General features: G+C 62.6%; 49 protein-coding genes (1 of these 49 only partly in view). 27 read left to right on the top strand and 22 right to left on the bottom strand.

The features are described 5' to 3' along the window. Positions 1-392: the 5' portion of a YoaK family protein gene (locus HMPREF3166_RS06030; RefSeq protein ID WP_070488235.1), read on the bottom strand. It extends 286 nt beyond the left edge of the window; 392 of the gene's 678 nt are visible here — the first part of the coding sequence; the start codon lies at positions 390-392; its stop codon lies beyond the left edge, outside the window. Between the two features lie 22 nt (positions 393-414). Further along, the gene (locus HMPREF3166_RS06025; RefSeq protein ID WP_070488194.1) at positions 415-1191 is read right to left on the bottom strand and encodes a MerR family transcriptional regulator; all 777 of its coding nucleotides are present in this window, start codon (positions 1189-1191) and stop codon (positions 415-417) included. 168 nt (positions 1192-1359) lie between these two features. Between HMPREF3166_RS06025 and HMPREF3166_RS06020 the strand changes: the two genes are divergently transcribed. The 4 genes from HMPREF3166_RS06020 to HMPREF3166_RS06005 all read left to right on the top strand — a co-directional run bounded on the left by HMPREF3166_RS06020 (position 1360) and on the right by HMPREF3166_RS06005 (position 5356). Continuing rightward, a complete protein-coding gene (locus HMPREF3166_RS06020; RefSeq protein ID WP_246816944.1) occupies positions 1360-2682 on the top strand; it encodes a metallophosphoesterase family protein in 1323 nt (440 codons plus the stop codon). 92 nt (positions 2683-2774) lie between these two features. Continuing rightward, entirely contained in the window at positions 2775-3278 is a 504-nt protein-coding gene (locus tag HMPREF3166_RS06015; protein ID WP_070488192.1) for a 2'-5' RNA ligase family protein, read from the top strand. 129 nt (positions 3279-3407) lie between these two features. After that, on the top strand, positions 3408-4601 hold the full coding sequence (locus tag HMPREF3166_RS06010) for an MFS transporter (protein ID WP_070488190.1): 1194 nt from the start codon (positions 3408-3410) through the stop codon (positions 4599-4601). A gap of 98 nt (positions 4602-4699) precedes the next feature. After that, a complete protein-coding gene (locus tag HMPREF3166_RS06005) occupies positions 4700-5356 on the top strand; it encodes a hypothetical protein (protein ID WP_070488188.1) in 657 nt (218 codons plus the stop codon). On the opposite strand, the gene HMPREF3166_RS06000 is transcribed toward HMPREF3166_RS06005, so the two are convergent. The 5 genes from HMPREF3166_RS06000 to HMPREF3166_RS05980 form a co-directional block, all read right to left on the bottom strand. Further along, positions 5349-6227 (bottom strand): patatin-like phospholipase family protein, encoded by an 879-nt coding sequence (locus HMPREF3166_RS06000; protein WP_083293831.1) that lies wholly within the window; start codon positions 6225-6227, stop codon positions 5349-5351. The genes HMPREF3166_RS06005 and HMPREF3166_RS06000 overlap by 8 nt on opposite strands. A 65-nt stretch (positions 6228-6292) precedes the next feature. Further along, positions 6293-7228: a DUF808 domain-containing protein gene (locus HMPREF3166_RS05995; RefSeq protein WP_070488186.1), complete on the bottom strand. Its 936-nt coding sequence runs from the start codon at positions 7226-7228 to the stop codon at positions 6293-6295. 15 nt (positions 7229-7243) lie between these two features. Beyond that, the gene (locus HMPREF3166_RS05990; RefSeq protein ID WP_070488184.1) at positions 7244-7969 is read right to left on the bottom strand and encodes an SDR family oxidoreductase; all 726 of its coding nucleotides are present in this window, start codon (positions 7967-7969) and stop codon (positions 7244-7246) included. Positions 7970-8057: 88 nt separating this feature from the next. Then, on the bottom strand, positions 8058-9863 hold the full coding sequence (locus HMPREF3166_RS05985) for a hypothetical protein (RefSeq protein WP_246816943.1): 1806 nt from the start codon (positions 9861-9863) through the stop codon (positions 8058-8060). A gap of 30 nt (positions 9864-9893) precedes the next feature. Next, positions 9894-10622 carry a DUF4232 domain-containing protein gene (locus tag HMPREF3166_RS05980; RefSeq protein WP_070488180.1) on the bottom strand — a complete coding sequence of 243 codons (729 nt, stop codon included), beginning with the start codon at positions 10620-10622 and terminating at the stop codon, positions 9894-9896. A gap of 222 nt (positions 10623-10844) precedes the next feature. Here HMPREF3166_RS05980 and HMPREF3166_RS05975 point away from each other — a divergent pair, with 222 nt between their 5' ends. Together HMPREF3166_RS05975 and HMPREF3166_RS05970 are read left to right on the top strand one after the other, a co-directional pair. Further along, positions 10845-12014: an acyl-CoA dehydrogenase family protein gene (locus tag HMPREF3166_RS05975; RefSeq protein ID WP_035005567.1), complete on the top strand. Its 1170-nt coding sequence runs from the start codon at positions 10845-10847 to the stop codon at positions 12012-12014. Positions 12015-12099: 85 nt separating this feature from the next. Then, on the top strand, positions 12100-12399 hold the full coding sequence (locus HMPREF3166_RS05970) for a hypothetical protein (protein WP_070488178.1): 300 nt from the start codon (positions 12100-12102) through the stop codon (positions 12397-12399). 85 nt (positions 12400-12484) lie between these two features. Here HMPREF3166_RS05970 and HMPREF3166_RS05965 read toward each other — a convergent pair whose 3' ends face one another. The 3 genes from HMPREF3166_RS05965 to HMPREF3166_RS05955 all read right to left on the bottom strand — a co-directional run bounded on the left by HMPREF3166_RS05965 (position 12485) and on the right by HMPREF3166_RS05955 (position 15066). Further along, a complete protein-coding gene (locus HMPREF3166_RS05965) occupies positions 12485-13339 on the bottom strand; it encodes a DUF3800 domain-containing protein (protein ID WP_070488177.1) in 855 nt (284 codons plus the stop codon). Between the two features lie 282 nt (positions 13340-13621). After that, positions 13622-14242 carry a DUF402 domain-containing protein gene (locus tag HMPREF3166_RS05960; protein WP_035005570.1) on the bottom strand — a complete coding sequence of 207 codons (621 nt, stop codon included), beginning with the start codon at positions 14240-14242 and terminating at the stop codon, positions 13622-13624. Between the two features lie 137 nt (positions 14243-14379). Beyond that, complete coding sequence (locus HMPREF3166_RS05955; RefSeq protein WP_035005571.1) at positions 14380-15066, bottom strand: Rv1157c family protein; 687 nt, start codon at positions 15064-15066, stop codon at positions 14380-14382. A 299-nt stretch (positions 15067-15365) separates the two neighbouring features. Between HMPREF3166_RS05955 and typA the strand changes: the two genes are divergently transcribed. The 7 genes from typA (at position 15366) to HMPREF3166_RS05920 (ending at position 23190) form a co-directional block, all read left to right on the top strand. Beyond that, positions 15366-17282 (top strand): translational GTPase TypA, encoded by a 1917-nt coding sequence (typA, locus tag HMPREF3166_RS05950; protein ID WP_049050344.1) that lies wholly within the window; start codon positions 15366-15368, stop codon positions 17280-17282. Positions 17283-17365: 83 nt separating this feature from the next. Beyond that, the gene (locus HMPREF3166_RS05945; protein ID WP_070488175.1) at positions 17366-19111 is read left to right on the top strand and encodes an ABC transporter family substrate-binding protein; all 1746 of its coding nucleotides are present in this window, start codon (positions 17366-17368) and stop codon (positions 19109-19111) included. A 3-nt stretch (positions 19112-19114) separates the two neighbouring features. After that, positions 19115-20110, top strand: a complete 996-nt coding sequence (gene mshB, locus HMPREF3166_RS05940) for an N-acetyl-1-D-myo-inositol-2-amino-2-deoxy-alpha-D-glucopyranoside deacetylase (RefSeq protein WP_070488173.1) — start codon at positions 19115-19117, stop codon at positions 20108-20110. A 57-nt stretch (positions 20111-20167) separates the two neighbouring features. After that, entirely contained in the window at positions 20168-20617 is a 450-nt protein-coding gene (locus HMPREF3166_RS05935; RefSeq protein ID WP_237746326.1) for a hypothetical protein, read from the top strand. A 69-nt stretch (positions 20618-20686) separates the two neighbouring features. Further along, positions 20687-21004 (top strand): ferredoxin, encoded by a 318-nt coding sequence (fdxA, locus tag HMPREF3166_RS05930; protein ID WP_011273859.1) that lies wholly within the window; start codon positions 20687-20689, stop codon positions 21002-21004. 92 nt (positions 21005-21096) lie between these two features. After that, complete coding sequence (dapC, locus tag HMPREF3166_RS05925) at positions 21097-22233, top strand: succinyldiaminopimelate transaminase (RefSeq protein ID WP_070488171.1); 1137 nt, start codon at positions 21097-21099, stop codon at positions 22231-22233. 78 nt (positions 22234-22311) lie between these two features. Beyond that, a complete protein-coding gene (locus HMPREF3166_RS05920; protein ID WP_070488229.1) occupies positions 22312-23190 on the top strand; it encodes a pseudouridine synthase in 879 nt (292 codons plus the stop codon). 23 nt (positions 23191-23213) lie between these two features. Here the strand turns inward: HMPREF3166_RS05920 and dapD are convergent, their stop codons facing one another. Beyond that, positions 23214-24236, bottom strand: a complete 1023-nt coding sequence (dapD, locus tag HMPREF3166_RS05915) for a 2,3,4,5-tetrahydropyridine-2,6-dicarboxylate N-succinyltransferase (RefSeq protein ID WP_070488169.1) — start codon at positions 24234-24236, stop codon at positions 23214-23216. A 29-nt stretch (positions 24237-24265) separates the two neighbouring features. Continuing rightward, the gene (locus HMPREF3166_RS05910; protein WP_070488168.1) at positions 24266-25735 is read right to left on the bottom strand and encodes an amino acid permease; all 1470 of its coding nucleotides are present in this window, start codon (positions 25733-25735) and stop codon (positions 24266-24268) included. A 137-nt stretch (positions 25736-25872) separates the two neighbouring features. On the opposite strand from HMPREF3166_RS05910, the gene dapE reads away from it, so the two are divergent. From dapE to HMPREF3166_RS05885, 5 genes are all read left to right on the top strand, one after another. Next, entirely contained in the window at positions 25873-27027 is a 1155-nt protein-coding gene (gene dapE, locus HMPREF3166_RS05905) for a succinyl-diaminopimelate desuccinylase (RefSeq protein WP_070488166.1), read from the top strand. 83 nt (positions 27028-27110) lie between these two features. After that, positions 27111-27992, top strand: a complete 882-nt coding sequence (locus HMPREF3166_RS05900; RefSeq protein ID WP_070488164.1) for an LOG family protein — start codon at positions 27111-27113, stop codon at positions 27990-27992. A 49-nt stretch (positions 27993-28041) separates the two neighbouring features. After that, entirely contained in the window at positions 28042-28452 is a 411-nt protein-coding gene (locus HMPREF3166_RS05895; RefSeq protein WP_080722714.1) for a DivIVA domain-containing protein, read from the top strand. A gap of 3 nt (positions 28453-28455) precedes the next feature. Next, the gene (locus HMPREF3166_RS05890) at positions 28456-29934 is read left to right on the top strand and encodes a leucyl aminopeptidase family protein (RefSeq protein ID WP_035005590.1); all 1479 of its coding nucleotides are present in this window, start codon (positions 28456-28458) and stop codon (positions 29932-29934) included. A 159-nt stretch (positions 29935-30093) separates the two neighbouring features. Continuing rightward, a complete protein-coding gene (locus tag HMPREF3166_RS05885; RefSeq protein WP_070488162.1) occupies positions 30094-30969 on the top strand; it encodes a methyltransferase domain-containing protein in 876 nt (291 codons plus the stop codon). 43 nt (positions 30970-31012) lie between these two features. Here the strand turns inward: HMPREF3166_RS05885 and HMPREF3166_RS05880 are convergent, their stop codons facing one another. Both HMPREF3166_RS05880 and glgA read right to left on the bottom strand, forming a co-directional pair. Beyond that, the gene (locus HMPREF3166_RS05880; RefSeq protein WP_053088980.1) at positions 31013-32590 is read right to left on the bottom strand and encodes a GH32 C-terminal domain-containing protein; all 1578 of its coding nucleotides are present in this window, start codon (positions 32588-32590) and stop codon (positions 31013-31015) included. 27 nt (positions 32591-32617) lie between these two features. Further along, the gene (gene glgA, locus HMPREF3166_RS05875) at positions 32618-33802 is read right to left on the bottom strand and encodes a glycogen synthase (protein WP_070488161.1); all 1185 of its coding nucleotides are present in this window, start codon (positions 33800-33802) and stop codon (positions 32618-32620) included. A gap of 146 nt (positions 33803-33948) precedes the next feature. Between glgA and glgC the strand changes: the two genes are divergently transcribed. Further along, complete coding sequence (gene glgC, locus HMPREF3166_RS05870; RefSeq protein ID WP_035005597.1) at positions 33949-35166, top strand: glucose-1-phosphate adenylyltransferase; 1218 nt, start codon at positions 33949-33951, stop codon at positions 35164-35166. Positions 35167-35278: 112 nt separating this feature from the next. Here glgC and HMPREF3166_RS05865 read toward each other — a convergent pair whose 3' ends face one another. Continuing rightward, positions 35279-35959: an O-methyltransferase gene (locus HMPREF3166_RS05865; protein WP_035005599.1), complete on the bottom strand. Its 681-nt coding sequence runs from the start codon at positions 35957-35959 to the stop codon at positions 35279-35281. Positions 35960-36164: 205 nt separating this feature from the next. Between HMPREF3166_RS05865 and sigE the strand changes: the two genes are divergently transcribed. From sigE to tatB, 3 genes are all read left to right on the top strand, one after another. Next, positions 36165-36749: an RNA polymerase sigma factor SigE gene (sigE, locus tag HMPREF3166_RS05860; protein ID WP_070488159.1), complete on the top strand. Its 585-nt coding sequence runs from the start codon at positions 36165-36167 to the stop codon at positions 36747-36749. A gap of 90 nt (positions 36750-36839) precedes the next feature. Continuing rightward, positions 36840-37208, top strand: a complete 369-nt coding sequence (locus HMPREF3166_RS05855; RefSeq protein WP_070488157.1) for an anti-sigma factor family protein — start codon at positions 36840-36842, stop codon at positions 37206-37208. Positions 37209-37244: 36 nt separating this feature from the next. After that, positions 37245-37832 carry a Sec-independent protein translocase subunit TatB gene (tatB, locus tag HMPREF3166_RS05850; RefSeq protein ID WP_070488155.1) on the top strand — a complete coding sequence of 196 codons (588 nt, stop codon included), beginning with the start codon at positions 37245-37247 and terminating at the stop codon, positions 37830-37832. A 45-nt stretch (positions 37833-37877) separates the two neighbouring features. On the opposite strand, the gene HMPREF3166_RS05845 is transcribed toward tatB, so the two are convergent. The 3 genes from HMPREF3166_RS05845 to HMPREF3166_RS05835 form a co-directional block, all read right to left on the bottom strand. Beyond that, on the bottom strand, positions 37878-39008 hold the full coding sequence (locus tag HMPREF3166_RS05845) for an Mrp/NBP35 family ATP-binding protein (RefSeq protein WP_070488153.1): 1131 nt from the start codon (positions 39006-39008) through the stop codon (positions 37878-37880). Positions 39009-39073: 65 nt separating this feature from the next. Further along, complete coding sequence (locus tag HMPREF3166_RS05840; RefSeq protein ID WP_070488151.1) at positions 39074-39610, bottom strand: DUF1003 domain-containing protein; 537 nt, start codon at positions 39608-39610, stop codon at positions 39074-39076. Positions 39611-39617: 7 nt separating this feature from the next. Further along, entirely contained in the window at positions 39618-40943 is a 1326-nt protein-coding gene (locus tag HMPREF3166_RS05835) for a magnesium transporter MgtE N-terminal domain-containing protein (protein ID WP_035005609.1), read from the bottom strand. Positions 40944-41038: 95 nt separating this feature from the next. Between HMPREF3166_RS05835 and HMPREF3166_RS05830 the strand changes: the two genes are divergently transcribed. Next, positions 41039-41644: a hypothetical protein gene (locus HMPREF3166_RS05830; protein WP_246816942.1), complete on the top strand. Its 606-nt coding sequence runs from the start codon at positions 41039-41041 to the stop codon at positions 41642-41644. A 97-nt stretch (positions 41645-41741) separates the two neighbouring features. Here the strand turns inward: HMPREF3166_RS05830 and HMPREF3166_RS05825 are convergent, their stop codons facing one another. From HMPREF3166_RS05825 to HMPREF3166_RS05815, 3 genes are read right to left on the bottom strand one after another with little or no spacing between them, the layout of a single operon-like run. Continuing rightward, the gene (locus HMPREF3166_RS05825; protein ID WP_070488147.1) at positions 41742-45437 is read right to left on the bottom strand and encodes a multifunctional oxoglutarate decarboxylase/oxoglutarate dehydrogenase thiamine pyrophosphate-binding subunit/dihydrolipoyllysine-residue succinyltransferase subunit; all 3696 of its coding nucleotides are present in this window, start codon (positions 45435-45437) and stop codon (positions 41742-41744) included. A gap of 53 nt (positions 45438-45490) precedes the next feature. Then, positions 45491-48955: an ABC transporter ATP-binding protein gene (locus HMPREF3166_RS05820; RefSeq protein WP_246816941.1), complete on the bottom strand. Its 3465-nt coding sequence runs from the start codon at positions 48953-48955 to the stop codon at positions 45491-45493. A gap of 40 nt (positions 48956-48995) precedes the next feature. Beyond that, positions 48996-49763 carry a hypothetical protein gene (locus tag HMPREF3166_RS05815; RefSeq protein WP_239317577.1) on the bottom strand — a complete coding sequence of 256 codons (768 nt, stop codon included), beginning with the start codon at positions 49761-49763 and terminating at the stop codon, positions 48996-48998. An 87-nt stretch (positions 49764-49850) separates the two neighbouring features. Here HMPREF3166_RS05815 and HMPREF3166_RS05810 point away from each other — a divergent pair, with 87 nt between their 5' ends. Together HMPREF3166_RS05810 and HMPREF3166_RS05805 are read left to right on the top strand one after the other, a co-directional pair. Next, positions 49851-51365, top strand: a complete 1515-nt coding sequence (locus HMPREF3166_RS05810) for a carboxylesterase/lipase family protein (RefSeq protein WP_070488143.1) — start codon at positions 49851-49853, stop codon at positions 51363-51365. Positions 51366-51553: 188 nt separating this feature from the next. Next, the gene (locus HMPREF3166_RS05805; protein ID WP_035005623.1) at positions 51554-52342 is read left to right on the top strand and encodes a hypothetical protein; all 789 of its coding nucleotides are present in this window, start codon (positions 51554-51556) and stop codon (positions 52340-52342) included. 1 nt (position 52343) lies between these two features. Here the strand turns inward: HMPREF3166_RS05805 and HMPREF3166_RS05800 are convergent, their stop codons facing one another. After that, positions 52344-52862 carry a hypothetical protein gene (locus HMPREF3166_RS05800; protein WP_035005625.1) on the bottom strand — a complete coding sequence of 173 codons (519 nt, stop codon included), beginning with the start codon at positions 52860-52862 and terminating at the stop codon, positions 52344-52346. Between the two features lie 312 nt (positions 52863-53174). Here HMPREF3166_RS05800 and HMPREF3166_RS05795 point away from each other — a divergent pair, with 312 nt between their 5' ends. Together HMPREF3166_RS05795 and HMPREF3166_RS05790 are read left to right on the top strand one after the other, a co-directional pair. Then, positions 53175-54491 carry an NAD(P)/FAD-dependent oxidoreductase gene (locus tag HMPREF3166_RS05795; RefSeq protein WP_070488141.1) on the top strand — a complete coding sequence of 439 codons (1317 nt, stop codon included), beginning with the start codon at positions 53175-53177 and terminating at the stop codon, positions 54489-54491. 115 nt (positions 54492-54606) lie between these two features. Further along, positions 54607-56682 (top strand): DEAD/DEAH box helicase, encoded by a 2076-nt coding sequence (locus HMPREF3166_RS05790; RefSeq protein WP_070488139.1) that lies wholly within the window; start codon positions 54607-54609, stop codon positions 56680-56682. The last annotated feature ends 234 nt before the right edge of the window (positions 56683-56916 follow it).

The raw sequence follows: 56916 nt of genomic DNA, 5'->3' as shown, positions 1-56916 counted from the left end.
GTGGAATTCATAGCGCCCACGGTGAATGACAGGCTGTACACCGCCCACTGTTCGTGCCCGGTTAAGACCAGTACGGAGGCAATTGTTGAGGTGGTGCAGATAAACAGAAGAATCGCCTCGCGCGTGCGCGTCGGGGGCAAAAAGCGCCGCCCTAGTTGGCTGATTAGCGCTCCGATTCCCACGCCGATGAGGAACAACGCCATGACCCCGCCAGCCGTCATCGCAACGTCCCATTTCCCCGCATTGACCGCCGCAGTCAGGCGCGTGGTGTTACCCGACATAAACGACAGGAAGTACCCTCCCAGATACAAAAAGCCCAGCGTATCTACGAATCCTGCGATAGAGGATAGGTAGATAGCCAGTGCGTGTTCTCCGGTGCGGTAGCCTTTCATGGCGCAATCGTAGCAACCCCGGCTAGTCATCCCAGCTGGGATTGGTGATTCCCTCCTGCTTCGCACGGTGTTCCACTAGCGAAAGCAGGTAATCCTGTGCGCCCTGGTATGCCTCGGCAAAACGCTCGTCGTCCACGTACATCCGTGCCAGAATCAGCTGCCGCGAGGTCGTAACCTCGTACCACTGGTTAATCGTTGCGCGGTGCCGCTCCACGAGTTCTTGTGCTTCTTCGCTATCGGGGGTGACGCCACCATCTCGGGCAGCTACCAGATCCGCCACGAAGCGGTCGTGGTTGGCCTTAACCTCCTGGAAGTCGCCGTCACCCATAGAGGCCAGCTTTTCCTGAGACTGTTGGTAATCAGAGGTGTCGCCCCAACGTTGGCGAGCTTCCTCCTGGTAGGCGGGCATCTGCTCGCCGAAGTACTGCTTGATCTTGTCCATTTGTTCCATGGTGTATCCCTCCACTCGGGTTGTTGTTATCAAATCCTCGACCGCACGCAATTGGCTCTCCACCTCGTCGCGCTTGCGCGCCAAGGCTTCCCGATGGGCGCGGAGGGCACGGTCAAGGGCAGCGTCGGAAGGCGCTTCAATCAGGTCGGGAATCTCCGCCAGCTTGAAACCCATGTCCCGGTACAGCACAATGGCCGCGCCGACGCGCAGATCTTCCTCGGTATAGAGGCGGTAGTCGCCCAGTGTGCGCCACTGTGGGCTGAGTAGCCCAATGGAATCCCAATGGCGCAGGGCTTTGGGCGTCACACCCAAAAAATCTGCAGCATCACCAATCGTGTATTCGGTCATGGGCTACATCCTTTCGGTTGCCGCAACGGCAAGGTCAAGCGAAGTGGTCAAGCGGTGGAGAGGGAAGACGCGAAGTTGTTATGAATTCATCTTCAGGAAACCTTGCGCTTACCTGCGGCCGATAGCTTGTGGAAGTTCAATTCTCGCAGGAAAAGGAACTCAATTACCTTGTCTAGTAATTCATATAAAAAATCGCAGCAGCTGGAAGGCCAGAATGCGCCCAAGCAGTTCAATGTGAATCGCCGGAATTTCCTGGCGGGAACCGGAGCGTTGGGCGTCACCGCTGCATTTGCGCCAGCAGCGCAGGCACAGGCGTGGAACTCGTCGGCAGGCTCGCTGGCCGGATCCAGCTTCGGCCCGGGGCGCGGAAACGGCGGTAACGGTAACGACGGCAACGGTGGCGACAACAACGGCGGCGGTGCGGACATGCCGCTGAAGTTCAACGGCGACGGCAAGTTCAAGATCGTCCAGTTCAATGACACTCAAGACGATCACCTCACTGATCGCCGCACCATCGAGTTCATGGGCAAGGTATTGGATCAGGAGAAGCCGGACTTCGCGCTGATCAACGGTGACGTGATCTCCTCTGGCCCCAAGACCACCGAGCAGGCATTCCAGGCAGTCAACAACGTGGTGCTGCCGATGGAATCCCGCCAGATCCCATGGGCCATCACATTCGGCAACCATGACGAAGACTCCATGGAGGACGGCACTCAAGCCGACGAGATCGCGCTGCTGAACTTCGTGCGCAAGTACAAGTACAACCTCAACGTCGCGGACGACCCGATCCACGGTGAATCCAATGTTTCGCTGTTGGTTCAGGGCAACGCAAACCCGGATCCGGCTTTCGCCATCTGGCTGCTGGACTCCGGGAACTACATCGGCGAGGAACTGGCGGGGCAGGAGACCAAGGAGATCCCCGGCTACGACTACATCCACAGCGACCAAATCCAGTGGTACCGCGATACCTCCCGGGGCTATGAGGAACGCTACGGCAAGAAGATCCCGGGTCTGATGTACTTCCACATCCCGACCTACGAGCACCGCGACATGTGGTTCGGCGGCCCGTACAACAACGACCTCATCAAGCATGGCCAAGCCAAGAAGCGCCACAGCATCGAGGGAGTGAAGAACGAGGACGTCTACGTCGGGGCCTTCAACCCCGGCATCTACTCCGCCGTCCGCGAGCGCGGCGACGTCCTGGGTATCTACTGCGGCCACGACCACATCAATACCTTCAACGGCAACTACTTCGGGGTAGAGCTGGGCTACTGCCCGGGCACCGGCTTCGGCCCCTACGGGCTTAATGACGGCACCTGGTCCATGCACACCCTGCGCGGCGCCCGCGTGTTCGAGTTGGACGAATCCGACGAGCGCGTCTACAAGTCCACCCGCCTGGTTTTCGCCAAGGAGCTGGGGCTGGACATGAACCCGAAGAAGCAGCCGCTGGAAAAGCCGGCCGACCTTCCGGAGTACGTGTCCTTTAAGTAGCGCGCCGCCGGGTTCTGTGCCGCCGAGTTGTGCACCGCCGGGCAACGCGACGCACCGGGCGCACACGTGGTGGCCAGCTAGGATAGGGAGCAATGTCCGTCAATTCCCCTGAGAACATCCTGCTGAACCTGCCCGACGAGCAGGCCGCCACCGTCCGCGGCATCTTCGACGAGCTCGCCACCCGCGGGTTCCCGGCCCAGCGGCAGACTCCGCACATCACGGTCACGTTTTCCCCGAGTATGGCCCCGCACGTCGTGGAGCGCGCCCGCGAGATCCTGCCTTCCGCCGTGCCCTCGGAGCTCAGCCGCCGGGGCGTGGTCATCTTCGGCACAGGCAAGAAGCAGACCGTGGCGTGGCTGCTCGAAGCCTCGGACGAGCTGGAAAACGCCGCCCGCGAGCTCAGCGCGCTCAACCCGGACGGTCGCGGCCCGCGCTGGGTTCCGCACCTCACGGTCGGATTAAGGTTGCCGCGGGATATCGTTCCTTCTTATATTGACGCCCTGTCTCAGATCACACCGCGAGAGTTAAAATCCATCACCGCAGCTGAGGCGGCGTATTGGAGGCCAAGCGTGGGGGAGCGCGTGGTTCTTGCCTGACGAGCATAAGCGAGCTCGGGGGCGAAGGGGCGTCACAAAGAAAGAACAAAGATAAAGTGGCCCCTGTCTCACCGAGGCTGCAGATGTTTGGTAACGTGCTCCGCGGCATAAAAACATAAACACAATTAAATGAAGAAGGTGTTCCTAACGTCCGCACCAACGAAAGAGCCGGTTGTAACACCGGCTTTTGTCTTTGCATGGTTAGTAAACTTCGCCCAGTTCATGATCTTCTACGTCCTCGTGACGACCATGGCGGGCTACGCGGTCAAGGAGTTTGCGGCCAATAACGCGAGCGCGGGCCTGGCCTCCAGTGCCTTCGTTATCGGCGCGACGGGGGCTCGCGTATTCTCGGGATTCCTGGTGGACGCGGTGGGGCGGCGGCGAGTGCTATTCACCGCGCTGGTGTTGGTCATCGTGACCTGTGCCTTCTACATTCCCGCAAACTCCCTGGGGCTGCTGATCGCCGTGCGCATTATCCACGGCATCGGTTATGCCTTCGCCAGCACCGCAGTGATGGCCGTCGCCCAGTCCGTGATTCCCAATGCACGCCGCGCGGAGGGAACCGGCTACTTCGCTCTGGGTACCACGCTGGCCACCGCGATCGGCCCGGCGCTGGGGCTATGGCTGGTGGGCTCCGTCGGCTACACCACCATGTTCCAGGTCGTGGTGGGCATGTCCATCGTGGCCTTCCTGCTGTCCTTGCTGGTGCGTTCCCCAGAGCCCAAGGGCGCGGATGCGCACCACCACCGTCCCACCTTTAGCCTCTCGGCTATCGTGCACCCGAAGGTTGCCCCCATCGGCTTCTTTATGCTGCTGGTCGGTATTTGCTACGCCGGTGTGATCACCTACCTGAACAGCTACTCCGAGGACAACGACCTGGTCACCGGCGCCAAATACTTCTTCCTAGCCTATGCACTGGTGACCCTCGTGATGCGCTTCGTTCTGGGCAAGATCCAGGACCAGAAGGGCGACAACATTGTGATCTACCTGGGCTTGGTTACCTTCGCCATCGCCCTGGTTGTGCTCGCGTTCTCTACTCAGGACTGGATGGTGGTTCTGGCCGGTGCGCTGACGGGCTTGGGCTATGGTTCGCTGATGCCGGCCGCGCAGGCGATTTCCGTTAAGGCGGTCGAGCCACACCAGATGGGCGCGGGCATCTCCACGCTCTTCCTGCTGTTGGACGTGGGCGTGGGCTTCGGCCCGATCCTGCTGGGGATGATCGTTTCTGCCACCAGCTACCAGGCGATGTACACACTGCTTGCCGGGCTGGTCGCGGTCAGCGCTGCCGTGTACTTCCTTGTTCACGGCCGGAAGGTTAGCTAGAGTTCGCTAGAGTTCAACCTCCCCTTCCCGCGCCCTGACCCAAGATTGTTCAGGAAGATCGTTCAGGTGCTGCGGGAACCTCCGAAAGGATTCACCGTATGCTGCACGCCGTGAGCTTTGCGTTGGCCGATTCCGTCAACGTGCTGCTCATCGGCGTGCTTTTCGCTGTCGCGGTGATGCACCCGAGGCCGCGCCGCTACGCGCCCATCGCTGCAGTACTGGTTGCGGGGGACTGGTTCGGAGTGTTCCTTCTGTCGCTGGCCGTGTTGTTGCTGTTCAACGGAATTTCGGACGCCGTGCAGACGGCCTTGGCCTCGCCGATTTTTGGTCTGGTCCTCATCGCGGTGGGTCTTCTAAGTGCCTTTTTGACGCTGCGAGGCGGCGATCCCACCCCGATGATCGATCGCCTGGCCCGCCCCCTCCGCCAAGCGTCGTGGGGGACGTTCCTCTCGGGCATGGCCCTGGGAATCGTCCAATCCGCGACGTCCGCGCCTTTCTTCGCCGGCTTGGCATATTTGAGCACAGTGGACATCAGCTCCGCCGCGAAGTACCTTGCGGTATTCCTCTACGCCACGCTCGCACTGAGCCTGCCGGCACTGTCTGGCCTGGCGTTGGGCCTTGTTCTGCGCAAGCCGGAAAGCGGGCTGGCCCGGTTCATTGATGGGCTGCGCCACAGGAAGGAACAGATGGTGGCGCTGGCGGGCTACGTGGTGGCGGCGATGCTCATCGTGCTGGGCCTGCTGAGCATCATTTAGCCTCGCCCAGAAACTCCATCCACGAGTCCCATTCGCGCTTGGTCTGCTCCAACCCGTCGCTCCAGGACTGCTTCAGGCGATCCAACCGGCGCTCGGTATTGCTGACGTTCATCTTCTCCGGGTAGAAGACCAATGCCTGGCCCTTGGCCTCTAGTTCCGCAATCTTGTCAGAGGCCAGATTGTACTTCGGTGGCCGGTCGATCATTGCCTGAGCTACAGCGGGGCGTGAGCGCAGTAGCGTCTTAACAAGCTGCGGACTGCGCAGTGCGGGGCGGACGTAGCCCTTGGGTTTAGTGCGCAGCACGAGGAACTTCTCAAAGCCATCCTCGATGGCGGCATCGATCAGCAGCCCACCGGAATCTCCGAGGGCGCCATCGACATAGTCCACCCCGTCGATGGTTGGTACGGGCATGATGCCCGGCAGGGTGGAGCTGGCGCGGACCTTGCGCATGAGGTCCGGAAGATCATTGATGTCCTCACGACGCCAATAGACGGACTCGCCGTTGTCCGCACGGGTCGCGCCGATGCATATCTGGGAGTTCGAACTCTGGAAGGTTTCCCAGTCGAAGGGCAGATCGTTGCCGGGCGCACCAGCGGTCTCGTAGATGTACTCGGCGTTGAAGTAGCCGGTGCCCCGGAGCAGGGATTTGAAGCCGCCGGTTTTCGGGTGACCACCGAATTCCACGAAGGACTCGCGGGCGCGCTTCCTGTCGCCGGAAAGGAAGTTCACGGTGTGGGAAGCGCCGGCGCTGATGCCGCCGACCCAGCCGAACTCGATATTGTGCTCCAGCAGCTGGTCGATGCAGGCGGCGGTGTAGCTGTTGCGCATGCCACCGCCCTCGAGCACGAGGGCTACGTCCTTCGCAGACAAGAGGTGAGCCTCCTTAGAGTTCTAGCGGGTCTGTCCTATGTTCATTTGTAGCGCACCTGCAGCGCCTAGCGGGCACGCAGTTTCTTTACACCACCGACGATAACGGCGATGACCGCTCCAACTAGTAGGCCGAACAGCAAGCTGAAACCGGTCTCCACCAGCCAGGTTACCGCGCCCCCGAGGTGCTCAAAGTTCTCCACCACGTGGTGCACCGCCTGGTACGGCCAGTGCAGTCCCAACTCGTCGAAGCCAACCAGCAGGATATGTCCACCGACCCACAGCATGGCCAGGGTGCCGATGATGCCGATGGCGGTCAGCAGCTTCGGCATGCCCTTTACCAGGAACAGGCCGAACTTCTTCATCCCCTCGCTGGCTCCCTGCTTGTGGGCGATAGCCAGGCCAATGTCGTCGATCTTGATCAGTACGCCCACCACGCCGTAGACGGCGAAAGTGACTATGAGGCCGACCAGAATCAGCACCAGTGCGCGGGTCAAAAGTGGCTGGTCGGCAACCTCGTTCAGGGAAATCACCATGATCTCCGCAGATAGGATCAGGTCGGTGAGGATCGCTCCGCGCACCAGTGCGCTCTCGGACTGATCTTTCTCCTCATCGCCATCGTCTGATTCGCCCTCGCCGTGACCACCAAGGCCGACCTTCTCTAGGACCTTCTCGGCGCCCTCGTAGGAAAGGTAGAAGCCACCGAGCATCAGCAGGGGAGTCAGTGCGCCGGGCAGCAGCCAACTCAGCAGCAGAATGATCGGCAGGATAATGATCAGTTTGTTGACGAGGCTGCCCTTGGTGATCTTCCAAATGATCGGCAGCTCGCGCGCGGGGGATACCCCAGCGACGAACTTCGGGGTGACGGCGGCGTCATCAATAACAACCCCAGCCGCCTTCGTCGAGGTACGTCCGGCGATGGCAGCGACGTCATCTGTCGTGGCCGCGGCCTTCTTGGCGATAAGTGCAATGTCGTCTAGTAGTGCCGCAAGGCCAGCTGCCATGAAATTCTCTTTCTCTTAGACCGATCGGTTCTCGGCGTGTGCGTCGAGGGCCTCGGTGATGGGGGTGTCGCCCTTGTTGAACTCGATGAAGTGGCCGACCAGGTTCGGGCGATCCACAACCTCGGCGATGACGGAGGCCACGTCGGCGCGGGAGACCTGGCTGGCCTGCAGCGCGTCGTCGCCGTTGGCGGTGCCATCAGCCTTCGGGGAGCGTGTTTCGATCTTAGCGGTCGGTTCGTCCATCGTCAGCGCGGACGGGCCGACGATCGTCCACTGGGTCGAAGAAGCACGCAGGTGGTCGTCCGCGGCGGCCTTCGCCTCGCAATAGGTGAACATCGAGTGATCCTCCGGCACGCCGTGATCGGCGCGGGAGTTGAAGTAGCTGACCATGACGAAGCGCTTGGTTCCGGCACCGTCGATGGAGCGGATCGCCGCATCGCGGTCCACACGGAGAGTGCGCTCATCGTCGCCGCCGCCTACACCCGCGGACCAGATGATCACGTCCTGATCGGCGAAAAGCTTCTCGAAGCCAGCCACATCCAGCTGTTCGATGTCCTGCGCCACGGCCTTCGCACCGGTGGCCTCCACCTCCGCCACGTGATCGGGGTTGCGCACCACGGAAGTGACGGTGTGGCCGGCCTCTACGAGCTGCGGAGCCGCTAGAAGGGCCACCTTGCCGTGGCCTCCGAGGATCATGACGTTCTGTGCGTTCTCTGCGCGCTGAGGTGTCTGAGTCGACATCTTGTCAGTGCCTCCTTGGCGTGGGTTTGGTTTGTTCCTAGCCACCCTCAACGGTACGGAAAGGCGCACTATTCCAGCTATCCCAGCCCTAGCTCGCCTTCGCCACCAGCGGGCCGATGCCACCCGCCCCGATGCATACGGATTCGTCAGATCCGCCGAAATCCGCCTCCGCCCGCACTAACAGGATTCCGCCGCCGCCGGACACCCGCACCCAGCGGGGCTTTAGCTCCGTACCAACGCGCACATCCACGGCGCGACTCTTGGTCTCCTTGGCATCCTCCAACCCGTTGGGCGTGGTAATGGTCAGCGTCATATCCGTGCTTGCCGTCGCGTTCAGCTGCCACGTCCAATCCCCGAACGGCAGGGCGTTATCCAGCAGGATGGCCTGGGAGCGCCCCGTGGCGATGCGCACCCCGCACTCGGGTTCTTTACCTGCGGTGCTTGTTGCGGACGCCACCACTTCCGCATCCACAATCTTCCCCGACTCGTCGATGATCCGTGGCGGCTCGTCTACCTGCGTTACCGCGGGCTGACCCGTCAGCGTGGAGACGCGGTCGTACGGGTGCACCACCGGGGTGAGGATGTCCAGCGGAACCGGCTGATCCAACAGCTGCGGCGGTTGCCCAGATCCGTCCAACCCCGTGGAGGCGCGCAGATTGGCCAGGTAGTCGGCGGTCCGGTCGTTGCTCCACGTGCCCACCCAGGTGTAGGTAGAGGCGATGCTGATGGCCACAGCACCGAGAATCGCCCCCACCCCAACCCAGCGGGAGCGCGCGGCCGCGAAGCTGGGGGTGGGGCGGTTGGCGACGTGGGGGCGTCCATAAGAAAGGGCGCAACAACCTACCACCAGTACGGCGAAAGTAAACCAGTCCGCGAAGTAATGCATAGAGGCCAACAGCAGACCAGAGGTGCCGGTGCTGTTACGGGCGCGGCCAAGCAACGCGTAGATGGCGGCTAGATAGCCGAGCACCAGGAACAAACCGAGAAGACGGTGGCGAGTATCGCGGCGCAGCCAGAAAGCGGCGAGGACGAGCAGCAGGATCGCACTGGCGACGCTCCACCACGTTGGAGCGGTGGCGAAGGCGCTGGAGGGCGACCAGCGATCCCACGACAACGGGCCACCCAGCGCACCGGGGATCACGGTGGTGAAGAGGCTATTGGGCAGTGCCGACCATAGCGACTGGCTATTCGCCTCCTCGCGCGGCAGAGGTGAGAGGGTGAGGAAGATCAGCGACCAGACGACGAAGAGCGCGCCTGGCGCAGCGAAGAAGCGGGCGATGTCGCGCCGGGTCATGCCTCCCAGCACAGCGAGGGCGAGGGCGGCCGGGACGATCGTCAGGGCTTTTTCAGTGAAAAGCAGGGCAAAAAGCAGAAACCCGGTGGCGAATAAGGAGTAGCGGGGGAGTGCTCGGTGCGCGGCGAGCAGACACACCATGAATCCCGCCATGCCGATCTGCCAGGCCAAGGCGTTGATGCCTGCGGACCACCAACCGGCGGCGTCCATAAGGAAAGGGCTAAAAAGAAGTGCTGTGTAAAGTCCCAAAGTGGTGAGGCTGCGGCCGGTGAGTTGCACGCATACCTTCGACCAGAGTGCTGCGGCGAGGGTGCTGAGCAGCATCAACACGGTGGCGGGGAGCCACCAACTGAGCGGAGCAATTCGATGGGCCAGCACCTGCACGAGTGCGGAGGCGGGCATGAGGTGCCCGTCGTAGCTGGCGAAATAGTCGCCGAGGGAACCGCCGCTGAAGGTAGCGGGGATGAGGAAATCGTCCCAGTAGAACGTGCGCTGGCTGAGCTGGAGGCCACGGACGACGAGGGAGAGCAGAGCCACCGCACCCAGCCATGCGGTGAACCGACGGGGTGCGGCGCGGGAAGAGCTGTGGGGGGAAGGCACGGTGGGGCAGGCGTGGGCTTGTGGGCGGCGCTACTCGCCGTCTTGGTCGCCTTGGCCGGTACCGGCCTGGCCGCTTTGATCGCCCATGCTGACGGGCTGGACCGACAGGTACTCGACCTCCCCGGAACAACCCTCCAGGTTCTTCATCGGCACATAGGCGGCCTTGGTCTGCTCCGGTGGGTAGACGCGCAGGCCGTCAGCATCCTGGGGCTTGCACTCCTGCGGATCCAGGGCGCCGACCTGAGTGATCTTCACGGGCGCGATGGCCGATGCGCCGGGGTCGAGTTTTACGTCCTTGCTGGGCACGTCCTTCTCCCGCTGCGCGGGCTTGCCCAGCTGGGTGCCGTTGTGGTTTGCGACCATGGATACGCCGGGGAAGCCACGCATCGAGCACGGCTCGGAGGAAGTGTTCTTAAAAACGACGTTGACCAGCGTGGAGCCGGCTGCGCCCTGCGAGTCGGCGGTGGTGATCTCTAGATCATTGGTGGCACACATGCCGCCCTTGCCTACGGAGCCGTCTTCGGCCTTGCTGTTGGCTGCACCGGTGCTGGCAGTGCTGTGATCCGTGAGGGACTGGGCAGAGCTTTCGTCTGCGGATTCCTGAGTAGACGCTGCGTTGGAGGGGGTGGTCTCCTCGTCGTCGCAGGCGGTCAGGGTGAGTGAACCACCGGCGAGTAGCAGGGCGGCCGCACCCGCGGCCAGGGCGGAGCGGGGAGCGCGGGATCGGGAGGTAACCGGACGACGGCGAAGGCTCTTCATGGATAACACTGTAAACACAAGGTGTGTATGTGGCCAATGAGATTGGCGTTTTGTTACCGAATGGTGAGCGGAAAGTGATGTAGCCGTATCCGGGGAGGACAGCGCTGAAGGTAAAGTTCTTTATGTAAATATCGCTTTCAAATCACCGAATCGCCGAAGCGCATTACACTCGGTGGGAAAGAACGTTCTCAACTTCACTGCTAGAGAGGCGAAGAATTAACCATGGGCTTCAACCCTGATTTCGAACCATTCCGTCTGCCCGACGAGTACCTCGCACTGCGCGAGGCCATCCGCGACCTGGCCGAGCAGCAGATCGCTCCCCACGCCAAGGACGTTGACGAAGAGGAGCGCTTCCCGCAAGAGGCTCTGGATGCTCTGAACGCTGCGGGCTTCAACGCCATCCACGTTCCGGAGGAGTACGGCGGCCAGGGTGGCGACTCCCTCGCAGCGGTTATCGTCATCGAAGAGGTTGCCCGCGTTTGTGGTTCTTCCTCCCTCATCCCGGCTGTGAACAAGCTGGGCACCATGGGCCTGATCCTGCAGGGCTCTGAGGAGCTGAAGAAGGAAGTGCTGCCGGACATTGCTAACGGTGCGATGGCCTCTTACGCGCTCACGGAGCGCGAGGCTGGTTCTGACGCCGGCGCAATGAAGACCCGCGCTGTCCGCGACGGCGACGAGTGGGTTATTAACGGCTCCAAGTGCTTCATCACCAACGGTGGTAAGTCCACCTGGTACACCGTGATGGCCGTGACCGATCCGGAGGCTGGCGCACGCGGCATCTCTGCGTTCATGGTGAACAAGGACGACCCGGGCTTCAGCGTTTCCGGTTACGAGCACAAGCTGGGCATCAAGGGTTCCCCGACGGCTGAGCTGCTGTTCGAGGACTGCCGCGTTCCGGCTTCCCGCATGATCGGCGAGGAAGGCACCGGCTTCAAGACTGCTCTGCAGACCCTGGATCACACCCGCCCGACCATCGGCGCGCAGGCTCTGGGCATCGCCCAGGGTGCGTTCGACCAGGCTGTTGCGTATGTGAAGGAGCGCAAGCAGTTCGGCAAGGCGATCGCCGACTTCCAGAACACCCAGTTCATGCTGGCCGATATGAAGATGAAGATCGACGCCGCCCGCCTGATGATCTACACCGCGGCCTCCAACGCGGAGCGTGGCGTGGCTGAGGATGGAGCCAAGCTGGGCCTGATGGCTGCAGGCTCCAAGGCCTTCGCTTCTGACATCGCTATGGAAGTCACGGTGGACGCCGTCCAGCTGCTCGGTGGCTACGGCTTCACCCGCGACTTCCCGCTGGAGCGCATGATGCGCGATGCGAAGATTACCCAGATCTACGAGGGCACCAACCAGATTTGCCGTATGGTGATGGGCCGCCAGATCCTGGCGTAACGGCCCGCAGCCCGTTCCCAGGGGGGGAGGGCTTCCGCAAAGTAGCTACAGCGACAAAGAGTCCGAGCAGGATTGGAGATAGACGATGGGGTTTGGGGTATTTGAAGATCCTGCTCGGGATATCTACGAAGAGTTCCTCTCTCGCTACGAACAGCAGTATTACGCAGCAGGCTTAGATGATGCTTTTGATGCAGATCTAGGCGGCGAATGTGAGTATGCGTTGATGGATGCGGTGTTATTCAACGACGGCACGGAGGTCGTCATCGCGGATGACATGCTCGACAAGATACTAAGTCTGTATTCCCCCGAAAGCTACTTCGGCAAGGTGCTACGCGAAGACCTAAAGAAATACCGGCCTGATTATGTAGAACGGCCTGTGCAGTAACACGGCCTGTCAGTTCGGTAGTCCGCCCAACCAGACGGTGATCTGAACTGAGTCGTTGTAATACCTGGCTCGAGTTCCAGGAGAACTAAACGCCATGCCGGACGGCTTTTGCACCCCGCGTGGATGTATGAGAAAAGCACTTTCTCTTACTTCCGAGATGGTTGGAGTACATGTCCTTGCCATCGCCATTGGCTCTGATCTTGGCGTGCTTGCTGGAAATGTGAGATAGGCGGTTTCCGAAGTATGTCACCGCCCACTCGAACTCATCAAAATCGGGGTCGTATTTGTAAGCAGCAATTCTTCCCAGAAGCGCGCACAGCCAGTCTGCGCACTGCACAGTTTGATAGAGGTGACTTTCCACCTCGAGAGGCGGTTCGAGGAGCTTTTCCGCGCTCTCATTGGTGAACATGAAAGCAGCGCTAGACGCGAAAATCTCTGCACGCTCTCTGGGGCCCTGTTTATCGAAAATCAGGAGGTAATTCTCATCGCTTGGGAGGCTCCAGCCAATACGCTGGATCAGCTGTTTCATAGCATGGTCGTACCGATCCTTTTCATTCTCTCCAGTATCTTCGTTTGTTCCTCGAGGTTTCTCCTGTCCGTAGAAGACAACTTGGGCGTCTAGCTTGTCGAGGATGTTGAGAAGTCGGTTAATAAGGCGGCGCAGTTCAGAGTATTTCTGGGCGTTGCGGGTGGTGAGTAGTGCTGCACCCTTCTTCTCCCAATGCTCTACCTTCTTGCCTTTAGCCCTAACTTTGGCTTCTATTTCCTCTCTGAGCCCCGTTTCTTTTAGGTGTTTGAAAGAGCCGGAGAGTCGTCGGACATTCTGAGCGGGGATTATGAATCCACCGATGCCGAAAACTGGGTGGGTCTTAAAACGTGCATCGTATCGATTGATGTATGCGCCGTTGTGCCCAAATTCGTCGAAGTATCCGATGTGCATTGATTCCCCCTAATATGCACGAAAGCCCGTGTGGTGTTCACACGAGCCTCGGAAGTGGAGCACCTAGGTGCGTCCTCTACCGAGTCTAGTGTGGCTAGCTATCTGTGGTCAATATGCAGTGCGGGTTATGGCGTATTCAAATCGCCATTCGTCCGGGGCTGTGTAAGAGCTTCGCAGAGCTTTAGTTTCAGGGTTGCCTGAACATAACGATTATGTCCTCCGCACCCGACAGAAGGAGTAAAGGTGTTCGATTTCGGGCTGATGGCATGGCTGTCGAGGGCGCTAGTAACCCAAACGCACGCCCTGGGTGGCCAGCCAATCGGCCACGCTGCCGTGCTCGTGCAGCCCATCCAGCAGTCGCTGCGTGGAATCCAGCGCTCTGCGGGCTTCGTCGGCGGTGATGTAACCCGCCAGGAGTGCTTCGCCCAACTCGTCCAGGTCCAGTACCTGGACTTTCGTCTTTGAAGATGTGCCCGGGACGTAGCTAGAGCTCGACTGAGATTGTTCTGGGGAGGGAGCCTCCGGGAGGTGCGTCACCACATCCACGTAAATGTCGCGGGTGCGCCAGGTTGGTGGGGTGGTGGCGTCATCAATCTCGATAAAGGCTATGTCTATATAGAGATCCTGCGTGGGCTCGATACCGTCGAAGAAGTGGAACTTATTGAGGCGAATGTCCAGGTGGGGGACTAGCCAGGATTCGAGGTAGTGAAAACGCGGGTGGCCGGGAGTGGGGCGGCGCATGTAAAGCACTGGGTTGGGGTGGGCAGTGCCAGACTGCACAGTGGCGGGCTGGTTGGGGGACAGTTCGTAAGCGTCGACGGCGCGCTCGAAGCCCTTCGGGTCGATATTGATCGCGCGGGAGAGGTCGAAGGTCTCTTGTTTTACTTTGTGCAGGTCAGCCATGGCTTTGTGTGCTTGTGGTGAGTAGTGCGGGCGGGGCCAGAAGGGGATGTGTGGGTAAAGGCCGAAGGTATGAAAAAGGCCGCGCAGGAAAGCGCGGCCGTGGGGTCTGAAACCCAGGGGTATCTAGGCGAAAGCTACTAGACCTGCAGCAGTGCCGCGGTCGGCAGGAAGTTGCAGTTGGAGTTGCCGGACTCCTTCTCGTGAGTGGTTACGCCACCCTCGAGCAGGGCGATGACGGTGCCCTTGCCAGTCTTGGCAACACCGTTAACCGTGGCCGGCCCCTTCGGGTTGATGCCGGTGTAGCCCAGCGGGGTGCGGCCCATCTTGCCAGTGTTGATGTTGATCCAGTGGACGTTCATCGCGGTGGTCTGCTTCTTAGCTACCGTGCCGGTGCCCATTGCGGTGAAGACGAAGTTGACCTCGCCAGCGCCGATACCTGGCAGCGGGAGCTTTGCCGGGCCGGGCACGCCCATCGCGGTACCGACAGCCTTGTTCTTGCCGCCGATGCACTGGCCGGAAACGGTCGGCCAGCCGAACTGGGTGAACGCCGGGGCGTTCTCCGGAACGTCAACGCCCGGCTTGCCATCGCCACGGAAGAAGCCGACCAGCTTCTTCAGGGAAGCCTTCACATTTGGCGGCAGCTGCGGGTTGTTGGCGAAAGCCTCGATCTGATCCAGGACATGCGGCGCGGGGCGGCCCAGGTGATCGATGGAGCCCTGTACCTGGGCGCCGGCGGTAGTAGGAGCCACCACGGTCGGGACTGCCAGTGCGCAGGCAGTGGTCAGTGCAGCGGCGGCACGGGTCAAGCGTCGAGAGAAAGCCACGGTGAACCTTTCGGGTTTTTATTCAGTCATCTCAAATGCGTTTAAACAGAAGATGGGAACAACATTAGTCACATCTGTCACATTTGTCACGCTAGTAACGTTCGCTGGGAACCTTTTGTAAACAATAACACCTGTCTGCAAGCTTTTCTCAAGGTTTTGGGAAAAACTTCTTCGCGCCCTATGCGTTATTGTGGAGGACTAAAGGAGTAGGCTGTGAAAGGTTCCCCTGAAGTGCCTACGCTGCACAACTAGCTTGAACTCAAGACTCTAAACCCCCAAGTAAAGGAAAGTTCGGATCTGTGTCTTTGACTGAATTCCGCAATGTCGCCATCGTCGCGCACGTCGATCACGGCAAGACCACTCTCGTCGACGCCATGCTGCACCAGTCCGGCGCCTTCTCTTCGCACGGCGAAGTGGAAGAGCGCGTGATGGACTCTGGCGACCTGGAACGGGAAAAGGGCATCACGATCCTGGCGAAGAACACCGCCATCCACCGCAAGGGTCTGGGTAAAGAGGGCAGCGACCTGATCATTAACGTGATCGATACGCCCGGCCACGCCGACTTCGGCGGTGAGGTCGAGCGCGCCCTGTCCATGGTGGACGGTGTGGTTCTTCTTGTTGACGCCTCTGAGGGGCCACTGCCACAGACCCGTTTTGTGCTGGGCAAGGCTCTGGCTGCCAAGATGCCGGTGATCATTTGCGTGAACAAGACCGACCGCCCGGATGCCCGCATCGACGAGGTCGTCGAAGAGTCCCAGGACCTGCTGTTGGAGCTGGCCTCCACCCTGGAGGACGACGAGGCTGCAAAGGCCGCCGAGCAGCTGCTGGATCTTCCTGTGCTGTACACCTCCGGCCGCGAGGGCAAGGCCTCCACCGAGAACCCGGGTAACGGTAACGTTCCGGACTCCGAGGACCTGCAGCCGCTGTTCGACGTGCTCTACGACGTCCTGCCGGAGCCTTCCGCAGACGTGGACGGCCCGCTGCAGGCGCACGTCACCAACCTGGACTCCTCCTCCTTCCTGGGTCGCATTGGCCTGGTGCGCATCCACGCCGGCCGACTGCGTAAGGGCCAGCAGGTCGCCTGGATCCACTACGACGAGGACGGTAAGGAGCACGTCAAGACCGCCAAGGTGGCCGAGCTACTACGCACCGAGGGCGTGACCCGCGTGCCGGCCGAGGAAATGATCGCCGGCGACATCGCCGCTATCTCCGGCATCGAGGACATCATGATTGGCGATACCCTGGCCGATCCCGAGAACCCGGTTGCCCTGCCGCGCATTACCGTCGACGAGCCCGCGATCTCCATGACCATCGGCGTGAACACCTCTCCGATGGCAGGCCGTGGCGGCGGCGACAAGCTGACCGCCCGTATGGTCAAGGCTCGCCTGGATCAGGAGCTGATCGGTAACGTCTCCCTGCGCGTGCTGCCCACCGAACGTCCGGATGCCTGGGAGGTTCAGGGCCGTGGCGAGATGGCTCTCTCCGTTCTGGTGGAAACCATGCGCCGTGAAGGTTTCGAGCTGACCGTCGGTAAGCCGCAGGTGGTTACCCGCACCATCGACGGTACGGTTCACGAGCCCTACGAAAACCTGGTCATCGACGTCCCGGAGGAGCACCTCGGCGCCGTCACCCAGCTGCTGGCCGCCCGCAAGGGTCGCATGGAGTCCATGGACAACACCGGCACCGGCTGGATCCGCATGAAGTTCATCGTTCCGGCTCGTGGCCTGATCGGCTTCCGCACCGTGTTCATGACCGAAACCCGCGGCACCGGCATCGCCAACAGCTACTCCGCTGGCTACGAGCCGTGGGCGGGCGAGATCAAGGGCCGCGCCTCCGGCTCCCTGGTTGCCGACCGCTCCGGCCAGATCACCGCCTACGCGCTGATCCAGCTGGCAGACCGCGGCACCTTCTTCGTCGAGCCGGGCGCAGAGGCTTACGAGGGCATGGTCGTCGGCGCGAACAACCGCGACGAAGACATGGACATCAACATCACCAAGGAAAAGAAGCTGACCAACATGCGTTCCGCAACCGCGGACGCGACGGTGACCTTGGCCAAGGCCCGCACCCTGACCCTGGAAGAGGCCATGGAGTTCTGTGGCTTCGACGAGTGCGTTGAGGTAACTCCGGAGGTCATCCGCGTGCGCAAGGTGACCCTGAACGCCACCGATCGCGCCCGTGCCCGTTCCCGCGAGAAGCAGCGCAATAACAACTCCTAAAGTTGCCCTTGTTCTCGCTCTTTCCACTGTCTAGCTCGTCGGCGCGCCGTTCCTCTGGCGCACGCCGTCGCGGTTTTTGGGGTGTGACGCCCACCGCCGCGACCGCCCTGACGTCGGCGACACTCGCCTTAACGTTGGCCGCCTGCCAGGCGAATCCGGGCGAGGCTCCGACGGTGGAAGACCCCTCCGCCTCCACCCAAACTCAGCAGCCGCAGCCGGTTGATGAGAGTCTGCGGGAGATCGCGGTGGGCGTGGATCGCTTCACCGGCAACCTCAACCCGCACCTGGTGGGTAACCGCAACCCGGTGGTGGCGGCGGTTGCCGACTTGACCCTGCCGAGCGTCTACACAGATGGCTCGATGGGGGAGAACCTCAACGATGATCTGATCAGCGAGGTCAAGCCAAACGACCGGGAGAATCCGACGGAAGTGGTCTATACCCTGCAGCCAGAGGCGCAGTGGTCCGACGGCACGCCCATCACCATCTCCGACTTCCAATACCTGCATAAAGCGATTGTGGACGAGCCCCTCGCGGAGGCGAAGGGGCTGTACCGCCACATCACCTCCATCGAGCCGGAGAAGAAGGAAAAGAGCTTCAAGGTCACCTTCGATAAGCCTCTGAGTTCCTGGAAGCGACTGTTCACCCACCTTTTGCCCAGCCACATTTACCGCGCGGAGGGGCGCAGCTTCAGCACGATGATGGACGGAGGCTCCGTCGCTTCTGCAGGGCAGTACTCCGTGAAGTCCGTGGACGAGGGGCGCGGCCTGCTGGAACTGCAGCGCAACGACCGCTACTGGGGTTCGAAGGCGGCCAAGACAGACATCATCCGCTTCACCGCCGTGCCGAATGAATCTACCGGCGCGCAGATGATGCGCACTGAGCAGATCCAGATGTACATGACGCACCGTTCGGCCACCACCGACCTGGCTCTTAACCAGCTGCCCTACACGCAGATGCGCAACACCGCTCGGGGGGTGCAGCTGAACCTGCAGCTCAACCAGGCCAGCCCGATTTTCGCTGACCAGCAAACCCGCCGCCGGGTACTGGGCGCAATCAACGCGGAGAGGATCGCACGGATCGTCTCCCAGGATCCGGAGGTAGAGGCCCCGCGCTGGAACGTGACCCCGAAGACCGCCGCGGAGATGCCGCGTGGCCTGCAGTCCGACCAGCGCCCCGACGGCATCGTCATCGGCGCAGTCACTGACGATCAGGTGGCGGTGGATGCCGCCCGCTCCGTCGTGGATCAATTGCTGCACGCAGGAATTCCCGCCACCGTGCGCACTGGTAACGCGGGGGAAATCCTCGGCTCGGCTGTGGAGCAGGGAGACGTCGATGGCGTGGTGACGTGGCAGCGCAGCCCGCAGGTCACCTTCGACTATGTGGAACAGTACGGTTGCACCACCGCTCCCGTAGGGGAAGACTCCGCGAAGCCGTCTGGCGACGCAGATTCGAAGGACCCGGCTGAGGGGAGCGACAGCGGGGAAGAAGGGGCGTCACTCCCCAACATCCCCAAGGGCGGCAACCTCAGCGGCACCTGCGACCGTGACCTGGAAGAACGCTTGAACAAGCTCAGCGAAGGGCGCGCCGAGCTCAACGACGAGCGCGAGAAGCTGGACGAGCGGATCGCGGAGATCTCCACGGTGCTGCCCATCCTGTCCGACCGTTTCACCGTGGTGACGTCGGACAGACTCAACGGACCGACCCCGGGGCTGGAAGACTGGCCGCTGGACAACAGCAGCTCGGTACTGATCTCGGCGCCACGGTGGACCCTGAGCCCCATCGAGGAAAACAAACGCAACGCCGCAGAAAATGCCCTCAAGGAGGATTAACCCGTGACCAGCACCCCCGCCGAAACGCAGAGGATCACCGTAATGGCGGTGCATGCGCACCCGGACGACGAAACCCTGTGGACGGGGCTGGCGCTGGCTAAGGCGCGGCGGTTGGGCCACGACGTTTCTGTGGTCACCTGCACCCTCGGCGAGGAGGGCGAGGTGATCGGGGAGAAGTACCAAGCTCTTGTGGACGCCCAGCAGTACGAGCACGGCACGGGAATGCTCGGTGGTTACCGCATCGCGGAGCTGCAGCGTGCGCTCGGCGCGTTGGGGGTGCAGCACGGGCCGAACCTTCTGGGTGGCTGCGGTGCCTGGCGGGATTCGGGCATGGAAGGCAGCGAGTCCATCCGCCACCCGCGGGCTTTTGCGCACGAGGGGGAGGCTGCGCAAGATTTGCTGGAGCTGCAGGTCGAGCAGCTGATTGAGCAGATTCAGCGCGTCCGGCCGGAGGTGATTCTGACGTACGCCGCCGACGGCGGCTACGGGCACCCGGACCACAAGCAGGTGCACCGCATTGTGCACGAGGCCGTGCGGCAGCTGAGCGGCGCGGGTGCGGAAGGTGCTGGCGCAGACGTCTTCGTTCCCAGCCAGGTGCTGTGGTGCGTGACGGAGGAAGAGAAGTTCGCCGAGGGCATGCAGGGCCTCGAGGAGGATCCGGCGGCCGTGCCCGAAGGCTGGACCTTGCCTGCCGCAGGGGAGATCGCGACCGTGCCGTCTGCGGAGGTGGACCTGGTTATCCACGGCACCGCCGAGGACGTGGCGGCCAAGCAGGCCGCTATGCGCGCTCACGCCACCCAGATTTGGGTGGCTGATGGCACGGCCTCGGACGTCAATGACCAGGTGCGGGACTCTAACCCGCCGGCATCCACAGCAACCACTCTGTTCTGTCTGTCGAACCTCATTCCCCAGCCGCTGCTGGACAGCGAAAGCTATCGTCTGGGCTGGACGGCCCCCGGCGTGCCCGAGGATTTCTTCGCCCGCGCGCTGGGGACTTAAGCCCTAAACCGCGTTGCCTTGGAGGTCCGGCGGGGTAGGGCACTAGGATGGATCGACGTGAACGCGAAGAAGGACGAGCCCAACTGGGGACACCCCACCAAGAGCCAGGCACGCCAGGATACAACGCGCGCTGAGCGCATTTCCGGCATCGTTTGGCTCTCTATCGGCGCGCTGTTCGGGCTGTTCATCAGCGTTTTATACATTGGCTCGCGCATCACGGTGGGGGACACACTGGTGCCGCTGCCGTGGACCATCCTGTTTGCGTTCTTCTTCAACCGCGCGGTGACGAAAACCGCGCTTCTGTGGACCGATAACAAGCTGGTTGCGGGCATTCCCGCGCTCGTGTGGCTGGCCGGTTATCTGCTGGCGGTGATGTGGCCGGAGCTGCCTTTCGGCGAGGCGACGCTAATGCCGCAGACCGTGTGGTCTATGCTGCTGTTTGTGGTCGGTATGGCAGCGGCCGCGTGGCCGCTTCGCCCTCAGTTTTCACTGGAACCGCTGAAGTGACAGAATAGAAGCTCGAAGAGAGCTCTGTGGAGTATGACGAACTTTCCAGAAAGGGTAGGTATTTAGACGATGACCTACACGATTGCGCAGCCCTGTGTAGACGTATTGGACCGCGCTTGCGTAGAAGAGTGCCCCGTTGACTGCATCTACGAGGGCAAGCGCATGCTGTACATCCACCCGGACGAGTGCGTAGACTGTGGCGCCTGCGAGCCGGTCTGCCCGGTTGAGGCCATCTTCTACGAGGATGACGTGCCGGACGAGTGGGAAGAGTACAACGACGCGAACGCCGCCTTCTTCGACGATCTGGGTTCCCCGGGCGGCGCCGCCAAGCTGGGGCCGCAGGACTTCGACGCGGAGCTTATCGCCAACCTGCCGCCGCAGGCTTAGGTTTTATTCGCCTATCTGCTTTTTCTTTATTGACGCCCACACTTGCACCGGTTAGCGCCGGGCGCACTAAGCAGGCGGTATAAAGTACAAGCATGACCTTCAAGCGCACCAAAGTAGCCGACCGACTGCCCGACTTCCCGTGGGACTCGCTTGCCGAAGCTAAGGCCAAGGCGACCAGCCACCCAGATGGGATCGTGGATTTGTCGGTCGGCACTCCTGTAGATCCGGTCTCCCCGGCCATTCAGCTGGCGCTGACGGAATCCGCCGCGGAGCCGGGGTACCCGCAGACGAAGGGCACCCCGGAGCTGCGGGAAGCCATCGTGGGGGCGATGGAGCGGCGCTTCCAGGTGCGGGGCTTAGATGCCGATACCCAGGTACTGCCGGTGATCGGCACCAAGGAGGCCATCGCCTGGATGCCCACTCTGTTGGGAATCGGCGCGGGCCACACGGTAGTGATCCCGGAGTTGGCCTACCCGACCTACGAGGTCTCTGCCCGCCTGGCCGGGGCTGACGTGCTACGCAGCGATTCGCTGCTGAAGCTGGGGCCGCAGACTCCGGCGCTGATCTACCTGAACTCCCCGGCGAACCCGCACGGCCAGGTGCTGGGCGTGGATCACCTGCGCAAGTTCGTGGAGTTCGCCCGGGAACGTGGCACGATCATTGTCTCCGACGAGTGCTACCTGGGCCTGGGGTGGGGCGAGGAGCGCCCCGTCTCGATCCTCGATCCGGAGGTGTGCGGGGGAGACTTCACCAACCTAATTGCGGTGCACTCGCTGTCGAAGACCTCCAACCTGGCGTCTTATCGCGCTGGCTGGCTGGCCGGCGACGGCGAGCTGATCCAGGAGCTGCTGGGCATCCGCCGCCACGCGGGTCTAATGAACCCCGGACCCATTCAGTCCGCGATGGTGGCCGCCCTGGTGGAGGATGGTCACGAGATTCTGCAGAAGCAGCTGTACTGCCACCGCCGCGACCTGCTGAAGGCAGCCCTGTTGCAGGCTGGCTTCGACATCGAATACTCCGACGGTGGCCTGTACCTGTGGGCCACGCAGGGCCGCGACGGTCGCGAAACTGTCGCCGAGCTGGCCGATAAGGGCATCCTCGTTGCCCCGGGCGATTTCTACGGCCCGAAGGGCAAGAACTTCGTTCGCGTGGGTCTCACCGCCACCGACGAGCGGATCGAGGCCGCTGTCCGTCGCCTGACCGGCGAAGATCCCGCAGCCGCCCAGTAGCGGGAGCTCTGAGCCCTCATCCCGGCCTTGCAACGCTGGCGCCCGCCGCCACGCCATGGCGTATCCGCTGTGAAAGCCATGCTGAGCGGCCGCGTTCCCGACGATGGCCGCACCTACCTGGCGGCCGCTGCGGGCGATTCGCCCTACGAACCCGGCACGCTGCTGGCCCCGGGGCTCGTTCTTTCGGGTCGGACGCCCACATGGGTCTATCCCGACTTCCCAGAAGAACCCGCAGAGCTGTTGGCGGCGGACATTCCTGTGCTGTACTCCGGCCCGGATGCCGTGGTAGTGGACAAACCCCATGGTTTGCCGTCCACTCCAAATGGCAAGCTGCTGCGCGCAACCGCACAGTCCCTGATGCGCGTACGGCTGCAGGAACCCGAGCTGGTGGCAGCCCACCGGCTGGATCGGGACACCCGCGGCCTGCTGGTGCTCGCGCGCAACCCGGCCACCCGTGGGTTCCTGCAGACCCAATTCCAGCGCCGGGAGGTCTCTAAGACCTACCAGGCGCTGGCCGCGGACATTCCGGAGATTGGGCCGCAGTGGCGGGAGGTGCAGCTGCCGATGCTGAAGATCAAGGACGACCCGCAGGTGAAGGTGGTGGACGGGGAGCAGGCACGGCTGACCATCACGCGCATTCGGAAGCTCGCCAGCAGTGCCTGTGTAGAAGCCATATCTGCGGATGCTACCCATGCGGGCACTCCCACCGCCGTGTATGAGCTACAGCCCCGGACCGGGTACACGCACCAGCTGCGGGTACTGATGAATCACCTGGGCGCTCCCATCTACGGCGATGACACGTACCCGGAGTACCGTCCCGGGGCGGGCGCGTTGCGCTTGCGCGCCGTCGCTATTGAGTTGGCGCTGGAGGCGTCAATAAGAAACAGGCAGCGCATCGAAATCGAGCGCTGCCTGGAAGACCCGTGGGCACAGTGGGGAGCTGACGCACCTAGTTAGTGCACGGGCTAGGGGTGCGGAACTTAGTTGGCGTGCAGGGCCTCGTTGAGCTCGACGGCGGAGGCGTTTGCGACGGCCTCGACCGCGCCGGAGACGGAGTTACGGCGGAACAGGATGCCGCTGGCGCCGGAGAGCTCGGAGGCCTTGACAAATTCGCCTGCCTGCTTGCCCAGTCGCTTGGCCACCTCGTCGGTCAGGGTGATCTTGGTGCCAAAGGTGATGTACAGACCGGCCTCGACTGTGACGTCGTCGCCCAGGGAAATGCCCACGCCGGAGTTCGCGCCCAGCAGGCAACGCTCGCCGATGGAGATGACCTCCTTGCCACCGCCGGACAGAGTGCCCATGACGGAAGCGCCGCCGCCGATATCGGAGCCGTCGCCCACGACCACGCCACCAGAGATGCGACCCTCGACCATGGAGGAGCCCAGCGTGCCCGCGTTGAAGTTGATGAAGCCCTCGTGCATAACAGTTGTGCCCTCGGCCAGGTGGGCGCCCAGGCGCACGCGGTCTGCATCGCCGATACGCACGCCAGTGGGAACCACGTAATCCACCATGCGCGGGAACTTATCCACGCTGTAAACCGTCACCGGGCCGCGCTCGGTCTGCAGGCGGGCGCGGACAGACTCGAAACCGGGGACGGCGCACGGGCCGTGGTTCGTCCACACAACGTTGCTAAGCAGACCGAACAGGCCATCCAAGTTGCAGCCATGGGGCTGGATCTTGCGGCCGGAGATCAGGTGCAGGCGCAGGTAGGCGTCGTACGCATCGGCGGGCGGAGCATCCAGGTCGGCAATGGTAGTGGTCACTGCTACGCGGCGGGTGCCGCGGACCTCGTCTGTGCCGACGAGGTTGGCCAGGGGACGGAAGGAATCAGGGGCGGAGGTGCTGGCGTCAGTAAGATCGAGCACCTGCGTGCCCGCCTCAGCGGCACCAGCATCAGTGGCACCAGCAGCGGCCGAGCTGAGATCGAACTCGAAGAACCAGGTGTCCAGCACCTCGCCGGAATCGGTCAGAGTGGCAAATCCATTTCCATAAGCAGAAGTCATGGTTGCCGATCCTACATATGAGTTTGTACCTATGTGGTGGAGTCGCTGTCTGCAGCGGTGGTCGTGTTAGTGGCCGTAGTAGTGGACGCAGCGGTGCCAGCACTGTCTTCGGCCTCCTGCGGTCCCTGCGTCTTCTGCAGCGCCAGGCCGATCAGGCTCAGGACAACAAAGGCGACGGCGACGGTGATGACCTGCAAACGGGCGCCCTCGTCGAAGAGCATCAGAACCATCAGGGCGATGAGTGCTAGGAACGTCAGCCAGGGCAGCACAGGGTAGCCCCACATGCGTACGGAGAGGCTGCCGTCGCGCTCGAAGGTCGGGCGCAGCTTGATCTCCGACAAGACGATAACCATCCAGATGACCAGCAGCGTGCCGCCGACGGCGTTGAACAGGATCTTGATCAGGTCCTCTGGGCCCCACACCTGCAGCGCAACGGAGACGAAAGCGAAGAACAGGGAGCACCACACGGCGCGGTAAGGCACCTTCTGGGCGTTGGTCTTGCGGAACCAGCGCGGCGCGTTGCGTTCCTGGGAGAAGCTGTACATCAGGCGGCTGGTGGCATAAATCTGCGCGTTGAAGGCCGACAGCAAAGCCAGGACGATCACGACCTCCATGATCTCCACGATGCCCGGGATCTGGGCGAAGGCCAGGATGCGGGTGAACGGAGACTCTTCGGCGGACTCGGCCTCACCCAAGGTGTCGAAAGGCAGCAGGGCGGTGATCAGGAAGACACTGCCCAGGTAGAAAATGGAGATACGCCAGATGACGGCGCGCACGGCGGCGGCGATGGAGTTCGCCGGATCCTTCGACTCCGCGGCGGCGATGGTCACGATCTCGATGCCACCGAAGGCGAAGGCCACAGCCAGCAGGCCTACCGCCATGCCGGAGATGCCGTTGGGGGCGAAGTCAGAGAAGTTGCTCAGGCCAGGGGAGTCGTAGCTGGGGAACAACCCCAGCAGCAGACCCGTGCCGATAACCAGGAAGATGATGATAACCGCGACCTTGATGAAGGCGAACCAGTACTCGAACTCGCCGAAGCCGCGCACACCCGCCAGGTTCACGATGGTGAACAACACCACGCACACCAGGCCGGGGATCCACCCGTCCACGCCGAACCACGCGCCCATAATCGCGCCCGCGCCGGTAATCTCGGCGCCCATCACCATGATCAGCATGAACCAGTACAGCCAGCCCAGGGCGAAGCCATTCCAGCGGCCGAAGGCCATCTGGCCGTAGGTGGCGAAGGTGCCCGAGGCCGGGCGGGCGGCGGCGAGCTCGCCCAGCATCTGCATCACGGCGATAACCACGATGCCGGCGACGATATAGGAAAGCAGCACCGCCGGGCCTGCGGCCTGGATGCCCACGCCGGTGCCGAGGAACAGCCCGGCGCCCACAGCCGAGCCCAAGCCCATCATGGTCAGGTGGCGGGTCTCTAGGCTGTGACCCAGCTGGTTAGAGGTGCCTTCCGCGGCACCTGAATCGGAGTTTCGAGTCTTCATACCAGAATTAGAACACAACCGTTCTTGTTAAAGGCCAGCATGGGTACTTTTAGCCCCTGTGGCGGGTAGTTTTTCACCCTGCAGAACACCCGCCTGCCCCCGACGGCGGGCTGCCAGCTGGTCTAGGATCGCAAGCAATGAATACTGCAGAACCTTCAGAATCTTCCAAAACTTCAGCGCCTTCCATCGACTTGGTCGCCGGGGCGGTCCCTCTGACCCGCCAGCTCGTTGACATCTACAGCGAGTCGCACCACGAGCAGGAGATCGCCGACGCTGTCGAACCCGCCCTGCGGGCCATCGAGAACGTAGAGGTCACGCGCCGGGGAAATACCCTGGTCGCGCGCACCCATCGCGGCCTTGGGGATCGGGTGATTCTGGCGGGCCACCTGGATACCGTGCCGCCGGCGGATAACCTGCCCTCGCGCCTGGGGCCGGATCCGGAGACGGGGGAGCAGACCATCTTCGGCCTCGGCTCCGTGGACATGAAGTCGGGCGCCGCCTGCTACGCGCATGCCTTCGCCACTCTGGCGAACTCCCCGGAGCTGGCCTGCGAACTGACGCTGGTGCTCTACGAGGGGGAAGAGGTGGCCACCAAGTACAACGGCCTGAACCACCTGGTGCAGTCCGACCCCGACCTGTTAGCGGGCGATCTGGCGTTGCTGGGCGAGCCGTCCGGGGCGATGATCGAGGCTGGCTGCCAGGGAACCATCCGCGTGAAGGTCACCGCCCTGGGAGCTCGCGCGCACTCCGCTCGCAGCTGGCTCGGCCACAACGCGCTCCACGATCTGGCCCGTGTGCTGGTGCGCGTGGCGGATTATGAGCCGCAGGACGTGGAGATCGACGGCCTGACCTACAAGGAGGGCCTCAACGCGGTCGTTGCCGAATCCGGCGTGGCCACCAACACCATTCCCGATGAGGCCTGGGCTTTCATCAACTTCCGCTACGCGCCCAACCGCAGCGTGGACGAGGCTCTGGCGCACCTGTACGAGGTGCTGCAGGTGGGCACGCCCGATAGCCCCGCCGAGGGTTTCTCTGTCTTTCTTGATGACGCCGCAGCCGCAGCCGCCCCAGGCTTGAACCAACCCTTCGCGGCGAAATTGGTGGAAGCCACCGGTGGGCGGGTGCGGCCGAAATATGGCTGGACCGACGTGGCCCGTTTCACCGAGCTGGGCATCCCCGCCGTGAACTTCGGCCCCGGCGACCCGGGGCTGTGTCACACGAAGGACGAGCGCTGCCCGGTGGCGCAGATCGAAGAGGTTAGCCGCCAGTTGATCCAGTTCCTCTCCCGCTAACGAGCGCCACGAGCCTGCAACCAGTAGCGTGAGAAGCACAAAGAAGTATAAAGATCGACCAGACATTTAAGGCACACGAACGCATGACTACCAGCGAAAACAACCGAGAATTCCGACTCCGCGGACCGATGCTGCTGCGCGGCAAGAGGCACAGCCAGAAGCAGAAGTCCACCACGGACCAGCGACTGCTGGGGGAGCAGGCCAGCATTGACTGGCTGCACACCGATCCGTGGCGCGTGATGCGCATCCAGTCCGAATTCGTTGACGGTTTCGGTGCGCTGGCGAAGATCCCGAAGGCGATAACTGTGTTCGGCTCCGCGCGCGTCAAGCCGGGCCACGCATACTACGAAAAGGGCCGGGAGCTAGGACGGCTGATCAACGAGGCCGGCTACGCGACGATCACCGGCGGCGGGCCGGGCCTGATGGAAGCCCCGAACCGCGGCGCGCAGGAATCCGGCGGCATGTCCATCGGCCTGGGTATCGAGCTCCCCATGGAACAGGGTATGAACCAGTGGGTGGACCTGGGGCTAAACTTCCGCTACTTCTTCGTGCGCAAGACCATGTTCCTGAAGTACTCGCAGGCATTCATCTGCCTGCCCGGCGGCTACGGCACCCTGGACGAGCTGTTCGAGGCACTGGTGATGGTGCAGACGGAGAAGATCCGCAAATTCCCGATAGTTCTGATCGGCAAGGAGTTCTGGGGCGGGCTAGTCGACTGGATCCACGATCGACTGGTCGAGGAGGGCATGATCTCCCCAGAGGACGTGGACCTGTTCCACGTCACCGATGATCCGGCCGAGGCCGTGCAGATCTGCGTGGACGCACACGATAACCACGTGCGGAAGTTGAAGATCCGCCAGGAGGAACTGGCTCTGGAGCAAGAGCGGATCGACGCAGAGCTGGAGCGTTTCGGTGACGAGGCGGAGCTGGCCGAGGGGTCGAAGGGGAAGCCGGGAACCAAGTAAGCCCCTACAAGCCGCCGAAACGAGCCTCTGAGGCGGTAGATTAATAGGTATGTTTTGGTTGTTGTCTCTCGTCGGAGCGTTCCTCGTCGGCGCGCTCCTGGTTTATCTACTCGGTACTGTGTTCGGCCGCGGTGAGGCGCTGCCGCCCGTGACCGCGGGGAACGCAAAGCTACAGCACTGGGAGAACCTGGAGAACGGCCCGCTGACCGCCGAGGGGATCCGGGATGCCGGATTCTCGCTGGAGATTCGCGGCTACAACCAGGCTGAAGTGGACTTCTACATCGACCGGCTCGCCGGACGCATCAAGGAGCTGGAGCAGCAGGTCGGCGGCGCGGCCCACGCCCCGGAGAACCATGCCCCGGAGAACCACGCTGCAGAAGATAGCGCTGCAGACACAAGCATTGCCGAAGAATACATCGCCGAAGAATACATCGCAGAACCCCGTGAACAGGAGCGTTAAGCAATGGCACCGATCCCAAGCATTCCCCAGAAAGTGACCCGTGTGACGATCGGCCCGCGCGCGGAGGGCTCCGAGATCATCGAAACCCAGGTGAAGGTCGCACCTGGCGCGAACGCGCCGGGCGAGGTCGAGCTGGATGCCTCAGGCCAGTTTGTGGCCTGGGTGCCCACCGAGCCGAGCCGCCCGCTGGACCTCAGCGATGGCCGGGAGTTCCTGGAAGACGGCTGGCGGGGCGCCGGTGCCCGGCTGGTGCGCCGCATCGGCAAGGTCGTCGACGGCCACCCCGTGCGCGCGAAGAAGCACATTGTGCAGGTGCACCTGCCGGAGGAGTTCACCCCCGCCAACGTCCGCTCCCTGGTCATCGGCCTGATCGTCGGCAACCACAGCTTCGTCACCACCAATAAGCGCAAGCCCGCCCGCGTGCGCGATGTCCACATCGTGCTGCCGGAAGGCTACGAGTTCAACGGCTTCGACACCGCCGACTACGTCGCTGCGGTGAAGGAGGGCAAGGCCTTGGGCAAGGCGACCTGCCTGTCCCGCGATCTGGCGAATGCACCTGCCAACGTGAAGTCCCCGGAGTGGCTGGCCACCCAGGCAAAGAAGGCCGTGGAGGACCTGGACGGTGTGAAGGTGCGCCTGCGCGACGCGGGCTGGCTCAAGGACAAGGGCTTCGGTGGCATTTTGGCCGTCGGCGGGGGATCCTCCCGCCCGCCGATGCTGATCGAGCTGGTGTGGGATCCGCAGAAGGTGGATCAGCGCCGCCGCCGTCGCACCGCCGTGCTGGTGGGCAAGGGCGTGACCTTCGATACGGGCGGTATCAGTGTGAAGCCGGCCGCTGGCATGGACACGATGCGTACCGACATGACCGGTGGGGCCAGCGTCATCGCCGCCTTCCGTGCCCTGGCCGAGCAGCAGGTTCCCCGCAAGGTCGTGGCGCTGATCCCGACGGCGGAGAACATGATCGATGGAAAGTCCTACCGCCCCGGCGACGTGGTGGAGCACTATGGCGGCCTGACCTCCGAGGTGACGAACACCGATGCCGAAGGCCGCATGATCCTGGCCGATGCGGTCAGCTACGGAGCCAAGAAGTACAAGCCCGCCGCCGTGGTGACCGTAGCGACGCTGACAGGGGCGGCCAAGGTGGCGCTGGGACTGCGAACGGGCGCTGTGTTCTCCGATAACTGGGGTGCGGGCGTCAAGCTCGCCCGTCGCGGCGCCATCGTGGGAGAGCGCTGGTGGCCGATGCCGATGCAGGAGTACCTGGAGGAAAACGTGACCTCCAAGATCGCCGACGTGCGCCAGACCCCGAAGGGGCCGGGCGCGACCACCGCCGCGATGTTCCTGCGCCGCTTCACTCGTGGCGTGCCGCTGATCCACCTGGACATCGCCGGCCCGGGCCGCGCGGAATCCACCTACGACGAAGTCACTCCGGTGGGCACAGGCTTCGGCGCGCGCACGCTGGTGCAGTGGTTGATGCATTAGCCGGTTAAGGCGCTAGTTCCAGTGGCGCCCCAGACTGTCCGCGGGTATGCACCAGCCCGATATACATTTCGGGCGGTGGACAGTTTACGATGGGGTGGTCGTTTGTTCGCTCCCGCCTAGTGGGAGCCTCGTTAAAAATTTTCAGGAAGGAATCTGTTCGTGCTTGCAGATGTCATTGACCTCCTTGCCGACCCCGTAGATGGTTCGCGCTTGAGCGCCGGTGATGACGAGTGGCGCACTCTGGTTTCCGAATCCGGCCACAGCTATGACGTCGCGCGACAGGGGTATGTGACTCTCGCGGGTGGTTCCGGCCTGCGTTATTCGGGCGACGATGCGTCGATGATTGACGCTCGCGAGACCTTCCTGTCCGGCGGACACTTCGCCCCCTTCGTGGAGGCCGTGACCGCCAACGTTGAGAATGTGCTGGACGACGGGAACGTCGCCGCTGAGCACGCCCCGTCCATCGTGGAGATCGGCGCTGGTACGGGCTACTACCTGGCGCACACCCTCGACACGATCGAGCGCTCTCGCGGCGTAGGTATCGACGTTTCTACTGCGGCGGCGAAGCGCCTGGCCACTTCGCACTCTCGGGTCGGGGCCGTTGTGGCCGACGCCTGGTCGCGCCTACCGATTCTTTCGGAAAGTGTTGACGCCATCATGGTTGTCTTCGCACCGCGTAATGCGGCAGAGTTTGCCCGCATCCTTACGCCGGAGGGACAGGTGGTTGTCCTGACCGCGGAGGTCGGCCACCTGGGTGAGCTGCGTGAGCCGCTGGGCATTCTGGATGTGGAGGAAGGCAAGGTGGAGCGGATGATCAACCAGGCTTCCGGCCACCTGGTGCCGGTGGGGGAGCCGGAGCACATCGAGTTCCCGATGCAGCTGGATCAGGCTTCCATTGCCGCGCAGATCGGCATGAGCCCCTCTGCACGCCACATCCACCCGGATGTCCTGCAGGAGCGCATCGCCGCGCTGCCGGAGACCATGGAGGTCACGGCCCGCGCAGCCATCACGCGCCTGGCGAAGGCTAACCGCTAGTGCCGCGGTAGCACTGAGCTAGCCTCGCGCTGCCGAGTGGCCGCTAGTCCTCGTCGAGGATTCCCTCGGCCACGTCGCGATCCGCGATGAGAGCCTCGGCCATGTAGCGCTCCTGCTCCTCTGGGGAGGTCAGGCCCGCCTGCATCCGCATCAGGTGCCGGCCGGCGGTCTGCATAGAGGAGATGATCTTTGCCCCGCCCGTAGCGCGCACGTCGATGTCGGAGATCTGTGAGTGTGCCGGAATTGCGCTGGTGAGCGTCACCGCGCCACCGTCGGCGAAGATCTCGCACACCGGGCCGTCGAGGAAGATCGTCAGCGTATCGGAATCTGCATCCTTCAGCGGGGCGGTGCGAGTGTCCACGCCCAGGCGGGTGACGGATACAGCGTCGTTGGTGTAGCTGATGGTTGCGATGACCTGCCCGGAATCGTCCGTCACGTCGACGTCGACACTGCCCTCGGTCGCATCCAGCTGGGCGGTCCAGAGGAATGCATAGTCAGAGAACGTGCGCACGGCGGTCGGGGCGCCGACGATGTCCTGGAAAAGCTCGCCGTCCACCAGCGTGAGGTAACGCGGTGCCGACAGGCAGTTCGCCCACTGCCCATCCAGCGAAGGGTGGGCGCCCACCAGGCCGAACATCACGGGAGTGGTGTGGTCGATCACGCGGGGGCGCGTGAAGTCGTGGCCAAAGTCGATGACGGTGTAGGGGCTGGTCAGGCTGAACGACGTGCCGCTGAGGTTGCCGACGATGTAGCCCGCGACCTCATCGGATTCCCCAGCGTCGCCGGGGAAGGTCACGAACAGGACGTCGCGGCGGACGGAAGAGCCGGCGTCCACCATAGAAACAATGCGCGGCGCGAACGGGCGGCCGGGGCGTAGGGCGGCCTCGGCGGGCAGCTCGATGGGCCCCAGAACGCGCCAGTGCTGGCGGTCGGCGGAGCGCAGGACGACAATCTGCGCGTCCTTGTCGCCGGTGAGGGAGAGGGCGACCATGAGCCATTCCTCGTCGGGGTTGGCGGGATCGTCGTGGCGAATCACGCTGGGGGTCACCAGGTTTTCCACTGGGAAGGCGGAATCGTCGATGTCGATGGGTCCCAGGCGGCGGACGTGGGGATCTGGCAGGCTCGGATCGTCCGAAACCTCCGTGGCCTCCATCAAGTTCGGGATTTCCGCGCGCTCGATAGTGAAGGTGCGCGGGCCGCGCTGACCGTGGGGGATGTCCGCTGCCAGAGCCTGGTCTGCGGATGCCTCGGCCGTGGCGCGGGTGGTGACGAAGAACAGCTCGGCTCCGAGGCCTAGTGGGACTGCCGCGCCGGCGAGGACGTCCACCTCGGCGCCGTTGGAGACATTGTTGCCGGCATTTTGAGCAGCATCGCGGGCAGCATCGCCCTGCTCGGGGAACCCCTGGTTCGGAACTACGACGTCGTCGCAGATGTCCCAGTCGTACGTCGCCTCCGAGGCCACCTGGTGCGCCCAACGCGATCCCTCAGCGGCGCGGGGACGGAACTGGTGGAAAACATGCAGGGCGTGGCCCGTGAAGACGGCGCCTGCGGGGGCTTCCAGCACCCCCGTTTCTGCGGTGACGTGCAGTTCCGGGCGGTGCTTATGGGAGGAAGAGTGCATGCTCCCATTCATACCAGCGGATTGTGTTTAAAGCAGAGACCTGTAAACGTCCACGGTCTGCTCGGCGATGGTGGCCCAACTGAAGGTCGTTACCGCGCGCTGGCGGCTGGCTTCTCCGAAGGCTCGTACCTTCTGCTGATCCGCTACGAGAGCATTCGTTGCGTCGGCCAGACCACGCTCGAAAGTCTCCGGGTCGTTCTCGTCGTAGTGGACCAAAGTACCGGTTTCCCCGTCGACGACAACCTCCGGAATGCCGCCCACGTCGGAGGCCACAACGGCCGTGCCGCACGCCATGGCCTCCAGGTTTACGATGCCCAGCGGCTCGTAGATGGAAGGGCACAGGAAGACATCCGAGGCCGACAGGATCTCCTGCAGGTTCGGCTTCTCCATCATTTCCTTCACCCAGTAAACGCCGTCGCGCTCCGCCTGCAGCTTTTCAACCAGCGCGGTGACCTCGGCCTCGATCTCCGGGGTATCCGGCGCGCCGGCGCACAGGACAACCTGGATCTCTGGATCGAGGTGAGCGACTGCCTTAAGCAGGTGGGGCACACCCTTCTGTCGCGTGATGCGTCCGACGAAGGAGACGATGGGGCGATTGGGATCGACGCCCAGTTCCGTGAGTACGGATCGATTGCCAGCCTCCACTGCAGCCTCGAAGGTGGGGCGGGGTTGCCACAGCTCGGAGTCGATGCCGTTGAGAACCACGTGGATGCGGTCCGGGTCGATGGCCGGGTATGCGTCGAGGATGGATTCCTTCATCTTGGCGGACACGGCGATGACAGCATCCGCGTTTTCCATCGCGTTCTTCTCCGACCAGGAGGAGACGTCGTATCCGCCGTCGAGCTGCTCGCGCTTCCACGGGCGGTGCGGCTCCAGGGAATGCGCGGTGGCCACGTGGGGGATGCCGTTCAGCAGGCCGCCGACGTGGCCTCCCAGGCCGGTGTACCAGGTGTGGGAGTGGACAACTTCGGCGTCACCCAGAGAGTTCGCCATGCGCAGGCCGGTGGAGAGGGTCTTGATGGAACCGTTGGCCTCGGCAAGCTCCGGATCTACGCCGTGGACGTAGACATCCTGCTCCTCGCGCGGCCCGCCCATGCAGTGCACGTCCACGTGCTCGAGCTTCCGCATGTAACGAACCAACTCGGTGACGTGCACGCCGGCACCACCGTAAATCTCTGGGGGATATTCCTTTGTCAGCATGGCGATACGCATGCCTCCAGATTAACCGCGCGAGGCGCTACGTGTCCTGGCAACCAAACGGGCTGTTCATGACGGGTAACTAATTAGGGGGCACCGGGTGGTTACCCGATTGGCTGCTTGGCAAGCAAAAGTAAAGCTGTGTCGCTAGGTTGGAAAGTGTGAAGAGCAGATCGAACGTCCTGTCCATTGTCCTTGCCGGTGGCGAGGGGAAGCGTCTTTACCCTTTCACCGCTGACCGCGCTAAGCCCGCCGTCCCCTTCGGCGGTAACTATCGCCTGATCGACTTCGTGCTATCTAACCTGGTCAACGCCGGTTACTACAAGATCTGCGTGTTGACTCAGTACAAGTCGCACTCCCTTGACCGCCACATCTCTCAGTCGTGGCAGCTGTCCGGCCTGACCGGCCAGTACATCACCCCGGTTCCGGCGCAGCAGCGACTGGGCAAGCGTTGGTTCACTGGTTCTGCGGACGCAATTTTGCAGTCCCTCAACCTGGTGTACGACGAGCAGCCGGATTACATCATCGTGTTCGGTGCGGATCACGTCTACCGCATGGACCCGGAGCAGATGGTGCAGGAGCACATCAAGAGCGGTGCTGGAGTGACCGTCGCCGGCCTGCGCGTTCCGCGTCACGAAGCGACGGCATTCGGCGTGATCCAGGCGGACGACGATAACAAGATTGAGCAGTTCTTGGAGAAGCCTGCGGAGCCGCCGAGCGTGCCGGACGACCCGGAAGTCTCCTTTGCCTCCATGGGTAACTACGTCTTCACTGCGCAGACGCTGATTGACGCGCTGAAGGAGGATTCCGAGGACGAGAACTCCAACCACGACATGGGCGGCGACATCATCCCGCGCCTGGTCGACCGTGGAGAGGCCTACGTGTATGACTTCTCCAACAACTATGTGCCGGGCGAGACCGAGCGTGACAAGGGCTATTGGCGCGATGTGGGTACCGTCGATGCGTTCTACGAGGCTCACATGGACCTGATCAGCGTGCACCCGGTGTTCAACCTGTACAACCAGCAGTGGCCGATCCACACCGCGGAGACGGGCAACCTGCCGCCCGCGAAGTTCGTCAAGGGCGGCATTGCTCAGTCTTCGATGGTTTCGGCGGGCTGCATCATCTCCGCCGGAACGGTGCGCAATTCCGTTCTGAGCGAGAACGTGATCGTGGAAGAGGGCGCCTCTGTCGAAGGCTGTGTGATCATGCCGGGCGTGCGCATCGGCCGTGGAGCCGTCGTGCGCCACGCGATCATCGACAAGAACGTTCAGGTTTCCGCAGGAGAGATCATCGGCGTGGATCGTGCCCGCGACCAGGATCGCTTCACCATCTCTAAGGGTGGCGTGGTCTGCATCGGCAAGAACGTAGTGGTATAACGCAGTCGTCTAGCGCTGTTGTCTAGCGTGGTCGTAAAAAGCGAACCGCTCTGGGAAGAACTGCGCCAGGAAGAATCCCCGCACCCTGCAGACTGGGCGCGGGGATTTCTTGTTAGCTGGTCTTGGTGATCAGCGTGGCGCCGGCGCCGAGGGGGAGGCGGGAGATCTTGGCGTTGTCCAGCTCGCGGAAGAACTGATCTGCCTCGCGGGCGCGCATAGTCTGCCGGTCGGTGTGGCTTTCGTCGCCGACCAGGCCGTCCATCAGGCTATCCAGCAGGATCAGCACGCCACCGGTGCGCAGGGCGGGGAGCGTGGATTCCACGATGGCCGTGAACTCTTCCGTGGCTGCCTCTGCGACAGCGATGTCGTAGCTATCGTTCGCCAGTCGGCGAATAACATCCAGCGGTGCGCTGGGGAGGAAGCGGAAGGTATTCGGGCGCTGGCCTGCGTTGGCAAAAGCCTGCTTGGCCAGCTGCTGGTGCTGCACCTCCGGCTCGATGCAGGTCAGGTGGCCTTCCACCTGGGCTGCACTCAGCCCCTTAAACAGGTGCAGGCCAATCACACCGCTGGCGGGGGAAACAATAATGCCGGTGGGGGTGTGCCCCTGGGCAGCGGCGTTCGCGCCAGCGCGGGTGGCGATGAACTCCAAGAACTCGGCAGTCATCGCATCGGGGGTGAGCAGACCGAACTCTTCTGCTGCCTCTACGGCGGCGGTGGTCACCTCGTCCGGCTCGGTGGTCGCCCGGACGTACTCACGGATGGCCTCAATGGGGGAAGATGATGCAGCATTCACGCTTCCACACGATAGGCCAGGAATGCGCCGATGTTGAGCTTGCCCTCGGCATGTCAGACGGTGGCGTCAAAAATAGAAAAGAGAGTAAACAGAAGTGACCGAAGTGACGAACTTTCTTTGCTCCCCCGATAGGGGTAAAATCCTCACAGGAAACTGCCAGGTGAGCAGCACAACTTTTTGAGGACGATTAGCCATAATTACGGCCATGAACGCAGACCAGAACCCCGTTCCGCGAACCACCGCCGAGTTCGACGCAGGAACGGGTGAACTTCCGACCTGGGGGGAACTGGTCGAAGAGCACGCCGACAGTGTGTACCGCCTGGCCTACCGGCTAGCGGGTAACCAGCAAGACGCAGAAGACCTCACGCAGGATACGTTCATGCGTGTCTTCCGCAGCCTGAAGAGCTACCAGCCGGGCACCTTTGAAGGGTGGCTGCACCGCATCACCACCAACCTGTTCCTAGACACGGTTCGCCGCCGCGCGAAGATCCGCATGGAGGCGCTGCCGGAGGATTACGACCGTATCGAAGGTGGCATCGCCGACCCCGCGGCCACGTTCGAGCTCAACAATCTCGACCCGGCGCTGGAGCAGGCGCTGGATCAGCTGGCCCCGGAATACCGCGTGGCAGTCGTGCTGTGTGATGGGCTGGGCATGAGCTACGACGAGATTTCTCAGACGCTTGGCATCAAGATGGGCACTGTGCGCTCCCGCATTCACCGCGCCCGCGCGCAGCTTCGGGGTAACCTGGAGCGTAACCATGGCGAACTGGTTTTCACCGGCCAGGCCTAGGCCGGTTCAGGTCTGGCTTAGCTGCTACTGGTAGCTAAGAAACATAGAGCGTAACCGCAACTGGGACATGCAGAAAGGCAGGTAGGGCACGTGACATCTTTCGTAGAGAATTTTCCGGGGGAGCTGTCCGTAGACCACCTGTCCACCGAAGCCATCGCCGCGCTGGTTGATGGGGAACTATCGCGCCGTGCCGAACACCGCGCGAAGATCCACCTGGTGCACTGCGAAAGCTGCCGGGCGGAGGTGCGCGCTCAACGCAGTGCAGCGCACCGTCTGCGTGAGCACGCCTCGGCGGTGCACACCCCCGGCGGGCTAATGGAAAAGCTGCAGCGCATTCCGGACGAGTGCGACGATGTCGAGACCCCGCACCGCTTCTCTGTCGATGGTTGCCGTCGCCCGGAAACTCTCGTCGACCGTGTCGATCTATTGCTACGAAAGCTCCCCTTCCGTGGGAAGTAAAGTGAAAGTCTCCGCGGAGTAGGTTAGGTTAGACAGGTGTTTTCCAATGTAGGTTGGGGCGAAGTCCTCGTACTCTTGATCGTTGGGCTGTTCCTGATCGGCCCGGAGCGCTTGCCGGGGCTGATCAAGGAAGCCCGCGCGATGTTGCTGGCGGTGCGCAAGGCCGTATCTCAGGCGAAGGAGCAGATCGACGGGGAGCTGGGGGAGGACTTCCGCGAGTTTTCCAAGCCGCTGCAAGAACTCAACTCGGTGCGCCAGATGGGCGCGAAGGGTTTCATCACCAAGACGCTTCTGGATGACGACGATAGCTTCCTGACCTCCTTCAACGAGACGAAGCAGGATGTGAAGGACACCGTCGATACGGTGCGCAAGCCGAACCTGCGCGAATCCCTCAAAGCCGATAAGAACAAGAACTCTGCGCAGCTCCAGCCTGCCCCTGCCAGTGGTAGCGTGGACAACGGCGGGATTGCTGTGACCCAGCAGTCCAACGCAGGAGAGTCCCGCTCTGGCGTGGATTCCCCGGTTGCTGATGCTGCCGAGCAGCTGACGGGGGATGCGGGGAACACGGATTCTGCTAAAGAAAAGCCCTCCGCACCCGGCTACGGGTGGGAGGACGTGACCTAGGCTCTTTGTTTGGGCGCTGTGCTTGGGCGCTGTGGCCTGTTTCGTTTATTTCTTTGTGACGCCGAGGTTCAGCGACTTACCTGCCAGCGAACTGCGGCGCACCGCCAGCTGATCGGCGATTCCACCGAAGGCGATGGTGGCCGGCGAGTTCGGCTCGGACAGAACGATTGGGTTGCCCAGGTCGCCACCGACGCGGAGGTTCGGATCCAGCGGGATCTGGCCCATCAGTGGCACCTTGGCGCCGGTGATCTGGGAAAGGCGGTCGGCGACGAACTGGCCGCCACCGGAGCCGAAGACCTCCATGCGGGAGCCGTCCGGCATGTCCATCCAGCTCATGTTCTCGATCACGCCGCCGATGCGCTGGCGGGTCTGCTGGGAGATTGAGCCGGCGCGCTCCGCAACCTCTGCGGCGGCGGCCTGCGGGGTGGTGACGATAAGCAGCTCGGCATTCGGCACCAGCTGTGCCACCGAGATCGCCACGTCGCCGGTGCCCGGGGGTAGGTCCAGCAGCAGGATGTCCAGGTCGCCCCAGAAGACGTCGGCCAGGAACTGCTGGATTGCGCGGTGCAGCATCGGGCCACGCCACACGACGGGGGAGTTGTCGCCGATGAAGTGGCCGATGGAGATCAGCTTCACGCCGTGCGCCTGCAGCGGCATGATCATCTCGTCCACCTGGTGCGGCTTGTCCGTAGAGCCCATGAGGCCGGGGACGGAGTGGCCGTAAATGTCGGCGTCGATCACGCCGACCTTGAGGCCACGCTTCTGCAGCGCGACAGCCAGGTTCACGGTGACGCTGGACTTGCCCACGCCGCCCTTACCGGAGGCGACTGCAAATACTCGGGTGGTGGAATCGGCCTGGGCGAAGGGGATCACCGGGTCGGCCGAGTCACCGCGCACCATCTGGCGGACGTTACGGCGCTGCTCGTCGCTCATCACGTCGGTGGTGACCGTGACGTTTTCCACGCCTTCGACGGAAGCCGCGGCCTCGCGCGTCTTCTCCGTCAGGTGGTTTTTCATCGGGCAGCCGGCGATCGTCAGGTAGATCTCCACGGCGACATCACTACCGTTGATGTCGATGGACTTCACCATGCCGAGATCCGTGATCGTGCGGTTTAGTTCAGGATCCTCTACGCGGGATAGCGCGCTGCGTACAGCGGATTCAGTGACTTGGGACATGATGGGTTTAAGTCTATCGAACGACCGGCGAGACGCTAATTTGGCCTCGCCTGCGGGTGCCGGGGTTAGTCCTCGCGCGCATCCCCGCGGGCTTCTTCATCGCGGCGGGAGTCGTCGATCTTGTCGTCGATGCGCTGCAGGATGTCGTTGAGTTCCTCCAGCTCGCGGCGCAGATAATCGCGCGTGACGGTCTCGCCCACCGCAATGCGCACGCTGGCGACCTCGCGGGCCAGGAACTCCGTATCGGCCTTGGTCTCCGCGGCGCGCCGACGGTCCTCATCCAGGCTGACGCGGTCGCGGTCATCCTGGCGGTTCTGCGCCAACAGGATCAGCGGCGCGGCGTAAGCCGCCTGGGTGGAGAAGGCGAGGTTCAGCAGAATGAACGGGTAGGGATCCCAGTTCCACCACATGCCGCCCAGGTTCAGGGCGATCCAGGCGACCACGATGACGGTCTGATAGAAGAGGTACTTGCCGGTTCCCAGAAAGCGGGCGATGTTCTCGGCTACCCGGCCCACTCCATCGCCATCCAGGTTGAACTTCTTCTTCTGGCGCGTGGCATCGGTTGGGGTATCGAGATCCGCGCGGGAAAACTTGCGAGCCATAGTGTGCCTATACCTCCTTCACTTCTGAGTTGGCCGGTGTTGCTGACGGTGTTGACGTCGCCGACGCTGCTGGGGAATCCACACGCCAGTCTTCCTCACGCCAGTCCTCCGGCAGCATGTGGTCCAGCAGGTCATCGACGCTCACGGCCCCCAGCAGGTGCTGGTCGTGATCCAGCACCGGGCCGCACACCAGGTTGTATGTCGCAAAGTAACGCGCCGCGGTCTCCTGGCTGTCTTCGGCGAACAACGCCGGCAGCTCCAGATCTAGGATGCCGCCGATCAGGGAGGACGGGGGTTCCCGCAGCAACTTCTGCAGGTGGACACAGCCCAGGTACTTGCCTGTCGGGGTGGCTTGGGGAGGCCGTACAACAAAGATTAGGGAAGACAGGGAAGTCGGCAGCTCTGGATTGCGCGCGTGGGCGAGAGCTTCGGCGACGGTGGCTTGGGGCGTCAAAATGATCGGCTCGGGCGTCATCAACGCACCCACAGTTTCGGGCGAGAAGTCCATGAGACGACGGACGGGCTCCGACTCCTCGGGATCCATCAGCTCCAGCAGGACGTCCGAGGTGTCCTCCGGCAGCTCGGCCAGAATATCGGCGGCATCGTCCGGATCCATCTCCTCCAGGACGTCCGCAGCGCGTTCGATGTTCAGATGTTCAAGAATCTCCGCCTGATCGTCGTCCGGCATCTCGGCCAGCACATCCGCCAGACGCTCATCGTCCAGCTCGGAAGCGATCTTGTTGCGTCGCGCATCGTCCATCTCCACCAGGGCGTTCGCCACGTCGGCGTTGCGCATCTGCTGGAACGAGGCGATCAGCTCCGCATCCTGGTTCACCGCGCCCGTGCCCGAGGCGTGGAGACCCTGGATGTGCTCGATCGGGATGACGTCGATTGACGTCTTGCGGCCCAAACGGCTTCGCTGAGTCACGGCCAGATTGCGGATCTTCCACTCGCGGCGACGGCTGCGAGTGAGCTCCACGTCCGTGATCTCCACGACCTTGCCATGCAGCTCCTCGTGCCCTGGATCGTCCGTGTGCACCTTCGAACCGATGAGGTCCTCGAAGATCGTCAGCTCTGCAGAGCGAGACTTAAAGGGGCGCAGGTTCACCGAACTGGACGTGGTGGTGATGTCCGTGCCGGTGATTGTTGCGATGCGGAGCATCGGGAGGAAAATCTTGCGCTTATTCGCAATCTCCACCACTAAGCCCAGGGCAGTCGCATTGTCGCCGTGGATGGTGATGACGACATCGCGGACACGGCCGACGGACTCGCCATCCGGCCCCAGCACAACAAGGCCGGCCAAACGTCCTGCATAAACACGACTAGTACTCATGGGTACTTAGGTTACTTCATAGCCACCACGGGGTAGAATGTGGCGAGTTAGTAGGCGCGTGGATAGCGTACGGCGAACAAAGGGGCAAGATAGAGATGCGAATGCTGGGCGGGCGAAACGTGGCGTCAATAATCGCGACAGCAACCTGCCTGGCAGCCATCGGCGGCCTGACGGCCTGTGCTGAAGAACAGCCCGAGCCCTTCCTGATTGGGGTGCCGGAGAAGCCAGTGGGCGATGCACCGATGCCCGAGCGCTACGCCGATGCTTTCGCGCGCTACCTGGTGCGGGAGCTCAACGGTGAGGATCGTAAGGGAGAGCGCCAGCCTGTACCGGCGGACCTGCGAGTACGGCAGCTACGCACCGGGGAAATTAACGTTACCTTCGGCTGTACGGGCGAACTGCTGGAACTGCTGGACCGCAACCGGGCAATGGAACTGCGGCAGGAACTGAAGAAGGCCCACAGCGGGGAAGATGGCAGTGGGGAAGAGGTGGATGAGAAGTACCTCGTCTACGACGAGCTGCTGAGCTCCCTTCCGCAGGAGGTTGGAGCGACTTTGCCCGGGGTAGCCACCCCCTGCTCGGATACTTCGCTGCGGCAGGACGCAGTGGTGCTATACGCGAAGCGGGTGATCGGGCGCGACGAGCTCCGGCAGTTGAACTCCGTTGCGACGGGGACGTCGATGGAGATGCTCGGGGCCTAAACACGAAAAAGCCCGCCACATGAACCTTGGAGGTTCATGGCGGGCTTTTACCTCGCTTGGGCGCTAGCGCGGGGCTAACGCCTGACGGGGGAGCGCTTTACTCGAAAGCTTCCTCCAGCAGCTGCTTCTGCTCCAGCTGGTGTACCTTCGCAACACCGGTTGCGGTGGAGGACTGTGCACGGCGGGAAACGCGCTTCATCTTGATACCCGGGATGTGCTCCGGCAGCTGCAGAGCCAGGAACGGCCACGGGCCCTGGTTGGCCGGCTCGTCCTGAACCCAGCGCACCTCTGCGTTCGGGTAGTTATCCAGCGCATCCTTGATGCGGTTGAACGGAATCGGGTGCAGCATCTCCACGCGGACGATGGCGACATCGTCGCGGCCATCTGCCTGACGCTTCTTCTCCAGATCCCAGTAGATCTTGCCCGAGCACATCAGGACGGTCTTGACGTTCTCGTTCTTACCGTTCTGGTTCGGATCGTCGATCACAGACTGGAACTTCTTCACCTCGGTGAAGTCCTCCACGGAGGAGACAGCCATCTTGTTGCGCAGCATCGACTTCGGGGTGAAGACGACCAGTGGACGCTTCAGGGAGCCCAGAGCGTGGCGGCGCAGCAGGTGGAAGTAGTTCGCCGGGGTGGACGGCTGGGCGATGGTCCAGGAGCCCTCAGCGGACATCTGCAGGAAACGCTCGATGCGGGCGGAGGAGTGGTCCGGACCCTGGCCCTCGTAGCCGTGTGGCAGCAGCAGAACCAGGGAGGAAACCTGGCCCCACTTGGCCTCGCCGGAGGAGACGTATTCGTCGATGATGGTCTGGGCGCCGTTGGCAAAGTCGCCGAACTGTGCCTCCCAAGCCACCAGGGCATCCGGGTTACCCACGGAGTAGCCGTACTCGAAGCCCATGCCCGCGTACTCGGTCAGAGCGGAGTTGTAAGCCTCGAAGCCGCCGCCCTTACCGGACTCGCGTGCGAGCTCCTCCAGCGGGCTGTAGCGGTCGTGGTCGTCGTGGTCGAAGAGGATGGCGTGGCGCTGGGTGAAGGTACCGCGCAGGGAATCCTCACCAACCAGGCGCACGAGCTTGCCACCGTCAACCAGAGAGCCGAAGGCCAGCAGCTCGGCGAAGCCCCAGTCGATCTTGCCGTTGCGGGACATTTCCTTGCGGCGCTTGATCACCGGCTTTACGCGCGGGTGCGGGGTGATGTGATCAGGAACATCGGCAAACAGGTCACCAATGTGCTCGATGAGCTCGCGATCCACAGAGGTATCCAGGCCACGCGGCAGCTCCTGGGAGCCGGTAATGCCGCTCTGCTCCTTCGGCTTGGCACCCTTCTCGGCCTCGCGTACCTGGGTGAACACGGTCTCCAGCTGCTCGTGGAAGTCGCGCTGGACGCGCTCGATGTCTTCCTCGGTCAGGTCGCCGCGGCCCAGCAGGGTCTCGGTGTATTGATCGCGGGAGCTCTTCGTCTCACCAATCAGCTTGTACATCAGCGGCTGGGTCATCGACGGATCGTCGGCCTCGTTGTGGCCGCGACGGCGGTAGGTAACCAGGTCGATGAATACGTCCTTGCCGAAGCGGTTGCGGTAATCCACAGCCAGGTGTGCCACCCATACGACTGCCTCTGGGTCGTCGCCGTTGACGTGGAATACCGGGCTGTCGAAGCCCTTCGCCAGGTCGGTGGCGTAGTGGGTGGAACGACCGGCATCTGGGGTGGTGGTGAAGCCGATCTGGTTGTTCACGATGATGTGAACGGTACCGCCGACCTCGTAGGCCTCCAGACGAGCCAGGTTGATGGTCTCCTGCACAATGCCCAGGCCGGCGAAGGCAGCGTCGCCGTGCAACAGCAGCGGCATGACGGTGTGCTTCTCGTGCAGCTGATCCTGCTTGGCGCGGGCGATGCCCTCCATGACCGGGTTCACGGCCTCCAGGTGGGAGGGGTTGGCTGCCAGGTAGATGTCGATCTCGTTGTCGCCGAACATCTGGTGGTAGTGGCCCTCTTGGCCCAGGTGGTACTTCACGTCGCCGGAACCGCCAGCGGCGCCCGGGTCGATGTTGCCCTCGAACTCGGTGAAGATCTGTGCGTAGGGCTTGCCCACAATGTTGGCCAGCACGTTCAGGCGGCCACGGTGCGGCATACCAATGATGACCTCGTCCAGAGCTGCGTCGGCAGCGCGGTCGATAGCGGCATCCATCATCGGGATCAGGGTCTCGGCGCCCTCCAGGGAGAAGCGCTTCTGGCCGACGTACTTGGTTTGCAGGAAGTTCTCGAAAGCCTCGGCGGAGTTCAACTTCTGCAGGATGTACTTCTGCTGTGCCGGGCTGAATTCCTCCTGGCCAGCCTCGATGCGATCCTGCAGCCAGGTGCGCTCTTCGGCGTCCAGAATGTGGGTGTACTCCGAGCCAACCTTCAGGGTGTAGGCCTTGCGCAGGTGGGCAAGAACCTCGCGCAGCGTCATGGTCTCGCGGCCTGCGAAACCACCGACGTGGAAGGTGCGGTCGAAGTCCCAAAGGGTCAGGCCGTGGGACTCGATGTCCAGGTCGGAGTGATCTGGGATCGGCAGACCCGGCTGCGTCCACTGCAGCGGGTTGATGTTGGCGATCAGGTGGCCGCGGGAGCGGTAGGCCTCGATCAGCTGCATCACACGGGTGGACTTATCCACGCCGATGTTCGGCAGGTCCTGGCTCCAACGGGTCGGGGCGTAGGGCACGCGCATGGCGTGGAAGATCTCGTCCCAGAACTCGTCGTTGATCAGCAGGCGGCTCATGGTGCGCAGGAACTCGCCGGATTCCGCACCCTGGATGATGCGGTGGTCGTAGGTGGAGGTGATGGTCACCAGCTTGCCGATGCCCATCTCGCCCAGGCGATCCTCGGATGCGCCCGCGAACTCGGCGGGGTAGTCCATGGAGCCCACGCCGATGATGGCGCCCTGGCCCTTGGTCAGGCGCGGCACGGAGTGGCGAGTGCCGATGCCACCCGGGTTGGTCAGGGAGATGGTCACGCCGGTGAAGTCGTCCATCGTCAGCTTGCCTTCGCGGCCGCGGTGAACAACGTCCTCGTACTTCTCGATGAACTCGCCGAAGGACATCTTCTCGGCTTCCTTGATGGCAGCAACCACCAGGGAACGCTGACCGTTCTTGCCCACCATGTCGATGGCCAGACCCAGGTTGATGTGCTCCGGGGTAACGAGGGTCGGCTTGCCGTCTACAACCTCGTAGGAGTTGTTCATATCCGGGTGGGCCTTGACGGCCTGCACCAGGGCGTAACCGATGATGTGAGTAAAGCTAATCTTGCCGCCACCGCGCGCACGCAGGGTCTCGTTGACCATCGCACGGTTTTCGAACATCAGCTTCGCCGGCATATCGCGCACGGACGTAGCCGTCGGGATTTCCAGGGAAGCGTCCATGTTCTTAACTACGGCCCTTGCGGCGCCCCTAATGGGGAACTCGCCGGGCTCCGGTGCCTCCACCGGCTGCTTCGGAGCAGGCGGGGCGGTGCGCTTCGGGGTGGGCTTAACGCTGCTGTCCTGGTTCTGGGATGCAGAACCCTTAGGCTGCTTGCCACCCGCCGTCGTATCCCGGTTGGGGGTAACGGTGTTCTTAGTGGAGCTTTGGCCGCCCGTGGTCTTCTGTGCTCCGTCGCCCGCCGCAGCCTGGGTGTTGCCCGACGGACTTACCGGAGAGGAATTTTTCTCAAAGTAGTCGCGCCATTCAGCGTCGACAGACTTTGGGTCTTCCTTGTACTGCTGGTACATCAAATCGACCAGCCACTCGTTTTGACCGAAATTTGCGCTGCTCACAGCAGGTCCTCGCCTCTTTCCTTTATGACTTTAAGTCTCGTCGTTCCACCCTACTACAAACCCGTTGTTGGCCTTGGGACGGCATTCCACAATTCGGCATATGGTCCGCCGTTTTGTAGTAAGTTGTTATATTCACCAATTTCGACGATACGGCCGTGATCCATTACGACGATTGTGTCGGCCCGGGCGGCGGTGCGCAGCCGGTGCGCGACGATGAGTGCGGTGCGGTTGCGGGTCACGCGGTTGATCGCCTCGACGATCTGAGCTTCCTCCTCGTCGCTGATGTTGGCCGTCGCCTCGTCCAGCAACATGATTGCCGGTCGGATGTATTCCGCCCTCGCCAGCGCGATCATGTGCTTTTGCCCGGCCGAGAGTGTGCTCGTTCCGGGGGAGATGCGGGCGCTGAGCCCGCCGGGGATTGTCTGCAGGATTCTCTCGCCGCCGATTCGCTCGACTGCCGCCTGCACCTCGGCCAGGTTGGTGTGGTTTGCGTCGTCTGTGCCGTAAGCGATGTTCTCGGCCACGGTTCCGGCAAACAGATGTGGCTCCTGCGGCACGGTGCCGATACAGCGCCGCCAGCCGCGCACGTCGAAGGTTCGGATGTCCGTTCCGTTTGCTAGTACTGCCCCTTCCGTGGGATCCATGAACCGGTTCACCAGCCGCAGTAAAGTGCTCTTGCCCGCGCCCGTTGCGCCGACCACTGCCGTGGTGCCGCGGAAAGTGTGGTCGATGTCCAAGGTTGGCTCGCCGGTTTCACTGTGTTCGCCGTGTTCGCCGTGTTTATTGTTGCTGTATTTATATATGACGCCCTCATACCGAATCGCCGGGCCTTTCACGAAGGCCGGTAGCTCTGCGTCGGCTGGTGAGGTGATGGCCGGGCGTTCGTTAAGCAGTTCGCGGATTCGGGAGACGCTCACGCTGGCTTGCTGGAACTGATCGAATACCTGGGAAAGCTGTTGGATCGGGCCGAAGAGCATCGTCAGGTAGAGGCTGAATGCCACTAGCGCGCCCTCCGTGGTCTGGCCATTGGCAATGAGGGCCCCGCCTGCACTGAGTATTGCAGCCTGCGCGAGCTGGGTGAGCAGGTTAATGCCGGGGAAGTACAGACTCACCGCCGTTTGCGAGTGGGTGCGTAGGCGGAGGTATTCGCGGGATTCGTTTTCCAGGCGGGTCTGCAGTGCAGCGCCATAGCCGAAGGCCTGGCCAGTGGGGAGTCCCATGAGGGCTTCCTGGAACGTGGCATTGACCTGGCTGATCTGACTTCTGGCTCGAGTGTAAAGGCGGCGGGAAATCACGCGGAACGCCACCGTGGCAACCACGATGACTGGCAGGAACAGCGCGACTATCCCGGCCAGCGTGAGGTCAGTGCCGATAAGCATTCCGAGGATGCCTAAAGCCAGGGTGGCGGACACGATTGTTTGGGAAAGCCCAGACTGCAGGAAGTTGGACAGAGAGTCGATGTCCGTCGTCAGGCGAGTCATGATCCTGCCACTCGACTGGCGGTGGAACCACAGAAGATCCATCCCCGTGATGTGCCGGAACAGCCGGTTGCGCAGGGTGAAAATCAGCCGTTCGCCGGTCAGCGTGGTGAGCACGGTGTTGGCGATCTGCGCGCCCCAGGAGAGTGCCACTACGAGTAGGGCGGCTCCACAAGTGATCCACAGAGCCCCCATGTCGTTGTCCGCGACTCCGCCGTCGATGGCATGGCGGATAAAGGTGGGCAGGGCGATGTCGGCGGCGGAGGAGAGGAACAGCGTGACGACCACCGCCGCGATGAGACCGGGCACCATGGCAAACAGGGTGCGCAGGCGGAACCTTCCGCCGTCGTCAAGATCCGCGATTCGAGGTTCCACGGATGGATAGCCCGCGGGGTCGGCGGCACCGTCAGAGACAGTGGAAGTTTCGGCTGTGGCAGGGATTTCTGCAGCCGGCGCTACCGGCCGAGCAGCAGGCAGGGAAATCGTCTGGTCCGGATCGCGGAAGCCGCCGTCCGCGCGGTGGCTGATGTAAATCACCGTGGGGCGGGAGACCGCGGTGCGGAGGTTAGCCAGGATCTGGGCCTCGGTGGCTTGGTCGATGGCCGAGGTAGCGTCGTCGAAGATTATCGTGTGCGGGGCTCGTAACAGCACGCGCGCGATGGCGATGCGCTGGCGTTGCCCACCGGAAAGCGTGATGCCCCGCTCGCCGACGACGGCATCCAACCCGCCCGCCTCGCGGATGAAGCGATCGGCACAGGCCAGCCGGGCGGCTTCCCAGACTTCCGCGTCCGTGGCTGAAAAGCCGAGGAGAATGTTCTCCCGAATCGTCCCGGAGTAGAGGAATGCCTCGTCCATTACCAGCGCTGGCCGCTCGGGTTCTTGCACCTCCAGCAGCGGAATCGGCCTGCCATCGGTGGCATTAACCACCTGGATCTCCTCCGCATCCTGGGTGTTTAGGCCAGCCAAGGCGTGCGCCAGGCGGGTCTTCCCCGAAGCCACCGGACCCTCCACGATCGTCGTGCTCGACGGTGCGATGCTCAGTCGAATCGGGGGTTGCCCCGGGGCGATCGGCACGCTGCCTACAAACCCCATCGGGGCGCGCACAGCAGTGGTGCCGGTGGGGCGCGGCGGGGCGTCAATAATCTCGAAAATGCGATCCGCACACGGTTGGGTGACGTGCACATTGACCAGCATCCCCGCAGCCATGCGAGTTAGCCGGGCGAGCATGGTGATGAACGTGGAGACCGCCAGGAAGTCACCAACGCTGATCGCCCCTCGCATGGCCAGCCAGCCACCGAGTGCAATCGCCGCCACAAGCGCCACGTTCGGCAGGGCGGAAAGGGCGGGCTGGAAGATGGCGCTGAGCTTGCCCACGCGCATGTTAATGCCGTACTGCCGGGCGGATTCGCGCCGATAGCGGCCAATCTCGCGTGGCTCCTGGGCGAAGCTCTTCATCACCTGCACACCGGACACCGTGCGTTCAACCTGCTCCGCAACCACCGCCGCCTGGCGCTGCGAAGCCAGGGACGGGCCGTACAGTTTTGTACGCGAGGCATAAGCCACGGCGAAGAGAAGTGGGATCTGCACCGCGACAATCCCGGCGATAGGCGGGGAGATCCACAGCACCACGGCGAAGATCAGCACCAGCTCCAGCATGCTGGAAGCCATCAGCGGGAGCATCGCGACCATTCCCTGCACCTTCGTCAGGTCCGTGATGGTGCGCGAGATCACCTGGCCGGTGCCGAAAGACCGCGCTGCGTTCTCGTCGACAGCCTGGATCGCCGCAAACATCCGAGTGCGCAGACTGTGCTGAGTGCGCACGCTGAACGTGCCAGACAGGAAACGCCGCAACGCCTGCGTAACGAAACGCGCGCAGGCAACCGCCACTAGTAACCCGATCGCGCGCGTGCTGCCATCCACGGAAGCGCCCGCGAGCAGCGGCAATAGCAGCTCAATGGTGGGCAAGAGTACGGAGAAAACCACCACGGCAGCGAATAACCACCGGTGGCGCCGGGCGGATTCTCGGATGACTCTGAACACGGCGATGATTCTAACGCGGGGGTCGGACAACCCCGGCGAGCTAGAAGATCTCGTCGGCCTCGCGGATGAAGACGTGCACGTTGTCGACCATGCGCTCTGCGATCTTGCGGTTGGCCTTAGCCCCCAGGTAAGCGCCGACGCCGAACGGCAGAACCTTTTTAAACATCGCGCCGCCGAAGCTCTTGCGAACCTGGCGGAATGCGAAGCGCCCCAGGACGTTGTTGGCCTGCTTTAGCTCGACAGAGCCGGCTTTGCGCAGCTTGCGCGCGCCGCGCAGCCGGTTGGCGGCCTGCAGCGAGCTGAAGGTTCGATCCTCGGCCAGCGCCTGCACCAGCTCCTTGGCCGTAGCCCCGGAGATCGCCAGGTACACCACCGCGCGGCGAGTCTCCTCCTTGGAAATATCGATGCCATTCAACTCTGCGGAAGCCAGGGCGTAGAGGGCGCACACCTCAATGAGCAGTGCGGATTCCGCCGCGATACCCGCCAAGGAGAGCAGCGTACCCACGCCTGGGACTGCGGCCACGCCGCCGGTGCCCGCGCCGGAGCCCGTGGCCAGGTTCTTAAAGTGCGTGTCTAGAACTTCCTGTCGGCGCTGAGGCGTGGCGTCACCATGCTTCTTCTCGATCTTTGCCACGTAGGACCGGATGAGCGGCTCCTGGATAGAGACCGTGCGGTCGATTGCCGCGAAGAAGCGGCGAGCGAACGGGCCGGAAGGGTAGGGCGCACGCCGAGCCTGCTGGATGAGCTCAGAGGTAGCGGTGGCCTCGTCACGTGGTTGATCGGACTTGCCGAAATTGAGAATTCCCATGGGCATCAACAGTAGGCCAAAACCGAGCCGACGGTACGGAAGGCGCTCGCCCGACCGCGGGCGGGCGTTAGAGCTTAGGATGGTTAAATGATGAATCAGGACGGCGTACGGGCAGAGACCACGGGAGGGGTCGTCCGAGGTTTCCGGATGGACGGCGTGCGGACATGGCGTGGCATCCCATTCGGCTCCGCGGAACGCTGGAAAGCCCCACGTCCGGTGCGCTGGCAGGGGGAGTGGTCGGCGGAAGAGTACGGGAACGTCGCACCTCAGACGTCCTACAACTGGAAAGACGAAGTTATCGGCGACGAGGACTGCCTGAACCTGGATATCGTCCGACCAGATACGGATGCCACACTGCCAGTTGTCGTGTTCCTGCACGGTGGCGGCTTCTTCGCCGGGGCTTCCCACACCGCAGTACTACGTGGGCATAATTTCGCCAAAGAACTGGATGTAGTTTACGTCGCTCTGAACTTCCGGCTCGGCGCGCTGGGGTATGTGGACATGAGCTCCCTGGATGTCCCCGACGCCGCCGGGTGCGAACCCAACCCCGCGACCCGCGACCAGCTCCTGGCGCTGGAATGGGTGCGGAAGAACATCGCGGGCTTTGGAGGCGACCCGGACAATGTGGTTTTGATGGGCGAATCCGCAGGCGGGACCTCCGCCGCCGCGCTGATGACCATTCCCGCCGCACGGGGACTATTCCACCGGGTGATTCTGCAGTCCGCGCCCGTAATGAGCGTGCACACCAACGCCCAGTCGAACCTCTGGGCGCGCAAGCTCACGCAGTATTCCGGACTGGTTCCGCGCACGACCTCCATCGCCGAGCTACGCGCTTTGCACTTCGCCGACGTAGTGCGCGCCGGGCAGCAGATGCTGTGGCGGGGCGGCGGGCTGCGGGAGATGAATATGGCCTTCGGCATCGCCATCGACGGGGAACTTCTCTCCGACCACCCTTTGGGAATCTTCGAACGCGCCGAGCATCAGCGGATCCCCCTGCTCATCGGCACTAACAACGACGAACTGTCGGCCGCGCAGATGCTGTTCTTCTCTAAGTCGGCACGGGTAAGGGCAGCTCGGACGATGCTACGCGCACACGATCCGGTGCTTGCCGAGCAGATTGAGAGCGCCTATGGGGACATTGGGCGCCGTGGGGTCTTCGCGCAGATGCTCGCCGACGCCGTGTTCTGGGCGCAGTCCATCCGGCTCGCCGAGCTGCACCAGGCGGCCGGGGCGCCCGTCTGGATGTATCGCTTCGACTATGCCCCCGCGATGTTGCGGCGGCTCGGGGTGGGTGCGATGCACTCGATGGAGCTGTCTGCTCTTTTTGGTGACGCCAAGTCCTCGAAAGCCAGCTTCGTCCTGGGAGGGGAGATGGCCGTGGTCTCCGAGCACATGCAACGGGCCTGGAAGAGGTTTATCTGGGGAGCGGATCCGGGATGGGAGCCTTATACGTTGGAAACCCGGGCGACGCAGGTGTTCGAGAGGGAAATGAGGCTGGAAGAAGACCCTCGCGCGGAGTTTCGCCGGGTGTGGGAGAAGTTCGACATGCGGGGTTGGGAAGGGGACGAGAGCTCCGTGGCGATGCCGAGGCCGGGGCGCTAGTTCGGGCGTGTGGGCGGCCGACACGGCAGCGGCACAGTGGGTGAGGAGGGGCGAGGCACCCGATTGGTTTTGCGTGGAGACGTGTTGTCCAGGATCGGGTTACTATGGTGCCCAAGTCTCGGAATGCACGTTCGCTTCGGACTGAAACACCTCATATAGCACTAGGAAATACTAGGGAGACGTTGGCTGTGGGTTTCTACGAGGACATTGCTCAGGCGCTGGATACTGAGGGTATTGAGTCACGAGTAAACGATGACATGCTGTTCGTACCGATTGCCCCGGAGCTGGAGATTCATTTCCAGCAGATCGAGCAGACGAGCACTACGGCAGGCATCAACTCGGCGAATGTGTTCATGGCCAAGGGGGAGCTCGACGAGGTTGCAGGCATTGAAGAGTTTGAGGACACCCTGGTCGGAGTGGTGTTCTCCGTCGAGGCCGCCGTCGCTGTGGTGGCACAGTACATTGCGACTGACCAGTGCATTACTGTGTTGCACGACCTGCTGGAAGGCACCGATGATCGCATCTCTGACCTGGAGTTTGAGCAAGATCTGATTGAGCCGATGCTGGTACGCGCAGAGGTGGGGAATGGCTCCCTCATCACGGTGATGCTGGGTTCCGGTACTGATGAGCCCGAAGCGACCGTGACCTTTGTGACCTTCGGCGAGGAGTACGACGAGCTGGTGGCACAGGCTGAGGCCGAGCTGGATAGCGACGAGACCCTAAGCGACTTCGAGCGCGAAGTGATGTATCAGAATGTCCTGGAAGATGCCGCCGAGATGACCCAGGAGGTTTTGGAGCTGGGTACCTTCACGGACTTCGATCAGCTCTTTGACGCCCTGGCGGTTGCACAGGTGCAGGCTACCGAGTGGGAAGAGCTGTTGGTCCCGTTGGAGGACGAGTTCGACTACTACGACGACGAGTTTGAAGACGACGAGTTTGACGACGAGGACGAGGTCGCAGCAGAGGACGAGGACTAGCTCACGCGGCGCGTGGAGCCGGCGCCTTGCCGGCCTGCAGATCCTCCTGCGTCATCAGCGCATGCCACGTCAGGCTGACTTGAGCCTGGTGGTTGCGATCCCGAAATTCCTGCGGATCCTCCCGCACAGTCCACGCCTGCCCCAGGATGAACTCCAGCAGGCGGGTGGACTCATTGTGCATCCACTGTGGGCACTCCACCGATACCGTGACCAGGAACAAGTCCTGTCCCTCCGGTGCCTGCTGCCCACTGAGTCTGCGCCACAGTAGAGGGGTCATGCGCCGCCGCGAGACGTGCACCATTGCCGTGGAATCGCCGGCCTCTACTGTGAAGCGAGGCGCCTGCCAACCAGGGGTAATGCGGATCAGGCTACGCGGATGGCGCAACATGGCGCGGGCTTCCGCCGCTGCGCGGTGAGGCTCGCTCAAAGCGAAACTCCGAGTAGACGGGCGCTGGTTAGCCGGGCGCTGGATAGCTGAGCGGGGGATTGGTGTGCGCCGGGTGGTGATGCGGGACTTCATGGTTGCTCACTTCCTTACTTGGGTGTTCTTGGCACTTGGGGATTCTTGGCTTGAGTTTTTCTGTGTGTTGATCATCCGAGCCAGACCTCCGCTGCGGAGACCCGCCAGCAGTGGTCTGCGTTCAGGGATGCAGAGTAGGCAACGGGGTGGACAAGGTGGCGTCACTAAGAAAAAGAATAGAACACACAATCGAATAAGGGAGGGTGTTGCGAGCGACCGACGACAATAGCCGGTGCGATAGCATGGGCGCAGCAGGTGCGCTAGCGCAGGCGGAAACAGTAGGCGAGGAAAGACAGGTTAGGGAGCAGCGACATGGCGGAAAACGCAGCCAATGTAGCCATCGTAGGAGGCGGGCTAGCCGGACTCGCCGCAGCGCGAACCCTGCACAAAAGTGGCGTGAGCTGCACTGTCTTTGAAGCTAGCGACAGTCTTGGCGGACATGTGCGCAGCGAGAGGATCGACGGAGTGACCATTGATCACGGGCTGCAGACCTTCAACTCGTGGTACCCGGCGGTGAAGGAAATCCTGCAGCCGGGGGAGTACGCCGCGTTGGGGATCCGCTACTTTCAGCCCGCGATCCAAACGCTCACGGACGACGGTCTGGCTCTGATCTGCGACCCGATCCGCGCGCCACACCTGATTCCCAACCTCATGCGCTCAAAGGCACGCAGCGCCCTATCTTTCCGGGACCTTCTGGCTCTGCGGCGCTGGCTCAAGTCTGAGCTTTCCCACCGCTCCAGTCTGGAGCTGCGCAGCATCAAGCAGAAGTACATCGCCGAGGACGTGAAGACCTGCGAATCACTGGACCAGCGGGGCGTGCGCCGACGTACCCGTGCCGTGGCCATCGACCCGCTGTTGCGCGCCTTCCTATTCGATGCTGAGAACGAATCCTCCGCGATCTTCGCCAAGTGGATGGTCGCCACCATGCTGCGCGGCAACCTGGCTGTGCTGGAAAGCGGCATGGGCGAACTATCGGCGGCGCTCGCGCGCGTGCCGGGAGCCGAATTCCGGATGAACTCGCCGGTAACGGCCATCGAGGAGGACGGTGACGGGGTTCGGGTGACGGTCAACGGAGCAGAGACCGAACACTTCTCGCACGTCATTGTAGCCGTTGACCCGCGGCGGGAAACCGAGCTACTGGGCTCGCCGGAAGTGCCCACGACCAGCGTTTCTTCCTGGTGGTTTGTCTCGGACGAGCCGGTTATGGAGGAAGGTTTACTGACCGTGGACGGCGCTCGCGGCACTCCCATTACGTCGGCCATGGAGGTCACCGCCGCCGCCCCCAGCTATGCGCCTGGCAAGCACCTGGTGGCCGCTAACCACGTGCACCCGCGCGGTTCTAACCCAGCTGACGGGCCGTCGGTGGCTGAGGTGCAGCGCGGTCTGGGGTCGCTGTTCGGCGTAGATTCCTCCGGTTGGGAGCTGGTTAAGGAACAGAAGTTTATTGACGCCATCCCGCTCATCCTCCCGCAAAGCCTGCAACGTATTGGCAAGGAAATGGGGGAGCGGGAACTCCAAGGCGGTCGCATCGCCTTGGCCGGTGCCCAGCACGCAACGCCGAGTATCGATGGTGTGCTCCGCAGCGGGCAGCGGGCGGCAAATCACGTGATCGCCCAGCTTGAGCTTTAACCTGAGCTGTAGCCTGAGCTGTAGCTTGCGTTACGGGCAGCTGAACCCTGGGGTATTTTCCGGGGTATTTTCGTGAATCGCTTTATCGGTCAAGGCAGCGTAGGCTTGGACAACGATGAGTGATACTGAAAACGTCACCGGCGACGTGAACCAGCCGGTTAATGACGAGTCGGTATCTCAGAATGAACTGCAGGGTGGTATCACGGAGAATTCTTCCCAGGATTCTGCCGTGGAAAAGCGCGAGCCACAAGATGTGACTAATGAGGCAGTGGAGTCTGAGAACGCCGAAGCGAAAGTTCCAGAAAACGACAATAAGCAAAGCGAAGAGCAGGGTAAAGAAGAGCAGCAGCCCTCTTTCGACGGGCTGGGATTGCCCGAAAACGTACTAGCTGCAGTCAAGAAGGTCGGCTTCGAAGTACCTTCTCCGATCCAGGCAGAAACCATTCCGGTGCTCATGGAAGGCCACGACGTGGTCGGCCTCGCACAGACCGGTACCGGTAAGACGGCCGCATTTGCGTTGCCGATTCTGTCGCGTATTGACGTGTCGAAGCGTCACCCCCAAGCCCTCGTATTGGCACCGACGCGCGAGCTTGCGCTGCAGGTTGCAGAGAGCTTCCAATCTTTCTCCGAGCACCTGGGCGGCATCCACGTGCTGCCGATCTACGGCGGCCAGGCCTACGGCGTACAGCTGTCCGGCCTGCGCCGGGGTGCGCACATTGTGGTCGGTACGCCCGGCCGTGTGATCGATCACCTGGAGAAGGGCAGCCTGGATATTTCCGAGCTGCGCTTCATGGTGCTCGACGAGGCAGATGAGATGCTGAACATGGGCTTCCAGGAGGACGTCGAGCGCATCCTGGAAGATACCCCCAGCGAGAAGCAGGTTGCCCTGTTCTCTGCGACGATGCCTTCCGGTATTCGTCGCCTGTCGAAGCAGTACCTGAACGATCCGCAGGAAATTACGGTTAAGGCCACCCAGCGGACCAGTGAAAACATCGAACAGGATTACCTGCTGGTCAGCCACCGCGACAAGCTGGACGCGCTGACTCGCATCCTCGAGGTCACTGAGTTCGAGGCCATGATCATGTTCGTGCGCACGAAGAACGAGACCGAGGAGCTGGCGGAGCGACTGCGCGCCCGCGGCTTCAATGCGGCCGCCATTAACGGCGATATTCCGCAAAACTTGCGTGAGCGCACCGTGGATCAGCTGAAGGATGGCCGCCTGGACATCCTTGTGGCCACCGACGTGGCTGCCCGTGGCCTGGATGTCGACCGCATCACCCACGTGTTCAACTACGACATTCCGCACGATACCGAGTCCTATGTGCACCGCATTGGCCGCACGGGCCGTGCAGGTCGCAAGGGTCGCGCTATTTTGTTTGTGACGCCCCGTGAACGCCGCCTGCTGAAGGCGATCGAAAGGGCAACCAAGTCTCGGTTGAATGAGATTGAGCTGCCGACGGTGGACGCAGTGAACGAGGCCCGCAAGGAGAAGTTCCGCGACAGCCTGACGGAGTCCCTAGCGGACCCGCAGATCGGTATCTTCCGCGACCTGGTGAAGGAGTACGCGGAGTCCAACGAGGTCGAGCTGTCGGACATTGCGGCAGCCCTGGCTACCCAGCTGCAAGCTGGCGAGGACTTCCTGATGAAGGAGAAGCCGAAGGAGGAGCGCCCGCGCCGCCGTGATCGCTATGGCGACGATAACCGCAGCGGAGGCGGAGCGTACAAGCCCTTCGACGAGCGCTTCAATAAGGAAGCTCCGCGCATCACGGATCGCAACGGCAAGGAGCTGGCCGTGTACCGCCTGTCGGTGGGCCACCGCCAGCGCGTGCGCCCGGGTGCCATCGTCGGTGCCCTGGCCAACGAGGGTGGTATGAACTCCCGAGACTTCGGTCGCATCAGCATCTTCGCGGAGCATTCCCTGGTGGAGCTGCCGGCGGATTTGCCGATGGAAGTCTTCCACGCGCTGGATCAGACCCGCGTTTCTGGTCAGCTGATCAACATTGAGCCGGATCCGGGTGCTCCGGCTGGTCGTCCGGGCAGCCACAAGCGCCAGCACCGCAATGAGCGCGGGGATCGTGGTGGACGTGGCGGACGCGGCGGTCACGGTGGCCGTGGCGGGCGCAACCGCCGAGATGATCGTGGCGGACGCGGTTTTAAGTCAGACCGCGGGCACCGTGGAGGTCGCCGTTAGACCCTAAGCGGTCAAATGTCGTTAGAACGAGAATACGGACGCCCGGTCGAGGAACAGCATAATTCTGTAACGCTCTGACCTGCGCGTTCTTGTTAATGGGACTGTCGTTCATTTACGTATTCTCGTTCTAACGACATCGTCCCTTTGCCCGCTGAGGCTGAAGCACCCATATCAGCGGCTATCAAATAAAAACGCACCCCGGACTGAACTGCTCCCCATTAGTTGGACTGAGAA

The sequence above is a fragment of the Corynebacterium sp. HMSC08A12 genome (assembly GCF_001807485.1).
Taxonomy (GTDB): domain Bacteria; phylum Actinomycetota; class Actinomycetes; order Mycobacteriales; family Mycobacteriaceae; genus Corynebacterium; species Corynebacterium evansiae.
The sequence above is the reverse complement of the archived record's forward strand: the minus strand, read 5'-3'. Positions and strand labels throughout refer to the sequence as shown.

What these genes read in the sequence shown, in the direction of transcription:
- HMPREF3166_RS06025 (WP_070488194.1), bottom strand. Translation starts at nt 1,191, where the DNA reads ATGACCGAATACACGATTGGTGATGCTGCAGATTTTTTGGGTGTGACG.
- HMPREF3166_RS06015 (WP_070488192.1), top strand. Translation starts at nt 2,775, where the DNA reads ATGTCCGTCAATTCCCCTGAGAACATCCTGCTGAACCTGCCCGACGAG.
- HMPREF3166_RS06010 (WP_070488190.1), top strand. Translation starts at nt 3,408, where the DNA reads ATGAAGAAGGTGTTCCTAACGTCCGCACCAACGAAAGAGCCGGTTGTA.
- HMPREF3166_RS06005 (WP_070488188.1), top strand. Translation starts at nt 4,700, where the DNA reads ATGCTGCACGCCGTGAGCTTTGCGTTGGCCGATTCCGTCAACGTGCTG.
- HMPREF3166_RS05995 (WP_070488186.1), bottom strand. Translation starts at nt 7,228, where the DNA reads ATGGCAGCTGGCCTTGCGGCACTACTAGACGACATTGCACTTATCGCC.
- HMPREF3166_RS05990 (WP_070488184.1), bottom strand. Translation starts at nt 7,969, where the DNA reads ATGTCGACTCAGACACCTCAGCGCGCAGAGAACGCACAGAACGTCATG.
- HMPREF3166_RS05980 (WP_070488180.1), bottom strand. Translation starts at nt 10,622, where the DNA reads ATGAAGAGCCTTCGCCGTCGTCCGGTTACCTCCCGATCCCGCGCTCCC.
- HMPREF3166_RS05975 (WP_035005567.1), top strand. Translation starts at nt 10,845, where the DNA reads ATGGGCTTCAACCCTGATTTCGAACCATTCCGTCTGCCCGACGAGTAC.
- HMPREF3166_RS05970 (WP_070488178.1), top strand. Translation starts at nt 12,100, where the DNA reads ATGGGGTTTGGGGTATTTGAAGATCCTGCTCGGGATATCTACGAAGAG.
- HMPREF3166_RS05965 (WP_070488177.1), bottom strand. Translation starts at nt 13,339, where the DNA reads ATGCACATCGGATACTTCGACGAATTTGGGCACAACGGCGCATACATC.
- HMPREF3166_RS05960 (WP_035005570.1), bottom strand. Translation starts at nt 14,242, where the DNA reads ATGGCTGACCTGCACAAAGTAAAACAAGAGACCTTCGACCTCTCCCGC.
- fdxA (WP_011273859.1), top strand. Translation starts at nt 20,687, where the DNA reads ATGACCTACACGATTGCGCAGCCCTGTGTAGACGTATTGGACCGCGCT.
- dapC (WP_070488171.1), top strand. Translation starts at nt 21,097, where the DNA reads ATGACCTTCAAGCGCACCAAAGTAGCCGACCGACTGCCCGACTTCCCG.
- HMPREF3166_RS05920 (WP_070488229.1), top strand. Translation starts at nt 22,312, where the DNA reads ATGCTGAGCGGCCGCGTTCCCGACGATGGCCGCACCTACCTGGCGGCC.
- dapD (WP_070488169.1), bottom strand. Translation starts at nt 24,236, where the DNA reads ATGACTTCTGCTTATGGAAATGGATTTGCCACTCTGACCGATTCCGGC.
- HMPREF3166_RS05910 (WP_070488168.1), bottom strand. Translation starts at nt 25,735, where the DNA reads ATGAAGACTCGAAACTCCGATTCAGGTGCCGCGGAAGGCACCTCTAAC.
- dapE (WP_070488166.1), top strand. Translation starts at nt 25,873, where the DNA reads ATGAATACTGCAGAACCTTCAGAATCTTCCAAAACTTCAGCGCCTTCC.
- HMPREF3166_RS05900 (WP_070488164.1), top strand. Translation starts at nt 27,111, where the DNA reads ATGACTACCAGCGAAAACAACCGAGAATTCCGACTCCGCGGACCGATG.
- HMPREF3166_RS05895 (WP_080722714.1), top strand. Translation starts at nt 28,042, where the DNA reads ATGTTTTGGTTGTTGTCTCTCGTCGGAGCGTTCCTCGTCGGCGCGCTC.
- HMPREF3166_RS05890 (WP_035005590.1), top strand. Translation starts at nt 28,456, where the DNA reads ATGGCACCGATCCCAAGCATTCCCCAGAAAGTGACCCGTGTGACGATC.
- HMPREF3166_RS05880 (WP_053088980.1), bottom strand. Translation starts at nt 32,590, where the DNA reads ATGCACTCTTCCTCCCATAAGCACCGCCCGGAACTGCACGTCACCGCA.
- glgA (WP_070488161.1), bottom strand. Translation starts at nt 33,802, where the DNA reads ATGCGTATCGCCATGCTGACAAAGGAATATCCCCCAGAGATTTACGGT.
- sigE (WP_070488159.1), top strand. Translation starts at nt 36,165, where the DNA reads ATGAACGCAGACCAGAACCCCGTTCCGCGAACCACCGCCGAGTTCGAC.
- HMPREF3166_RS05845 (WP_070488153.1), bottom strand. Translation starts at nt 39,008, where the DNA reads ATGTCCCAAGTCACTGAATCCGCTGTACGCAGCGCGCTATCCCGCGTA.
- HMPREF3166_RS05840 (WP_070488151.1), bottom strand. Translation starts at nt 39,610, where the DNA reads ATGGCTCGCAAGTTTTCCCGCGCGGATCTCGATACCCCAACCGATGCC.
- HMPREF3166_RS05835 (WP_035005609.1), bottom strand. Translation starts at nt 40,943, where the DNA reads ATGAGTACTAGTCGTGTTTATGCAGGACGTTTGGCCGGCCTTGTTGTG.
- HMPREF3166_RS05830 (WP_246816942.1), top strand. Translation starts at nt 41,039, where the DNA reads ATGCGAATGCTGGGCGGGCGAAACGTGGCGTCAATAATCGCGACAGCA.
- HMPREF3166_RS05815 (WP_239317577.1), bottom strand. Translation starts at nt 49,763, where the DNA reads ATGGGAATTCTCAATTTCGGCAAGTCCGATCAACCACGTGACGAGGCC.
- HMPREF3166_RS05810 (WP_070488143.1), top strand. Translation starts at nt 49,851, where the DNA reads ATGATGAATCAGGACGGCGTACGGGCAGAGACCACGGGAGGGGTCGTC.
- HMPREF3166_RS05800 (WP_035005625.1), bottom strand. Translation starts at nt 52,862, where the DNA reads ATGAAGTCCCGCATCACCACCCGGCGCACACCAATCCCCCGCTCAGCT.
- HMPREF3166_RS05795 (WP_070488141.1), top strand. Translation starts at nt 53,175, where the DNA reads ATGGCGGAAAACGCAGCCAATGTAGCCATCGTAGGAGGCGGGCTAGCC.
- HMPREF3166_RS05790 (WP_070488139.1), top strand. Translation starts at nt 54,607, where the DNA reads ATGAGTGATACTGAAAACGTCACCGGCGACGTGAACCAGCCGGTTAAT.